This is a genomic window from Cryobacterium sp. TMT1-2-1, assembly GCF_004403955.1.
GTDB classification, from domain to species: domain Bacteria; phylum Actinomycetota; class Actinomycetes; order Actinomycetales; family Microbacteriaceae; genus Cryobacterium; species Cryobacterium psychrotolerans.
Window position 1 is genome coordinate 1 of sequence record NZ_SOHC01000044.1, and the last position, 55698, is coordinate 55698.

At 67.6% G+C, this 55698-nt stretch carries 57 protein-coding genes, 1 pseudogene and 1 riboswitch (1 of these 59 only partly in view); of the genes and pseudogenes, 22 read left to right on the plus strand and 36 right to left on the minus strand.

From position 1 onward, the window contains the following. Window positions 1–1251, plus strand: a 1251-nt coding sequence (gene efeB, locus E3T33_RS07630; RefSeq protein WP_134575084.1) for an iron uptake transporter deferrochelatase/peroxidase subunit, incomplete at its 5' end; no start/stop codon positions are given. 100 nt (window positions 1252–1351) lie between these two features. Here the strand turns inward: efeB and E3T33_RS07635 are convergent. From E3T33_RS07635 to E3T33_RS07645, 3 genes are all read right to left on the minus strand, one after another. Continuing rightward, window positions 1352–1786, minus strand: coding sequence for a hypothetical protein (locus E3T33_RS07635; RefSeq protein ID WP_092321302.1), 435 nt, complete (start codon window positions 1784–1786; stop codon window positions 1352–1354). Window positions 1787–1891: 105 nt separating this feature from the next. Further along, window positions 1892–3802 (minus strand): translational GTPase TypA, encoded by a 1911-nt coding sequence (gene typA / locus E3T33_RS07640; protein ID WP_092321301.1) that lies wholly within the window; start codon window positions 3800–3802, stop codon window positions 1892–1894. A gap of 5 nt (window positions 3803–3807) precedes the next feature. Beyond that, a complete protein-coding gene (locus E3T33_RS07645; RefSeq protein ID WP_092321300.1) occupies window positions 3808–5490 on the minus strand; it encodes an ABC transporter ATP-binding protein in 1683 nt (560 codons plus the stop codon). A gap of 115 nt (window positions 5491–5605) precedes the next feature. Here E3T33_RS07645 and E3T33_RS07650 point away from each other — a divergent pair, with 115 nt between their 5' ends. After that, window positions 5606–6190, plus strand: coding sequence for a PH domain-containing protein (locus E3T33_RS07650; protein ID WP_166784440.1), 585 nt, complete (start codon window positions 5606–5608; stop codon window positions 6188–6190). A gap of 44 nt (window positions 6191–6234) precedes the next feature. Here E3T33_RS07650 and E3T33_RS07655 read toward each other — a convergent pair whose 3' ends face one another. The 7 genes from E3T33_RS07655 to E3T33_RS07685 form a co-directional block, all read right to left on the minus strand. After that, window positions 6235–7299 carry an ABC transporter permease gene (locus E3T33_RS07655; RefSeq protein WP_134575086.1) on the minus strand — a complete coding sequence of 355 codons (1065 nt, stop codon included), beginning with the start codon at window positions 7297–7299 and terminating at the stop codon, window positions 6235–6237. Further along, window positions 7299–8831 carry an ABC transporter permease gene (locus tag E3T33_RS07660; RefSeq protein WP_092321297.1) on the minus strand — a complete coding sequence of 511 codons (1533 nt, stop codon included), beginning with the start codon at window positions 8829–8831 and terminating at the stop codon, window positions 7299–7301. The genes E3T33_RS07655 and E3T33_RS07660 overlap by 1 nt, the downstream gene beginning before the upstream one ends. Before the next feature lie 101 nt (window positions 8832–8932). Continuing rightward, window positions 8933–10744 (minus strand): ABC transporter family substrate-binding protein, encoded by a 1812-nt coding sequence (locus E3T33_RS07665; RefSeq protein WP_241982865.1) that lies wholly within the window; start codon window positions 10742–10744, stop codon window positions 8933–8935. A gap of 334 nt (window positions 10745–11078) precedes the next feature. Then, entirely contained in the window at window positions 11079–12854 is a 1776-nt protein-coding gene (locus tag E3T33_RS07670) for an ABC transporter ATP-binding protein (RefSeq protein WP_134575087.1), read from the minus strand. Further along, window positions 12851–13798, minus strand: a complete 948-nt coding sequence (locus E3T33_RS07675) for an ABC transporter permease (RefSeq protein WP_134575088.1) — start codon at window positions 13796–13798, stop codon at window positions 12851–12853. Before E3T33_RS07675 ends, E3T33_RS07670 begins: the two co-directional genes overlap by 4 nt. Further along, complete coding sequence (locus E3T33_RS07680; protein ID WP_092321294.1) at window positions 13788–14717, minus strand: ABC transporter permease; 930 nt, start codon at window positions 14715–14717, stop codon at window positions 13788–13790. Before E3T33_RS07680 ends, E3T33_RS07675 begins: the two co-directional genes overlap by 11 nt. 126 nt (window positions 14718–14843) lie before the next feature. Further along, on the minus strand, window positions 14844–16460 hold the full coding sequence (locus tag E3T33_RS07685; RefSeq protein WP_134575089.1) for an ABC transporter substrate-binding protein: 1617 nt from the start codon (window positions 16458–16460) through the stop codon (window positions 14844–14846). A 226-nt stretch (window positions 16461–16686) separates the two neighbouring features. On the opposite strand from E3T33_RS07685, the gene E3T33_RS07690 reads away from it, so the two are divergent. Beyond that, on the plus strand, window positions 16687–17079 hold the full coding sequence (locus E3T33_RS07690) for a DUF393 domain-containing protein (RefSeq protein ID WP_092321292.1): 393 nt from the start codon (window positions 16687–16689) through the stop codon (window positions 17077–17079). Window positions 17080–17102: 23 nt separating this feature from the next. Next, window positions 17103–17861 (plus strand): CPBP family intramembrane glutamic endopeptidase, encoded by a 759-nt coding sequence (locus tag E3T33_RS07695; protein WP_241982866.1) that lies wholly within the window; start codon window positions 17103–17105, stop codon window positions 17859–17861. 82 nt (window positions 17862–17943) lie between these two features. Here the strand turns inward: E3T33_RS07695 and gcvP are convergent, their stop codons facing one another. The 6 genes from gcvP to E3T33_RS07725 all read right to left on the minus strand — a co-directional run bounded on the left by gcvP (window position 17944) and on the right by E3T33_RS07725 (window position 25826). Continuing rightward, the gene (gene gcvP / locus E3T33_RS07700; RefSeq protein ID WP_092321290.1) at window positions 17944–20829 is read right to left on the minus strand and encodes an aminomethyl-transferring glycine dehydrogenase; all 2886 of its coding nucleotides are present in this window, start codon (window positions 20827–20829) and stop codon (window positions 17944–17946) included. 80 nt (window positions 20830–20909) lie between these two features. Further along, entirely contained in the window at window positions 20910–21281 is a 372-nt protein-coding gene (gene gcvH, locus E3T33_RS07705; protein ID WP_092321289.1) for a glycine cleavage system protein GcvH, read from the minus strand. Window positions 21282–21341: 60 nt separating this feature from the next. Then, the gene (gene gcvT, locus E3T33_RS07710; protein ID WP_241982867.1) at window positions 21342–22487 is read right to left on the minus strand and encodes a glycine cleavage system aminomethyltransferase GcvT; all 1146 of its coding nucleotides are present in this window, start codon (window positions 22485–22487) and stop codon (window positions 21342–21344) included. A gap of 176 nt (window positions 22488–22663) precedes the next feature. Continuing rightward, window positions 22664–22761: riboswitch (glycine riboswitch) on the minus strand. 316 nt (window positions 22762–23077) lie between these two features. Continuing rightward, on the minus strand, window positions 23078–23290 hold the full coding sequence (locus tag E3T33_RS07715; RefSeq protein WP_092321288.1) for a hypothetical protein: 213 nt from the start codon (window positions 23288–23290) through the stop codon (window positions 23078–23080). A 229-nt stretch (window positions 23291–23519) separates the two neighbouring features. Beyond that, on the minus strand, window positions 23520–25184 hold the full coding sequence (locus E3T33_RS07720; protein WP_092321287.1) for an ABC-F family ATP-binding cassette domain-containing protein: 1665 nt from the start codon (window positions 25182–25184) through the stop codon (window positions 23520–23522). A 12-nt stretch (window positions 25185–25196) separates the two neighbouring features. Next, a complete protein-coding gene (locus E3T33_RS07725) occupies window positions 25197–25826 on the minus strand; it encodes an LON peptidase substrate-binding domain-containing protein (RefSeq protein WP_241982868.1) in 630 nt (209 codons plus the stop codon). Between the two features lie 172 nt (window positions 25827–25998). On the opposite strand from E3T33_RS07725, the gene E3T33_RS07730 reads away from it, so the two are divergent. Beyond that, window positions 25999–26355: a LysR family transcriptional regulator gene (locus tag E3T33_RS07730; RefSeq protein WP_092321286.1), complete on the plus strand. Its 357-nt coding sequence runs from the start codon at window positions 25999–26001 to the stop codon at window positions 26353–26355. A gap of 105 nt (window positions 26356–26460) precedes the next feature. Here E3T33_RS07730 and E3T33_RS07735 read toward each other — a convergent pair whose 3' ends face one another. The 3 genes from E3T33_RS07735 to E3T33_RS07745 are packed head-to-tail and all read right to left on the minus strand — an operon-like array spanning window position 26461 to window position 27936. Beyond that, on the minus strand, window positions 26461–26835 hold the full coding sequence (locus E3T33_RS07735; protein WP_092321285.1) for a rhodanese-like domain-containing protein: 375 nt from the start codon (window positions 26833–26835) through the stop codon (window positions 26461–26463). Next, on the minus strand, window positions 26832–27344 hold the full coding sequence (locus E3T33_RS07740; RefSeq protein WP_092321284.1) for a hypothetical protein: 513 nt from the start codon (window positions 27342–27344) through the stop codon (window positions 26832–26834). The genes E3T33_RS07735 and E3T33_RS07740 overlap by 4 nt, the downstream gene beginning before the upstream one ends. Next, complete coding sequence (locus E3T33_RS07745) at window positions 27334–27936, minus strand: hypothetical protein (RefSeq protein ID WP_174843276.1); 603 nt, start codon at window positions 27934–27936, stop codon at window positions 27334–27336. Before E3T33_RS07745 ends, E3T33_RS07740 begins: the two co-directional genes overlap by 11 nt. 211 nt (window positions 27937–28147) lie before the next feature. Here E3T33_RS07745 and E3T33_RS07750 point away from each other — a divergent pair, with 211 nt between their 5' ends. The 3 genes from E3T33_RS07750 to trxA are packed head-to-tail and all read left to right on the plus strand — an operon-like array spanning window position 28148 to window position 30136. Further along, on the plus strand, window positions 28148–28432 hold the full coding sequence (locus E3T33_RS07750; RefSeq protein ID WP_092321283.1) for a metal-sensitive transcriptional regulator: 285 nt from the start codon (window positions 28148–28150) through the stop codon (window positions 28430–28432). 25 nt (window positions 28433–28457) lie between these two features. Then, entirely contained in the window at window positions 28458–29711 is a 1254-nt protein-coding gene (locus E3T33_RS07755; RefSeq protein ID WP_347233199.1) for an MFS transporter, read from the plus strand. 47 nt (window positions 29712–29758) lie between these two features. Continuing rightward, window positions 29759–30136 (plus strand): thioredoxin, encoded by a 378-nt coding sequence (gene trxA / locus E3T33_RS07760; RefSeq protein ID WP_092321282.1) that lies wholly within the window; start codon window positions 29759–29761, stop codon window positions 30134–30136. Between the two features lie 17 nt (window positions 30137–30153). Here the strand turns inward: trxA and E3T33_RS07765 are convergent, their stop codons facing one another. From E3T33_RS07765 to E3T33_RS07790, 6 genes and pseudogenes are all read right to left on the minus strand, one after another. Next, window positions 30154–30333, minus strand: a complete 180-nt coding sequence (locus E3T33_RS07765) for a hypothetical protein (protein WP_092321281.1) — start codon at window positions 30331–30333, stop codon at window positions 30154–30156. Between the two features lie 100 nt (window positions 30334–30433). Next, entirely contained in the window at window positions 30434–31318 is an 885-nt protein-coding gene (locus tag E3T33_RS07770; protein ID WP_092321280.1) for a hypothetical protein, read from the minus strand. Between the two features lie 60 nt (window positions 31319–31378). Next, entirely contained in the window at window positions 31379–31828 is a 450-nt protein-coding gene (locus tag E3T33_RS07775) for a hypothetical protein (RefSeq protein WP_092321279.1), read from the minus strand. A gap of 94 nt (window positions 31829–31922) precedes the next feature. Then, window positions 31923–32183: pseudogene (locus tag E3T33_RS07780) on the minus strand (VOC family protein); the annotation flags it as partial. A gap of 66 nt (window positions 32184–32249) precedes the next feature. Further along, on the minus strand, window positions 32250–32471 hold the full coding sequence (locus E3T33_RS07785; protein WP_092321277.1) for a PLDc N-terminal domain-containing protein: 222 nt from the start codon (window positions 32469–32471) through the stop codon (window positions 32250–32252). After that, window positions 32468–33043: an HhH-GPD-type base excision DNA repair protein gene (locus tag E3T33_RS07790; RefSeq protein WP_092321276.1), complete on the minus strand. Its 576-nt coding sequence runs from the start codon at window positions 33041–33043 to the stop codon at window positions 32468–32470. The genes E3T33_RS07785 and E3T33_RS07790 overlap by 4 nt, the downstream gene beginning before the upstream one ends. Before the next feature lie 152 nt (window positions 33044–33195). Between E3T33_RS07790 and E3T33_RS07795 the strand changes: the two genes are divergently transcribed. Beyond that, window positions 33196–33687: a histidine phosphatase family protein gene (locus tag E3T33_RS07795; protein ID WP_092321275.1), complete on the plus strand. Its 492-nt coding sequence runs from the start codon at window positions 33196–33198 to the stop codon at window positions 33685–33687. A gap of 9 nt (window positions 33688–33696) precedes the next feature. On the opposite strand, the gene E3T33_RS07800 is transcribed toward E3T33_RS07795, so the two are convergent. Beyond that, window positions 33697–35106: an MBL fold metallo-hydrolase gene (locus E3T33_RS07800; protein ID WP_092321274.1), complete on the minus strand. Its 1410-nt coding sequence runs from the start codon at window positions 35104–35106 to the stop codon at window positions 33697–33699. Window positions 35107–35367: 261 nt separating this feature from the next. On the opposite strand from E3T33_RS07800, the gene E3T33_RS07805 reads away from it, so the two are divergent. Continuing rightward, window positions 35368–35772, plus strand: coding sequence for a hypothetical protein (locus tag E3T33_RS07805; RefSeq protein WP_277870631.1), 405 nt, complete (start codon window positions 35368–35370; stop codon window positions 35770–35772). 249 nt (window positions 35773–36021) lie between these two features. Here the strand turns inward: E3T33_RS07805 and E3T33_RS07810 are convergent, their stop codons facing one another. Beyond that, window positions 36022–36696, minus strand: a complete 675-nt coding sequence (locus E3T33_RS07810) for an SDR family NAD(P)-dependent oxidoreductase (RefSeq protein ID WP_092321272.1) — start codon at window positions 36694–36696, stop codon at window positions 36022–36024. A gap of 167 nt (window positions 36697–36863) precedes the next feature. Further along, a complete protein-coding gene (gene ychF / locus E3T33_RS07815) occupies window positions 36864–37937 on the minus strand; it encodes a redox-regulated ATPase YchF (RefSeq protein ID WP_092321271.1) in 1074 nt (357 codons plus the stop codon). A gap of 75 nt (window positions 37938–38012) precedes the next feature. On the opposite strand from ychF, the gene E3T33_RS07820 reads away from it, so the two are divergent. Beyond that, window positions 38013–38630: an exonuclease domain-containing protein gene (locus E3T33_RS07820; protein WP_092321270.1), complete on the plus strand. Its 618-nt coding sequence runs from the start codon at window positions 38013–38015 to the stop codon at window positions 38628–38630. Window positions 38631–38686: 56 nt separating this feature from the next. Further along, on the plus strand, window positions 38687–40021 hold the full coding sequence (gene rmuC, locus E3T33_RS07825) for a DNA recombination protein RmuC (protein ID WP_092321269.1): 1335 nt from the start codon (window positions 38687–38689) through the stop codon (window positions 40019–40021). Window positions 40022–40250: 229 nt separating this feature from the next. On the opposite strand, the gene glpX is transcribed toward rmuC, so the two are convergent. Then, a complete protein-coding gene (glpX, locus tag E3T33_RS07830) occupies window positions 40251–41183 on the minus strand; it encodes a class II fructose-bisphosphatase (RefSeq protein WP_134575097.1) in 933 nt (310 codons plus the stop codon). 262 nt (window positions 41184–41445) lie between these two features. Here glpX and fbaA point away from each other — a divergent pair, with 262 nt between their 5' ends. Together fbaA and E3T33_RS07840 are read left to right on the plus strand one after the other, a co-directional pair. Next, a complete protein-coding gene (gene fbaA, locus E3T33_RS07835) occupies window positions 41446–42471 on the plus strand; it encodes a class II fructose-bisphosphate aldolase (RefSeq protein ID WP_092321268.1) in 1026 nt (341 codons plus the stop codon). A gap of 9 nt (window positions 42472–42480) precedes the next feature. Further along, complete coding sequence (locus E3T33_RS07840) at window positions 42481–43038, plus strand: DUF6264 family protein (protein WP_134474660.1); 558 nt, start codon at window positions 42481–42483, stop codon at window positions 43036–43038. Between the two features lie 8 nt (window positions 43039–43046). Here the strand turns inward: E3T33_RS07840 and E3T33_RS07845 are convergent, their stop codons facing one another. Beyond that, a complete protein-coding gene (locus E3T33_RS07845; RefSeq protein WP_092321346.1) occupies window positions 43047–44063 on the minus strand; it encodes a 4-hydroxy-3-methylbut-2-enyl diphosphate reductase in 1017 nt (338 codons plus the stop codon). 92 nt (window positions 44064–44155) lie between these two features. Between E3T33_RS07845 and xseA the strand changes: the two genes are divergently transcribed. Genes xseA through E3T33_RS07870 form a run of 5 tightly spaced genes read left to right on the plus strand, consistent with a single transcriptional unit; the run spans window position 44156 to window position 48346 of the window. Then, a complete protein-coding gene (xseA, locus tag E3T33_RS07850) occupies window positions 44156–45358 on the plus strand; it encodes an exodeoxyribonuclease VII large subunit (protein WP_092321266.1) in 1203 nt (400 codons plus the stop codon). A 1-nt stretch (window position 45359) separates the two neighbouring features. Continuing rightward, window positions 45360–45596, plus strand: a complete 237-nt coding sequence (locus E3T33_RS07855; RefSeq protein ID WP_092321265.1) for an exodeoxyribonuclease VII small subunit — start codon at window positions 45360–45362, stop codon at window positions 45594–45596. Then, window positions 45593–46255 (plus strand): DUF4245 domain-containing protein, encoded by a 663-nt coding sequence (locus E3T33_RS07860; protein ID WP_092321264.1) that lies wholly within the window; start codon window positions 45593–45595, stop codon window positions 46253–46255. Before E3T33_RS07855 ends, E3T33_RS07860 begins: the two co-directional genes overlap by 4 nt. Next, window positions 46252–46893 (plus strand): carbonic anhydrase, encoded by a 642-nt coding sequence (locus tag E3T33_RS07865; RefSeq protein WP_092321263.1) that lies wholly within the window; start codon window positions 46252–46254, stop codon window positions 46891–46893. The genes E3T33_RS07860 and E3T33_RS07865 overlap by 4 nt, the downstream gene beginning before the upstream one ends. Window positions 46894–46930: 37 nt before the next feature. Continuing rightward, the gene (locus tag E3T33_RS07870) at window positions 46931–48346 is read left to right on the plus strand and encodes a class II fumarate hydratase (RefSeq protein WP_134474655.1); all 1416 of its coding nucleotides are present in this window, start codon (window positions 46931–46933) and stop codon (window positions 48344–48346) included. 85 nt (window positions 48347–48431) lie between these two features. Here the strand turns inward: E3T33_RS07870 and E3T33_RS07875 are convergent, their stop codons facing one another. The 3 genes from E3T33_RS07875 to E3T33_RS07885 form a co-directional block, all read right to left on the minus strand. Further along, window positions 48432–49730: a PhoH family protein gene (locus E3T33_RS07875; protein ID WP_241977049.1), complete on the minus strand. Its 1299-nt coding sequence runs from the start codon at window positions 49728–49730 to the stop codon at window positions 48432–48434. Between the two features lie 260 nt (window positions 49731–49990). Further along, window positions 49991–51115: an aminotransferase class V-fold PLP-dependent enzyme gene (locus E3T33_RS07880; protein ID WP_092321261.1), complete on the minus strand. Its 1125-nt coding sequence runs from the start codon at window positions 51113–51115 to the stop codon at window positions 49991–49993. A 28-nt stretch (window positions 51116–51143) separates the two neighbouring features. Next, window positions 51144–51929: an isoprenyl transferase gene (locus tag E3T33_RS07885; RefSeq protein WP_092321260.1), complete on the minus strand. Its 786-nt coding sequence runs from the start codon at window positions 51927–51929 to the stop codon at window positions 51144–51146. Window positions 51930–51998: 69 nt separating this feature from the next. On the opposite strand from E3T33_RS07885, the gene E3T33_RS07890 reads away from it, so the two are divergent. Then, window positions 51999–52766 (plus strand): hemolysin III family protein, encoded by a 768-nt coding sequence (locus E3T33_RS07890; protein WP_092321259.1) that lies wholly within the window; start codon window positions 51999–52001, stop codon window positions 52764–52766. A 16-nt stretch (window positions 52767–52782) separates the two neighbouring features. Here the strand turns inward: E3T33_RS07890 and E3T33_RS07895 are convergent, their stop codons facing one another. Both E3T33_RS07895 and mca read right to left on the minus strand, forming a co-directional pair. Beyond that, on the minus strand, window positions 52783–53043 hold the full coding sequence (locus tag E3T33_RS07895) for a hypothetical protein (protein ID WP_134474652.1): 261 nt from the start codon (window positions 53041–53043) through the stop codon (window positions 52783–52785). Continuing rightward, window positions 53040–53903: a mycothiol conjugate amidase Mca gene (gene mca, locus E3T33_RS07900; protein WP_174775386.1), complete on the minus strand. Its 864-nt coding sequence runs from the start codon at window positions 53901–53903 to the stop codon at window positions 53040–53042. The genes E3T33_RS07895 and mca overlap by 4 nt, the downstream gene beginning before the upstream one ends. A 69-nt stretch (window positions 53904–53972) precedes the next feature. Between mca and E3T33_RS07905 the strand changes: the two genes are divergently transcribed. Both E3T33_RS07905 and greA read left to right on the plus strand, forming a co-directional pair. After that, on the plus strand, window positions 53973–54392 hold the full coding sequence (locus E3T33_RS07905) for a DUF4307 domain-containing protein (RefSeq protein WP_166784442.1): 420 nt from the start codon (window positions 53973–53975) through the stop codon (window positions 54390–54392). Between the two features lie 97 nt (window positions 54393–54489). Next, on the plus strand, window positions 54490–54981 hold the full coding sequence (gene greA / locus E3T33_RS07910) for a transcription elongation factor GreA (RefSeq protein ID WP_092321257.1): 492 nt from the start codon (window positions 54490–54492) through the stop codon (window positions 54979–54981). A 4-nt stretch (window positions 54982–54985) separates the two neighbouring features. On the opposite strand, the gene ilvA is transcribed toward greA, so the two are convergent. After that, window positions 54986–55698 carry the 3' portion of a threonine ammonia-lyase gene (ilvA, locus tag E3T33_RS07915; protein WP_092321256.1) on the minus strand. 523 nt of this gene lie beyond the right edge of the window, so only the last 713 of its 1236 coding nucleotides appear in the window; its start codon lies beyond the right edge, outside the window; its stop codon occupies window positions 54986–54988.

The window sequence follows — 55698 nt, forward strand, 5'->3', positions numbered from 1 at the left end:
CGCGGCCTGTCCCGCCGCGGACTGCTCGGCCTGGCCGGAGCCGGCATCGCCGGGCTCGGGCTGGGGGTCGCCGGTGACCGCACGGTCATCGCAGCGACCGGGGGCGCCGGCACGGCGGCCGGCTACCCGTTCTACGCCCGGCACCAGGCCGGCATTGTCACCCCTGCCCAGGACCGCCTGCACTTCGCGTCCTTCGACCTCAGCCCGGGCACCAGCCGCGCGGACCTGATCGCACTTCTGCGTGACTGGACCGTCGCGGCGGCGGCCATGACCGCAGGCCGGGACGTCGGAGAGTTCGGCGCCGTCGACGGGCCCTACGACGCGCCCCCGGAAGACACCGGGGAGGCGCTCGGCCTGGAGCCCGCGGGCCTGACGATCACCTTCGGCTTCGGGCCGACCCTGTTCGAGGCGAAGGATGGCACCGACCGCTTCGGCCTCGCCTCCCAGCGCCCCGCCGACCTCGTCGATCTCCCGCACTTCCCCGGCGACATGCTCGAGGAGGGCCAGGGCGGCGGCGACCTCTGTATCCAGGCCTGCGCGAACGACCCCCAGGTGGCCGTGCACGCGGTGCGCAACCTGTCCCGGATAGCGTTCGGCAAGGCGGCCATCCGCTGGTCACAGCTGGGCTTCGGGCGCACCTCGTCCACCAGCACGAGCCAGGCCACCCCGCGAAACCTGTTCGGGTTCAAGGACGGCACAGCGAACATCAAGGCCGAGGAACCCGCGGCGGTGGACGAGCAGGTCTGGGTGCAGTCCGGGGACGGCCCCGCCTGGCTGGCCGGGGGCTCCTACCTGGTGACCCGGCGCATCCGGATGACGATCGAGACCTGGGACCGCACGATCCTGCGCGAACAGGAGGCGATCATCGGCCGCAGCAAGGGCGAGGGCGCCCCACTGTCGGGCGGATCGGAGTTCACCGAGCCCGACTTCGACAAAGCCGGCCCGGACGACGCCCCACTGATCGACAAGGCCGCCCACGTGCGGCTCGCGCATCCGTCCCGGAACGAGGGGCGCAGGATGCTGCGCCGGGGGTACAACTTCGTCGACGGCAACGACGAACTCGGCCGGCTCGATGCCGGCCTGTTCTTCATCAGTTTCCAGCGGTCGCCGGAGCAGTTCTCCGCGGTGCAGCTGAGCCTGGCCAGGAACGACGCGATGAACGAATACACCCGGCACGTCGGGTCGGCGCTCTTCGCCGTGCCGCCCGGCGCCCGGGACGGCGCATACATCGGGCAGGCCCTCTTCGCCTGACCCGGCGCCCGTCAGGTTGAGTTACGGAGAAAGTACCCTCAATCCGAAAACGAAGGTACTTTCTCCGCAACTCAGCGCGTAGCGGCGCCCGCGGGGCGGATTAGCCCGGGCTGACCGTGTAGAGCAGGCCGTCGGAGTTGCTGGCGACGACGACGGTATAGGTGTCGTTCTTCATCGCGACGACGCTGGCGTCGCCGGCCGAGACGCGCGTGTCACCGACGAAGCCGGCATCCTCGAGCGTCTTCCTGGCCTCTTCGAGGGGGTCGGTGGCGTCGGACTTCACCGTCACGACCCAGCCGTCCTTGTTGTCGCCGGCGCCGCGGGCGCCGAAGAGGAGTTCCCCGTCAATGACGGCGACCTCGTCCGGCCAGCCCGTGGGCAGCTTCCCGCCGAGGCTGACGTCCCCGCCGGTCGCGCCCTGGACGGCGCCGTTGACGGCGCCTTCGGCCGAGCAGCCGGTGAGCAGCGGAACGCCCGCTACGGCGATGACGATGGCGAGCGAGACGCTCAGGCTCTGCCTGCTGATGGTCTTCATGGTTCTGCTTTCCTCATACAAAATGGCGCGAACCCGCAGTTGTGCAGGCTAAATCGACGATTTAGCGCGCACAACTGCGGGTTCGCGGATGGGGCAGGGGGGTGCCTAGTTGGCGTCCTGCTTCTTCAGGCGTGACGTCTGGCGCTGGCGGGCGGATGCCGCGAGCTCGACCTTGCGGATGCGCACCATGGCGGGCGTGACCTCGACGCACTCGTCCTCGCGGGCGAACTCGAGGCACTCCTCGAGGGTCAGCTGCTTGGACGGGGTCATCGACTCGAACGTGTCGGAGGTGGACTGACGCATGTTGGTCAGCTTCTTCTCCTTGGTGATGTTCACGTCCATGTCGTCGGCGCGCGAGTTCTCGCCGATCACCATGCCCTCGTAGACCTCTTCGGTCGGGTTGACGAAGAATGACATCCGCTCCTGCAGCGCGATGATCGCGAACGGGGTGACCACACCGGAACGGTCGGCGACGATCGATCCGTTGCTGCGGGTGACGATGGTTCCGGCCCACTCCTCGTAGCCGTGGAAGATCGCGTTGGCGATTCCGGTGCCGCGGGTGTCGGTGAGGAACTGGGTGCGGAAGCCGATCAGGCCGCGGGACGGAACGATGAACTCCATCCGAACCCAGCCGGTGCCGTGGTTGGCCATGTTGTCCATGCGGCCCTTGCGCGCGGCGAGGAGCTGTGTGATCGCACCGAGGTACTCTTCCGGCGAGTCGATGGTGAGGTGCTCGTACGGCTCGTGGATCTTGCCGTCGACGCGCTTGACAACCACCTGCGGCTTGCCGACGGTGAGCTCGAAGCCCTCGCGGCGCATCTGCTCGACCAGGATGGCGAGGGCGAGTTCTCCTCGGCCCTGCACCTCCCAGGCGTCGGGGCGTCCGATGTCGACGACCTTGAGCGAGACGTTACCGACGAGCTCGCGGTCGAGGCGGTCCTTGACCATGCGCGCGGTGAGCTTGTGGCCCTTGACCTTGCCCATGAGCGGCGAGGTGTTGGTTCCGATGGTCATCGAGATGGCCGGCTGGTCGACCGTGATGGTCGGCAGCGGGCGAACGTCATCCGGGTCGGCCAGGGTCTCACCGATGGTGATGTCGGCGAAACCGGCGACGGCGACGATGTCGCCGGGGCCGGCGCTCTCGGTCGGGTAGCGGTCGAGAGCCTTGGTGATCAGCAGCTCGGTCACCTTGACGTTCGCCACGGTGCCGTCGGACTTTACCCAGGCCACGGTCTGGCCCTTCTTGATCGTGCCGTTGAAGATACGCAGCAGGGCGAGGCGGCCGAGGAACGGGCTGGCGTCGAGGTTGGTGACGTGCGCCTGAAGCGGGTGCTCGTCATCGTACTGGGGCGCCGGGATGTGCTTGAGGATGGCTTCGAACAAAGGCTCGAGGTCATCGTTGTCGGGCAGCTGGCCGTTCTCGGGCTTGTTGCTGCTCGCCGCGCCGTTACGTCCGGAGGCGTAGACGACGGGAACGTCGAGGATCGCGTCGAGGTCGAGGTCGGGCACGTCGTCGGCCATGTCGCTGGCGAGGCCGATCAACAGGTCCTGGCTCTCGGCCACGACCTCGTCGATGCGCGCGTCGGGGCGGTCGGTCTTGTTGACCAGCAGGATGACGGGCAGGTGAGCCTCGAGCGCCTTGCGGAGCACGAAACGGGTCTGCGGCAGCGGGCCCTCGCTCGCGTCGACGAGCAGGACGACGCCGTCAACCATCGACAACCCGCGCTCCACCTCGCCACCGAAGTCGGCGTGGCCGGGGGTGTCGATCACGTTGATCGTGATCGGACCGTCGGTCGCGTGCAGCCCCTTGTAGGACACCGCGGTGTTCTTCGCGAGGATCGTGATGCCCTTTTCGCGCTCGAGCTCATTCGAGTCCATCGCGCGTTCTTCCACATGGGAGTGGTCTGCGAAGGAGTTCGTCTGCTTGAGCATCGCGTCCACCAGCGTTGTCTTGCCGTGGTCAACGTGGGCAACGATTGCAACGTTCCGGAGGTTATTGCGCGTGGCAATCGCCATAAGTTCTATTCCTTGTTTTGTCGTTTCGCAATCTGGCGAGCCTCGCGGCGAGCTCGTTGCTCGGCGGGGTCAGGCACAGGCACGGCGCTGATTAGGCGCTGGGTATAAGGGTCCTTGGGGGCACGAAGAATCTGGTCGCTAGTCCCCTGTTCGACTAGTTTACCCTTATGCATCACCGCAATGCGGTGCGACAGCGCATCGACGACCGCCAGGTCGTGGCTGATGAACAGGCAGGCGAAGCCCAAACGGCCCTGCAGCTCCTGCAAAAGCTCGAGGAATCGAGCCTGAACTGACACGTCCAGGGCGCTGGTCGGCTCGTCGGCGACGAGCAGATCGGGGTGCAGGGCGAGCGCCCTGGCGATGCCGACGCGCTGCTTCTGGCCGCCGGAGAGTTCGTGCGGGAACCGGTTGCGGTAGCTCGTGGGCAGTTCGACCTGCTCGAGCAGGGTCTGCACCCGCTTGTCGAGATCGGCACCCCTGGCCTCCCGCGACAGGTAGAGCGGCTCCCCGATCGACTCGCCGATGGGCATCCGTGGGTTCAGCGACGATGCCGGATCCTGGAAGACGATGCCCGCTTTGCGGCGAAGGGGGCGAAGGTCGCGCATGCCGGCCTTCGAGATGTCGATGCCGCACGAAATGAGGGTCCCCTCGCGGATCGGCAGCAGTCCGACGGCCGCGCGGCCCAGGGTGGTCTTGCCCGACCCTGACTCCCCCACGAGGCCGACGATCTCGCCCGGGAAGACCTGGAAGTTGATCTCGTCCGCGGCACGGAAGGCCGGGATCCGCCCACGCTTGGGGTACTCGATCGCCACGTTCTGAAAGTCGAGCACCGGCTTCGCGTCCACAGCGCGGAAGGCCTGCGGGCGCTCGGTGAGCTCGATGCCTTGGCCGAGGTGCGGGACCGCCGCGAGCAGCTGCTTGGTGTACGGATGCTGCGGCCGGTTGAAGATGTCGTCGATGACGCCGGACTCCACCGTGATCCCGTCTTTCATCACCATCACCCGGTCGGCGAGGTCGGCGACGACACCCATGTCGTGGGTGATCAGGATGATGGCGCTGTCGAGCCGCTTGTGCAGGTTGCGGAGCAGGTCGAGGATTTCCGCCTGGACCGTCACGTCGAGCGCCGTGGTCGGCTCGTCGGCGATGAGCAGGACCGGGTCGCAGGAAATCGACTGGGCGATCATGGCCCGCTGACGCTGTCCGCCCGACAACTGGTGCGGGTACTTGTTGAAGGACTCCGACGGGTTCGGCATCTCAACCATGGTGAGGAGCTCGATCGCGCGCTCCTTCGCCTCGTGCGGGGAGAGGTCGAAGTGCGAGCGCAGGGCTTCGGTGATCTGGAAACCAACCGTGTAGACCGGGTTCAGGGCCGTCATCGGCTCCTGGAAGATCGTCGCGATCGCGTTGCCGCGCACCTTGCGCAGCTCCGCCTCGGGGATGCCCCGCAACTGCTTTCCGAGCAGGGTGATCGAGCCGGTGACACGCGCGTTCGACGGCAGCAGGCCGAGCAGCGCCATGGTCCCCGTGCTCTTGCCGGAGCCGGACTCGCCCACGATCGCGAGGACTTCGCCGCGGCGCACCTCATAGTTCATGTCGATGGCGGCCGGGTACAGCTCGCCCTCTACCCAGAAGTCGACGTCGAGGTCCTTCACTTCGAGCACGATCTCGGGGAGGGTGTCGAAAACCATGTCGTCGCTCAGTGCGACGGTCGCTGGATCAGTCATTGCTTGCCATCCTGTCTGGGTGAAGCGGGCTATCTGCGAAACTAAGGGTGTGCTGACAGAGTCGTTCCAATTTCACCCCATGTTCGGGCGTGTCCTCGCCGCGGTGATCGTCGTGTTGTGCCTGATCGGGCTGGCCGGCCTCGCCGTTGCCGGCGACTGGGCCAACCTTCTCCGCACGGTCTGGCCGCTGGCCTTCTTCAGCGCCCTGGCGATCGCCGTGTTCTGGCGTCCCCGGATCCTGATCGACGATCACGGCGTCACGGTCGTCAACGTGCTGCGCACGTTCGAGGTGCCGTGGCCCGCGATCCTGCGCATCGACACCCGGTTCAGCCTGACCCTGTTCACTCCCGAACGGAAGATCCCGGTCTGGGCCGCGCCGAGCCCAGGCATCCGCGGAGCAGTTGCGATTGAGAGGGCCGATGTGCGGAACCTGGGCGAGACCGCCTACGGGCCGGGCCGCAGCGTGCGCCCCGGCGATTCGGTGAGCACCGCCTCCGGCCAGGTAGCCTTCGTGCTGCGCCGGCGCTGGGAAGCGCTGCGCGATGCCGGCCACCTGGACAGCGGGGTCGTTGAACCCGGATCGCTGAAGGTCACCGTGCACTGGGCCACCATTGCCGTGCTCGGCGGGCTTCTCGCGGGTACCGTGGCCGGCATGGTCGTGTAGCTGCACTGCCTGGAGCAGCGCCGCCTGGAGCACCGGGGCCACCGCTAGACCGAGACGCGCTTGTCGCGGGCCCGGCGGACGGCCGCCCGGGCGAGCGCACGAGGCGACGGCATCTTCTTCTGGCGGGGATCGAACGCATCGCGCAGGCCGTCCCCGATGAAGTTGACGCTCAGCGCAATGACGATGATGAACACACCCGGCCACCAGAACAGCCACGGCCTGGTCGCGAACGCGGCCTGGTTCTCGGCGACGATCAACCCGAGCGATGTGTCGGGCGACTTGACGCCGAAGCCGAGGAAGCTGAGCGCCGTCTCGCCGAGGATCGCACCCGCCATGAGCAGCGTCGCGCTGACGATGATCACGCCGACGGCGTTGGGCAGGATGTGCTTGAAGATGATCCGCTTGTCGCTGGCCCCGGAGACCCGGGCCGCATCGATGAACTCGCGCTCACGAAGCGAGAGGAACTCGCCGCGCACGAGGCGGGCCAGCCCGGTCCAGGCGAACAGACCGAGCATCAGCCCGAGGACGGCTGCTCCGAGCGACCCGGTGGAGCGTCCGATCACGGCGCCGATCACGATGAACGGGATCGTGATGATCACGTCGGTGAAGCGCATCAGCAGCGAGTCAGACCAGCCTCGGTAGAAGCCGGCCAGCGAACCGATGAACACGCCCACCATGGTGCCGACCGAACCGACGAGCACCATGATCATGATCGACTGCTGCGCACCGCGCATGACCAGCGCGAAGATGTCGTGCCCGACGACGTCCTGGCCGAACGGGTGAGGTCCGATGCCGAAGCCCGGCCCCGGAATCAGGTTCAGCGTCGGAATACCGCGGTTGACCAGGGGCGGGGTTTCCCGCCAATGCCAGGGCCACCACCCGGTGGTGCTCAGACCCCAGAGGTGGAGCCCGACGGAGGTGTAGGCGAGCACGATGACGAAGGCCAGCATGAAGATCGAGATGACGGCGCCACGGTGACGGAAGAACCGCTTGCGAACGATCTGCCCCTGGCTGAGGCCGATGGTTTCGCGCTGCTCGATCGTGGATTCGTCGCGTTCGGGTTCACCCTCGTGCGGAGGATCCTGGAGGGCCAGGTTGAGGTCGACCATTATGACACCCTGATTCTCGGGTCGAGGGAAGCGTACAAGAGGTCCGCGACGAGGTTGAAGATCACGGTCAGCAGACCGGTGACCACAAAGAACGCCATCACCGGGTTGGGGTCGACGTTTTGGAGCCCCTTCTGGAAGAGCTGGCCCATTCCGCTCCAGCCGAAGACGAACTCGGTGATCACGGCGCCGCCGATCAGCGCTCCGATGTCGAGCGCGATGATCGTGGCAATCGGGATGAGCGCGTTCCGGAGGGCGTGGCGAACGACGACCGTGCGCTGGGTGAGTCCCTTGGAGCGCGCGGTGCGGATGTAGTCCTGGTTCATCACCTCGAGCATGCTCGACCGCGTGTACCGGGTGAGCCCGGCGAAGGAGATCAGGATGATCGCGATCGTGGGCAGCAGCAGGTGGGTGAAGGTGTCAATCCCCTGCACCCAGAAGTTGCCGCCGAGGTTCGGCGTCGCCGAACCGAAGGTCGCGATCGGCCGCCCGTTGATCCTGGTCGAGTTGAAGTAGTCACTCCAATAGAACAGGTGGCCCTCGAGCGCGATGACCGCGCTGATGATGACCGACACAATGGCCGAGGTGCGAGCGGACTGCCACCGGTCTCGTCCGCCCAGAAAATACCCGATCGCGCCGCCGACCACGACGGAGAGTACCGCGAGGCCGAGGAAGAGCGGCAAGGTCATGAACCGGAAGACATACCAGGTCATCGGGTAGTAGAGCGCGATGCCCACGGCCGCCGTGACCAGCGAACCGCGCAGCGCGTTCCTGTTCTTCAACCCGACCGAGATGGCCGTGACGCCCAGGGCCGCGGCAACAGCCGTGAGGACCACGCCGACGATGCCGATGCTGGGGGTGCTGAACCAGCCGGTCAGGTTGAGGTAGGCCAGGAGCGCGCCCGTTGACACGGTGGCGACGGCGAGTGTGGTCAGCCGTTTCCTGCCGGTGCCGCCGAGAACAGACATCCAGAGCAGGCCCGAGACTATCGATATCCCGATCAGAACCGCTATCCCGATGCTGGGCTCAGCCAGCCAGTCATTGAATCCGATGGCGATGTACTGCTTGAGCAGTACGGCCACCCAGAAGATCGGGAGCGAGAAGAAGAGGAAGGAAGCGAACGTGATGGAGTAGTCGTATCCGCTGTACTGGCGCAGGGCGGTGGTGATTCCGACCGCGAGGCCGACGACAATCGCGATCAGCTGGGCGGAGACGACCAACTGCAGTGTTGATCCCATCGCCTGCTGGAGCAGCACGTTGACCGGCAGGCCCTGCACGTTGACGCCGAAGTCACACTGGCCGACGAAGCATTGCGCGATGCCGCCGAGCCAGATGAAGTACCGGAAGAAGGGGGGAACGTCGAGGTTGAGAAGCCTGGTGCGGGCCTCCATCAGCTCGAGCTTGTTCGGAGCGCTGCTTTCCCGCAGCTCCTTGAGCGGGTCGCCCGACATTGAGACGAGGATGTACATCAGGAATGTCGCGGCGAGGAGTACGAAAACTGCGGCGATCAGGCGCCGGGTTACGAATGAGGCCATGAGCGGTGGCGACCAGCCAATCTATGAGGATCTGGCAGTGGGCGCCGGGACCTTTCGGTCCCGACGCCCACCGGATTTCAGTGGAAGCGGGGGCTCAAGCCCTACTTCTTGGCTGCAACCTTCCAGTCCCAGATGTTCCAGAAGATGGTCGGCGACAGGATCGACGGGTCAACGCCGTCGATCTTGTTGTTGTATGCCGTGACACCGGGGAACTGGAAGACGGTGACGCCGTAGTAGCTGTCCCAGATGAGCTTGTCGAGCTGCTTCTGCAGTTCGATCTGCTTCTCCGGGTCGAACTCGCCGTTCAGCTTCTTGATGACCTTGTCAGCCTCGGCGTTCGAGAAGAACGTCATGTTGTTGATGCCGCCCGTCTCGAAAGTCGGGCCGGAGCTGGTCACGCCGAGGCTCGTGGACTGCCAGCCGAACAGCGAGGCGTCGTAGGCACCGGGGGTACCGAGGAGGCCACCCCAGTTCTCGTTGCCACAGTCTTCAACGACGAAGCCGGCAAGTGCCGCCGACGTCTGGATCAGCTGGAACTCGTTGACGCGGCGCGGGTTGGTCGAGCTGTAGAGGAAGCAGACCTTGGGGCTGGTCACGCCGGCCTCGGCGAGCAGCGCCTTGGCGCCCTCGACGTCAACCTCGGCGTATGCGGCCGAACCGTTGGCCTTGACGGAGTCGTCATAGCCTTCGGCGCCGGGGACGAAGATCTGCGAGTCACGCAGCGTGGCGTCCTCGCCGACGATCGGCTTGATCAGCTTGTCGATGATCTCCTGGCGCGGGATGACCTTCATGAAGGCCTCGCGCACCTTCGGGTCGCTGAACGTGCCGTTCTTCGACTTGTCGATCTGAAGGTCGATGTGCTCGTACGTGCCCTCGGCACCCTTGATCACCGTGACGTTCTTGACGCCGTCGAGGGCGGTCGTGATGTCAGCGGTCGCCTGGGGCGAGATGACGTCGACGTCGCCGTTCTGGAGCGCCTGCACTGCGGCCAGCGGGTCGCCGATGAAGCGGATGGTGACCTCTTCGATCGTCGGCTTGTGGGCGCCGGTGTAGTCGGGGTTGGCCTTGAGGGTGATGAACTGGTCGGCCTTGAACGACGAGATCGTGTACGGGCCGGTGCTCAGGTACAGGTCAGGGTCCTTGGGCAGCTCGGTGAAGTTGAAGCCCGAGTTCCAGAAGCTGGACAGCGAGGCCAGCGACTTGTCGTCCTTGTCCTGGATGGCCTTGATGACGGCATCCTTGGCCTTCTTGTTGTCCGTCAGGTCGAGGGCGTTCTTGCCGACAACGTGAGCCGGAAGAGCGCTCGGGAAAGCGAGCTCCCAGTCCACGTACGGGGTTTCGTACACCATCGTGATGGAGCGGCCGTCATCGCCGATCTTCGGCACGTCGTGCACCAGGCCGAGGCCGGAGTCGGGCGTTGCGCCGGAGTCGAAGAAGACGATGTCCTTCGGGAAGGCGTCGGTGAACTCGCCCGTGTCAGGGTCGGTGAACTCTGCCGGGTCGAAGTCCGGGGTGTCGAGCGAGCGCGAGTTGGCGGCCCAGTTGAGCAGCATGTCGGCGGCGTCGACGGCGGTGCCGTCAGACCACTTGACGCCATCCTTGATGGTGTACTTGACGGTCAGCGGGTCTTCGGAGACCTTCTCGTACGAGCCGAACTCGGTGTTCTTCACGAGCTTGGGCTCGTTGTCGTACAGGTTGAACCAGTCCATCGTCATGTAGATGATGTTGGCGTTCGCCGTGGCGTTGCCGAACGAGGTCATGCCGTTATACGAATAAAACGGCTGGTTCCACGCGACGTTGACCGACGTGCCCTTGTCGAGTCCGGATTCGGCCGTGGGGGCCGCGCATCCTGACATGACGAGAGCGACGACGCCAACGGCAGCAACTGCTGCCCCGATGCGTCTGATTCTCATTGTTCCTCCTGTGCAATGTGTGCAAGCGGCAGGGACTCCGTGCGGGCCTCGACGCCGTGCTGGTTGCTACTGACCCTAGAGAGGTCGACGCGCCCACCGCGCGCGACACGGGAAAACGTTACACATTGGTAATCAGGAGCCACGAAGATCTCATTTTCCGCACGAAAATTGCGTGGCCAACCGGACATATTGACCAGAAAGTGCGCTAGGGCCCCCGAAAGGGAGACTTCCGCCGTTAACGAATTCGACGGAGACTCCGTGCCGCGGCGCTCACATGAGCCTCACAGCATCCCTTTCGGGCAGAATCTCCGTCGAATTGGCGGAACGGGTTAGGTCAGCGACCGAACTCGAAGTTGCCGCCGGGGATGGCGGAGAGCAGTTCCTGCGTGTACAGCTCGCGGGGGTTGTCGAACACCTCGTCCGTTGTCGCGGCCTCGACGATCTGCCCCTTCTTCATGACGCAGACATTGTCCGCGACCAGCCGCACGACCGCGAGGTCGTGGGTGATGAAGAGGTAGGTCAGGTCCAGCTCGGCCTGCAGCTCGGTCAGCAGGTTCAGGATCTGGCCCTGCACGAGCACGTCGAGGGCCGAAACGGCCTCGTCGAGCACGAGCACGTCCGGCTTGAGCGCGAGCGCCCTGGCGACGGCGATGCGCTGCCGCTGACCGCCGGAGAGCTCGCTCGGATACCGGAATCGCGTGGACGACGGCAGCGACACCTGGTCGAGCAGTTCCAGCACGCGGGCCTGCCGTTCCCTGGCCGTGCCCACCTTGTGCGCGAGCAGCGGCTCGGCGATCGTGTTGCCCACGTTGTACTGCGGGTCCAGCGAGCCGTACGGGTCCTGGAAGACCGGCTGCACGCGGCGACGGAACTTCAGCAGCTCCGCGCCCTTGAGGCCGGCGACATCCTGGCCGTCGAACTCGATCCTGCCCTTGGTGATTCCCTCGAGCTGCAGGATGAGCTTGGCCACCGTTGATTTGCCGGAGCCGGACTCCCCCACGATGGCCGTGGTGGTGCCCTTCTTGACGCCGAAGGAGACATCGTTCACGGCGAGCAGTTCGTCGCTGCGGAACCCGCCCTTGCGGATGCGGTAGACCTTGGTGACGCCCTGCACGGAGATGAGGTCCCGGTCGGGAGCCGCGTTCTCACGCTTCGTCGCCCGTGCGATCAAGCCGGTGTCGAGCGATCCCTCTGAGTAGATCTTCTCGGCATCCGCCTGGGGGTTCTTCTTCGCCTGGATCCGCCGGGAGGCCAGGCTCGGCGCCGCTGCGACGAGCCGCTGGGTGTACGGGTGCCGGGGGTTGGCGAGGATCTCCCTGGAGGGCCCCGATTCGACGACCTTGCCCTTGTACATCACGACGAGCTGCTCGGCCCGCTCCGCGGCCAGGCCGAGGTCGTGGGTGATGAACAGCACCGAGGTGCCGTAGTCACGGGTCAGCGTGCCCAGGTGATCGAGGATCTGCCGCTGCACCGTCACGTCGAGGGCCGAGGTCGGCTCGTCGGCGATGAGGAGCTTCGGTCTGGCCGACAGGCCGATTCCGATGAGCACGCGCTGACGCATGCCCCCGGAGAACTGGTGCGGATACTGCTTGAGCCGGTCGGCAGCGTCACTCAGGCCGGCCTCCTGCAGCACCTCGATGGTGCGCTTCCTGACCTCCCTCTTGCCCTGGGCGACGTTGTTGGCCTTGATGGCTTCCTCGACCTGGTACCCGATGTTCCAGACCGGGTTGAGGTTGGACATCGGGTCCTGCGGGACGTAGCCGATCAGGCGGCCGCGAACATCCTGAATCTCCTTCGCCGACAGTTTCGTCAGGTCGCGGCCCTCGAAGAGGATCTCCCCGGCCGTGACCTTTCCCGTGCCGGCGAGCAGGTTGATGATGGCCTGCGCGGTCGTGGTCTTGCCGGAGCCGGACTCACCCACGATCGCCAGGGTCTGGCCCTCGTACAGGGTGAGGCTGACGCCGCGCACGGCGGGGACGAGCCCGTGCTGGGTCTGGAAGCCGACCTCGAGGTCACGGATCTGCAGCAGCGGTTGCCGGGATGCCGAATCCGTCGTCGTCGGGGACGCTGGAAGGGTCTGGAACACGTCGTCGTTCGCTATCTGGGTCATCGTCGGGCCCTCGCAGCCGGGTCGAGTGCGTCGCGGAGAACGTCGCCGAGCATAAGGAAGGAAAGCACGGTGATCGACAGGGCCGCCGCGGGATACAACAGAACCTGTGGACTCGTACGGATGGACGTCTGGGCCTGACCGATGTCATTGCCCCAGGACATGACGTCCGAGCCCAGGCCGATCCCCAGGAACGACAGCGTCGCCTCGGCCACGATGAACGTTCCCAGCGACACCGTCGCGATGACGATGACCGGCGCGAGCGAGTTCGGGATCACGTGGCGCAGCAGGATCTTGGAGTTCGACACTCCCAGGGCGATCGAGGCGGTCACGTAGTCGGAGTTCCGCGCCGACAGCACGGCGCCACGCATGATGCGGGCGATCTGCGGCCAGGCGAAGATCGAGAGCACGACCGCGATCGTCACCGGGGTGCGCACCGGCAGGACCGACATCAGCACGATGGCACCGAGCACGGTGGGAACGGCGAAGAAGATGTCGCCGATGCGGGACACGAAGGCGTCCAGAAGTCCGCCGTAGAACCCGGCCAGGGCGCCGATGATGACTCCGAAGAGCGTCACCAGCATGGTCGCCAGCAGTCCTACGGTGATCGAAGCCTGTGTTCCGAAGACGATCCTCGAGTAGACGTCACAGCCCTGGCGCGTGAAGCCGAGGGGATGTCCGGCCGCGGGTCCGTCGTTGCTGTTTCCCAGGTCGCAGGCGTCAGGTGCGGTCTGGGCGAACAGGCTCGGGAACAGTGCCACGACCACGATCAGCAGGATCAGCACGGAGGAGATCCAGAACGAGGGCCGACGACGCATCGAGTCCCAGGCATCCGCCCAGGTGCTGCGCGCCTTCTGCGATTCGTCGAGGCGGTCGACCGCGGCGACGGGAGTGTCCTCCAGTTCCGCGACGTAGTGGGTCTGCCCACTCGGGCTATTACTTGGCATAACGAATCCTTGGGTCAAGGGCTGCGTACAGCAGGTCGACGAGCAGGTTGGCCAGCACGAAGATGACGACCATCACGGCGATGAACGACACCACTGTCGGGCCCTCACCGAGCTTGATCGCCTTGTAGACGGTGCCACCGACACCGTTGATGTTGAAGATGCCCTCCGTGACGATCGCGCCGACCATCAGCGAACCCAGGTCGACGCCGAGGAAGGTGACGACGGGAACCAGCGAGTTGCGCAGCACGTGCACGGTGACGACGCGCGGTCGGGACAGCCCCTTCGCTGTCGCGGTGCGCACGAAGTCTGCATTGAGGTTGTCCGACACGCTGGCGCGGGTGAGCCGCACGATGTAGGCGAACGACACGGATGCCAGCACGAGAGCCGGCAGGATCAGCTCGTTCAGCGGCGCCTCTCCGCTCACCGTTGTGCGGGCCCAGCCGAGCTGCACGCCGAAGACGAACTGCAGCACGAAGCCGATGACGAAGGTCGGGACCGAGATCAGCAGCAGGCTGACCACGAGCGCGCTTGCATCGAACAGCTTGCCTTTGCGCAGGCCGGCGATGAGTCCGACGAGGACTCCCGCGAACGCCTCGAAGATCAGCGCGAGCATGGCGAGCCGGGCGGTGACCGGGAAGGCCGACGCCATGACCTCGGAGACCGGACGGCCCGAGTAGGTCGTGCCGAGATCGCCCTGGAAGAAGCCGACCATGTAGTGGAAGTACTGCACCAGCAGCGGCTGGTCGAGGTAATACTGGGCGCGGATCTGGGCGATCACGCCGGGGGAAGGCGTGCGGTCTCCGTAGAGAGCGGCGATGGGGTCTCCGGGGAGGGAGAACACCATGAAGTAGATGAGGAACGTGGCGCCGAAAAACACCGGGATCATCTGGAGCAGGCGCTTGCCCGTGTACCAGAGCATCAGGTTCCCTCGTTGGAACAAATGGGCATAACAGTCGCAATCACTGGGTGAGTCTGGTCAGTGCAATGCCCGGGGCGGTCAAGCGACCCCCCCGGGCATTCCACTGTGATGGATAACGTGCGGGTGTTACTTCTTGGTGATGTCGGTGTACATCGGGACGGAGTCCCAGCCGAAGACAACGTTGTCGACGGTCTCAGCCCACACACCGGTGACGTTCGAGTACCAGAGCGGGAGCGTCGGGAGGTCCTTCAGCAGGACTTCCTGTGCTTCCTGGTACTTTGCGGTGGCTTCCTCGACGGACGATGCGGCTGCACCCTCCTTGAGGAGCCCGTCGAACTCCTTGCTGCTGTAGCCTTCCTTGTTCGAGCCGGCACCGGTCTGGTACAGCGGAGCGAGGAAGTTGAACAGCGACGGGTAGTCCGCCTGCCATCCGGCGCGCGTGGCACCGGTCAGCTTCTTGGCGTCACGGTCGTCCAGTGCTGCGGCGAACGTGGGGTACGCCTTGCCGACGGCCTTGATGCCCAGCGTGTTCTTGATGCTGTTGGCAACAGCGTCAACCCAGGCCTGGTGGCCACCGTCGGAGTTGTAGGCGATGTCGAAGGTACCGGTGTACGGCGCGATTGCGTCGGCCTCGGCCCACAGCTTCTTGGCTTCCTTCTTGTTGTACTCGAGAACGTCGGCGCCCTTGAGCTTGTCCGAGTAGCCGTCGATGACCGGCGACGTGAAGTCGGTGGCCGGCGTGCGGGTTCCCTGGAAGATCACGTCGGTGATCTCATCACGGTTGATCGACATGGAGATGGCCGCGCGGCGAAGCTCGCCTTCCTTGCCACTCCAGTGCTCGAGGTAGTACGGCATGTTGAGCGCCTGGAAGACCGCGGCCGGCTGGTTCACCGAACGCTCCGGGAAGTCGGACTCGTAGGTCTCGAACGCGGCGTCCGGAATTGCATCCAGAACGTCGAGGTTTCCACCCTGGACATCCGCGTAGGCGGCATCCTGCGAGTCGTAGAAGACGATGCTCAGGCCGCCGTTGGCGGGCTTGCGCACGCCGTCGTAGGCCGGGTTGGTGACGAGGTCGATCTTGACGTCATGCTCCCAGGCGCCTTCGCCCTTGAGCATGTACGGGCCGTTGCCGATCGGGTTCTCGCCGAAGGCCGCCATGTCCTCGAACGCGACCTCGGGCAGCGGCGAGTAGGCCGAGTAGCCCAGGCGCAGCGGCCAGTCGGCCTCGGGCGCGACGAGCTCGACCGTGAAGGTCTTCTCGTCGACGACCTTGAGGCCGGTCAGTTCGGAGTCGGCGTCGTAGCTGAAGCCGGCGATGTCGTCGAAGAAGTAGGAGGAGCCCTGCGCGTTGCTGAAGAGCGCGCCGTAGTTCCAGGCGTCAACGAACGACTTGGCGGTGACGGGCTCGTCGTTGCTGAACTTCCAGCCGTCCTCGAGCGTGACGGTCCAGTTCTGGGCGTCATCGGACTCGATCGACTTGGCGACCTCGTTCTCGAGCTCGCCCTTCGCCGTGTAGGACACCAGTCCGGCGAACACCGAGGTGACAACCTTGCCGCCGCCGGTCTCGGCGGTGTTGGTGGGGATCAGCGGGTTCTGCGGTTCGGACCCGTTCGTGGTGATGATGGCCTTCGAGTCGCCCTTGGGGGCTGCGGCCTTTTCCGTGCCGGCAGCACAGCCCGAGAGCGTAAGCGCTCCCACGGCGGCGAGAGAAATGGCAACAATGCCAAGTCTGTTGATCTTCAATTTTCCTCCAGTGCAAAAGTGGGCGCGTTCCTCGGCTTGTGGCCGGCGAAACGCGCGCGATAAACAAAGACCCTAGGTCGAGGGCGTCGATAGCGCAAAACCTGAGGGGAACCGTTACCGATGAGCAACCTGCGAGGTCGATAGCTGCAGGGATTGATCTTTATGCGCATCATTCCCGCGGCTAACTGTGCGTTCAGTGGGAACGCCGGGGTGAGATGATGGAGCCATGGCGAGCCTTCCTGGTGCGAAAACGACGGTTCTGATCTTCGACGGGGACTGTGCCTTCTGCACGAGCGCCGTGCTCTGGCTGGGCCGCGTGCTGCCGGCCAGGCCGCCTGTCGAGCCGTACCAGTGGACGGATCTTGCCGCCTACGGCCTCACCGCTGCCGACGGCCGGTCACGGGTCTGGCTCGTCACCGGCGGGCGACGTTACGGCGGCGCCGCGGCCGTGGCCGCCCTGCTGCGCCACCAGCCGAACCCGGTGCTCCGGATGATCGGCTGGATCGGCACCCTTCCGCCGCTGTCCTGGCTCGCCGAGCTCGGCTACCGGCTCGTCGCCCGGTACCGCCACCGGCTGCCCGGTGGCACTCCCGCCTGCAGGATGCCGGCCGAAACATGAGCCTTCCCGATCTCCGTCCCCTCATGAGCGGAACCCGGCTGGCCTGGGAAGTTGCGATCGTGCTCGGGCTCTCTCTCGGGGCATCCGCAGTGTATTCGGTGGTCGCGATCGTTGCCAGGCTCACGAGGGGCAAGCCGCTCTCAGAGCAGTCGGCGGCGCTGAACGCCTCCCAGTCGGAGCGCGAGTGGCTCGACTTCACCTATCAATTCCTGGGCATCTTCTTCCAGCTGTTCGCCGTAGCCCTGGTGCTCTACCTGCTCTGGCTGCCCGGGAAGAGCGCGTTCGGCCGGATCGGCTTCGACCTCAGCCAACCGGGGCGCGACCTCTCCCGCGGAGTCGGCCTGGTTGTGGTGATCGGCTTTCCGGGCCTGGCCTTCTACCTTCTCGGTCGCGCCCTGGGGCTCACGGTCGCCGTGACAACCAACCCGCTCGACACCTACTGGTGGACCATTCCGATCCTCGTCTTCGCCGCGCTGGGCGCCGCGCTCTCCGAGGAACTCATCGTGGTCGGCTACCTGTTCACCCGCCTGCGCGAGTTCGGCTGGTCGACGTGGACGGTCATCCTGTCATCCGCCGTGCTGCGGGGCACCTACCACCTGTACCAGGGAGTCGGGCCGTTCTTCGGCAACGTCGCCATGGGCGTGCTCTTCGGCTGGTGCTACACCCGCTGGGGACGCACGATGCCGTTGGTCGTTGCCCACTGGATCCTGGACATCGTCTCGTTCGTCGGCTATCCCCTCGCGCTCGCCTGGTGGCCCGCCCTGGTCGCTCCCGCCGCCTAGCCCCCACCGCGAAACCGCAGTTGTGCGCGCTAAAACGACGTTTTAGCGCGCACAACTGCGGTTTCGCGGGAGGGGGAAGGGGCTACTCGAAGGCTTCGGGCGGCGGGCAGGCGCAGACGAGGTTGCGGTCGCCGAACGCGTTGTCGATGCGGCGCACCGGCGCCCAGTACTTGTTGCGGATGAGCGAACGCAGCGGGTAGACCGCGGTCGCGCGGTCGTAGGCGTGCTCCCACTCCCCCTCGATGACCGACTGCGCGGTGTGCGGCGCGTTGCACAGCGGGTTGTCGTCGGCGGGCCAGGTTCCGGCGGCGACGGCATCCGCTTCGGCCTTGATCGCGATCATCGCTTCGATGAACCGGTCGATCTCGCCCAGGTCCTCGCTCTCGGTGGGCTCGATCATGAGCGTTCCCGAGACCGGGAAGCTCATCGTCGGCGCGTGGAAGCCGTAGTCGACGAGGCGCTTGGCCACGTCGTCGACGGTCACCCCGGTCGCCGCGGTGAGCGGGCGGAGGTCGAGGATGCACTCGTGCGCGACCAGGCCGTTGTCGCCCGAGTACAGCACCGGGTAGTGCGCTTCCAGGCTCTTCGCCACGTAGTTGGCGGCGAGCACTGCGGCCCCCGTGGCCTGCTTGAGTCCGTCCATGCCCATCATGCGCACGTACGCCCAGGTGATCGGCAGGATGCTCGGGCTGCCGTACGGCGCGGCGGAGACCGGGCCGCCCTCGTGCCGAACGCTGCCGCCGAGCAGGTAGTGGTCCTCGCTCTGGGCGAGCGGGTGCCCGGGCAGGAACGGCGCGAGGTGCGCCTTGGCCGCGACCGGGCCGACGCCCGGTCCGCCGCCACCGTGCGGGATGCAGAACGTCTTGTGCAGGTTGAGGTGCGACACGTCGCCGCCGAAGTCGCCGAAGCGGGCGAAGCCGAGCAGGGCGTTGAGGTTGGCGCCGTCGACGTAGACCTGGCCGCCCGCGTCGTGCACGGCCTGGCAGATCGCGCCCACCTCGTGCTCGTACACGCCGTGCGTGGACGGGTAGGTGATCATCAGCGCGGAAAGGTTCTCGGCGTGCTCCGCGATCTTGGCGCGCAGGTCGTCCAGGTCGACGTTGCCGAGGTCGTCACAGGCCACGACGACGACCTTCATGCCCGCCAGCACGGCGGATGCCGCGTTCGTGCCGTGCGCGCTGGAGGGGATCAGGCAGACGGTGCGCTGCGCATCGCCGTTGGCGAGGTGGAACCCGCGGATGGCGAGCAGGCCGGCCAGTTCGCCCTGGCTGCCCGCGTTGGGCTGCAGCGACACGGAGTCGTAGCCGGTGACATCCGTCAGCCACGTTTCCAGCTGGTGGATCAGGGCCAGGTAGCCTTCGACGTCAGCGCGCGGCGCGAAGGGGTGGATGCCACCGAACTCGGGCCAGCTGACGGCCTCCATCTCGGTGGCCGCGTTGAGCTTCATCGTGCAGGAGCCGAGCGGGATCATGCCCCGGTCGAGCGCGTAGTCGTAGTCGGCGAGGCGCTTGAGGTAGCGCATCATGCTCGTCTCCGAGCGGTGAGTGTTGAACACGGCGTGGGTGAGGTACTCGCTCGTGCGACCGAGGCCGGCCGGGAGCCCCTCGGTCACGGCGGAGAAGTCCACGTGGCCGAACGCGTCGCGGCCGCCGAAGGCGCCGACGACGTTGGAAAGGTCGGAGGGCGTCGTCGTCTCGTCGACGGACACCCCCACGGTGTCGGCGTCGACGAGGTGCAGGTTGACGCCGGCTCCGGCGGCGCGCGCCACAACCTCGGCGGCGCGGGCGGGAACGGAGACCCGGACGGTGTCGAAGAACGAGTCACCCTGCACGTCGGCCCCGGCGGCGCGGAGCGCGGCGACCAGGCGGCCGGCGCGGTCGTGCACCTCGGTCGCGATCGCCTTGAGTCCGCCCGGACCGTGGTAGACGGCGTACATGCCGGCCATGACCGCGAGCAGCACCTGGGCGGTGCAGATGTTCGACGTGGCCTTGTCCCGGCGGATGTGCTGCTCGCGCACCTGCAGCGACAGGCGGTAGGCGGGGTGGCCGGCCGCGTCGACGCTGACGCCGACGAGACGGCCGGGGAGCTGGCGTTCGAGGCCCTTGCGCACGGCCATGTAGCCCGCGTGCGGACCGCCGAAGCCCATCGGCACGCCGAAGCGCTGGCTGGTGCCGACGGCGACGTCCGCGCCGAGCTCGCCCGGTGAGGTGACCAGGGTGAGCGCGAGCAGGTCGGCCGCGACGACGGCGAGGCCGCCCTGCGCCTGCGAGGCGGCGATGACGCCGGCCGGGTTCCAGACCCGACCGGATGCGCCGGGGTACTGCACGAAGGCGCCGAAGTGCTCGCCGAGGTCGCCGGCTGCCGTGGCCTCGTCGAGGTCGATGACGGCGAGCTCGATGCCCAGCGCGTGGGCGCGGCTGGCGAGGAGCGCCTGAGTCTGCGGCAGGGCATCCGAGTCGACGACGAACCGGGCCGACTTTGATTTCGAGGCCCGGCGGGCGAGGAGCATGCCCTCCACGACGGCCGTCGATTCGTCGAGCATCGACGCGTTGGCGGTGTTCAGCCCGGTCAGGTCGGCGACCATGGTCTGGAAGTTGATCAGCGCTTCCAGCCGGCCCTGGGAGATCTCGGGCTGGTAGGGCGTGTAGGCCGTGTACCAGCTCGGGTTCTCCAGGATGTTCCGCTTGATCACCGCGGGGGTGATCGTGTCGTAATAGCCCAGCCCGATCATCGACCGCTTGACCGTGTTCTGGTCGGCCAGGGCGCGGAGCTCCAGGATGGCCTCGCGCTCCGTGGCGGCCGGCGGCAGCACGCTGTCGTCGGCCTGGCGGAACTGGTCCACGTGGATCGACGGCGGGATCGCGGAGTCCACGAGCGACTCGACCGAGTCGTAGCCGAGGGCGGCGAGCATGTGGGACTGCGCCGCCGCATCCGTTCCGATGTGACGCTGGGTGAAGGGCTGTGACATGTGTGCTTGAACCTGCGCGTTCTGGTTGTGTGGCTGGTCGCCGGGGGAAACGGGTGCTGGGTGGGGCCTGTTAGCCGGTGCTACTCGCCGACGAGGGCGGAGTACTCGGCGTAGCTGAGGAAACTGGGCAGCTCGGTGAAGGAGACCTTGATCAGCCAGCCCTCTCCGAACGGGTCGCTGTTGACGAGCTCCGGGCTGTCGACGACGGCGTCGTTGATCTCGGTGACGGTGCCGTTGATCGGAGCGAAGAGCTCGCCGACCGACTTGGTCGACTCGATCTCGCCGACGACGGTGCCGCTCGCGACGTCGCTGCCGACGGCGGGCAGCTCGACGAAGACGACGTCGCCGAGCTTCTCCGCGGCGTACGCGGTGATGCCGATGGTCGCCGTGTCGCCGTCGACCAGCACCCACTCGTGCTCGGCCGTGTACTGCAATTCAGACTTGTCTGCCATGGGAATTCCTCTCGCGGGGGTGGATGCTGCTGTGCGCACTGCTGGTGGAGCTGGTGCTGACTACTTCTGACGCTTGTAGAACGGGAGCGAGGTGACGGTGGCCGGGATCCGGCTCCCCCGCACGTCGACGAAGACTTCGGTGCCCAGCCGGGCCAGGGCCGGCGCCACGTAGGCCATGGCGATGGGGTAGCCGAGGGTCGGCGACAGGGCGCCGCTGGTGATGACGCCGGATGCCTCGGTCGCGTCGGTGCTCGGGAAGATCTCGTAGTCTGCGCGACCGGCTCGCTTGCCCGCCGAGACGAGTCCGACCAGCACGCGCGCGTCGGCGCTGGGGCCTTCCTCGCTCGCGGCACGGCCGATGAAGTCGGTCTCCTTGGCGAGGCTGACCACGCGGCCGAGGCCCGCCTGGGCCGGGTAGGTCGACGTGTTCAGCTCGTGGCCGTAGAGCGGCATGCCCGCTTCGAGGCGGAGGGTGTCGCGGCTGGCCAGGCCCGCCGGGACGAGGCCGTGGGCCTTGCCGGCAACGACGAGGGCGTCCCAGAGGGCTGCGGCATCGGGCACGTCAACGTACAGCTCGAAGCCGTCTTCGCCGGTGTACCCGGTGCGGGCGATCAACACGGTGCCGTCTCGGTAGGTGCCGCCGAGGGCCCGGTAGTACTTGAGCGCCGCCAGGTCGCCGTCGACCGCGAGGCCCTCCGTTGCTTCCAGAATGGCGCGAGAGTCGGGTCCCTGCACTGCGATCAGTGCGACGTCGTCGCTCCGGTCGAGGACGGACACGTCGAAGCGGGCGGACCGCGCGGAGAGCGCCTCGAAGGCCTGCAAACGGTTGCCGGCGTTGGCGACGACGAGGTACTCGTTTTCGTTCGTGCGGTAGACGACGATGTCGTCGATGATGCCGCCGGCTTCGTTCAGGATGAGGCTGTACTTGGCCTGCAGCAGGTCGATCGCGGAGAGCTTGCCGGCGAGGGCGTAGTCGAGGAAGGCCCCGGCGTCGGGCCCGGCGACGACGATCTCGGCCATGTGCGAGAGGTCGAAGATTCCTGCTGCGCTGCGCACGGCGTGGTGCTCGGCGAGGTCGCTCGAGTAGCGGACCGGCATCTGCCAGCCGGCGAAATCGGTGAAGCTGGCACCGGCGTCGACGTGAGCCTGGTGCAGCGGGGAGTACCGGGTGCGCGTGGCGGGGGCTGACATGTCTGCCGAGGTCATGAGTTCTCCAGATTGGTCGGCCGCATGGCCGAGCGATTATCGCTGGGGTCGACGATGACCCCAGCTGGGAACTCCCCCTCTGTCATCCGGCCTGAGAGCTTCGTCGCACCTCGAGCGGGGTGTGACTTTCACCGTGGGCGAGCCGCGTATGTGCCGCGGCTACTTTTCAGAGTGGCCAGTTCGATGCGGTACGCGTACCTGAGAGATTGTCGGGGAGGATTGCTCCTTCGGTGTTCGCGCGCCTGGCGACGTCGAACTCTTCCGCATCGACCGTGTTGGCCCGGTATTCGGTTGTGGCTTGTGCGGTCCCAGCCTACCGCTCGCCGGGCGCATGCTCGTGTCATGACGGCATCCACAGCTCCGGTTCCCCGGGCCGGCCTCTATAAAAACGGGTCTGTGCAGTCGTGCGGCTTCGAACTGGACACCGAACTCCACGATCGTGGCAGTGGTTTCGCCAGGACGGTTCGCTGATGCGATCGGGCGAGTTCGACCGCGGTCAACAGGTGGGCGCCTGGCGCAGCTGGGACCGCGCGGGACGCCTGGTCAAGGAAACGATCCTTCCGGCGAATCCCGACACATAACGGAACGGGCTACTGGTATTCCTGGCACGGGTAGCACCACCAGCCGCTGGCCCCGACCGGGGCCATCGCGTGGAAACAGCCGACGCACGGCGGGGCCGAGTGCAATTCCCCGCCGGCGGGGATCTCGCTGTCGTCGAGAAGCCTCAGGGGCGGAAAGGCCTGCGCGTACTCGGTTCGGTGCGGGGCGCCCTCGTCGTCGAAGCGCAATTCGGTGTAGCTCATGCCGGCTCTCGCTCTCGTTGTGAGTGGGGGTGACCATTCCTGAGCCCTGCATCAGGACGATCATTCTTCCCAATCCTAGAGAGAATGTATGCGCTGTCAATGGTGAGAGGAATCTTGCAGTCCGGACGAAAACCTGACGCAAAATCAGGAAACCGGTCTTTCATCGGGCCGTGCGTGACGTCGGCGGTGCCGAGCATGTGTTGCGGTTCCGGATGGGCGACAGTCGGCGCTACGACTCGCTCAGGCGGCCCGCCTCGACGCTCCAGCGGCGGTCGATGCTGACGTTTTCGAGCATCCGACGGTCGTGAGTGACCAGTAGCAGCGTGCCCTCGTAGGAGGCGAGGGCCTGTTCGAGCTGCTCGATGGCGGCCAGGTCGAGGTGGTTCGTGGGTTCGTCGAGGACCAGCAGGTTGACGCCCCGCGCCTGCAGCAGGGCCAGCGCGGCGCGGGTGCGCTCCCCCGGCGACAGCTCGTCGACGGGGCGATTGACGTGGTCGGCCTTCAGCCCGAACTTGGCCAGCAGCGTGCGGGCCTCGGCCGAGGACAGGTCGGGCACGAGGCCCTCGAAGGTCTCCGCGAGCGGCCGGGCCCCGGCGAGAAGGGTGCGGGCCTGGTCGATCTCGCCGATCGCGACGTTGGCGCCGAGACTCGCGGTGCCTTCGTCCGGCACCTGCCGGCCGAGGAGGGCGCGCAGCAGGGTCGACTTGCCCGCCCCGTTGGGGCCGGTGATCCCGATGCGCTCCCCCGCGTTGACCTGCACCGTCACGGGGCCGAGGGTGAAGCCGCCCTGGCGCAGCACGGCGTGGCCGAGGGTGGAAACCACGGCACTCGAGCGAGGGGCCGCGCCGATGGTGAACTCCAGCTGCCATTCCTTGCGCGGCTCGTCGACCTCCTCCAGCCGGGCGATGCGGCTTTCCATCTGGCGCACCTTCTGCGCTTGCTTCTCACTGGACTCGGCGGATGCCTTGCGTCGGATCTTGTCGTTGTCCGGCGCCTTCTTCATGGCATTCCGAACGCCCTGGCTGGACCATTCCCGCTGGGTCCGCGCCCGGCCGACGAGGTCGGCCTTCTTCTCGGCGAACTCGTCGTAGTGCTCCCGTTTGTGACGGCGCTCGGTTTCACGCTCCGCCAGGTAGGAGTCGTACCCGCCGCCGAACAGCCGATTCGCACCCTGGGCCAGGTCGAGTTCGAGCACGCGGGTCACGCAGCGGGCCAGGAACTCGCGGTCGTGGCTGACGAGCACGACGCCGCCACGGAGTCCGCGCACGAAGGCCTCGAGCCGCTCGAGCCCGTCGAGGTCGAGGTCGTTGGTCGGCTCGTCGAGCAGAACGATGTCGAATCGGGAGAGCAGCAGGGCGGCGAGGCCGACGCGGGCGGCCTGTCCGCCGGACAGCGACGTCATCAGGGCGTCCGCGGCGAGGTGCCCTCCCAGTTCCAGCCCGAGTTCGGCGAGCACGATCGGCAGCCGCTCGTCGAGGTCCGCGGCGCCGCTGGCGAGCCAGCGATCGAGGGCGCTCGAGTACACATCGGCGGGGTCGGGGGCGTCGGCTCGCGGGTCGGCGTCGCCGAGGGCGGAGGCCGCCGCGTTCATCTCGAGTGTGGCTGCGGCGCATCCGGTGCGGCGGGCGATGTAGCCGGCAATGCTCTCGCCGGCGACGCGTTCGTGCTCCTGCGGCAGCCAGCCGATGAACGCATCGGCCGGGGAGAGGCTGACCGTGCCCGCCTGCGGTTCGAGGATTCGGCCGAGCAGCCGGAGCAGGGTGGATTTGCCGGACCCGTTGACACCGACGACGCCCACCACATCGCCGGGGGCGACCGTGAGGTCGAGGGACTCAAAGAGCGTGCGGTGCGCGTACCCGCCGGCCAGGCCCTTGGCCACGAGTGTTGCGGTCATCCTCCAATGTTCTCACTGGTCGTCGTCCTCCTCCGGCCACTCGTCCGGAAAGGCCTCGCCCAGCGCGGCGGTGTATTCGATCACCGAATCGAGGAGCTGCTCCATCGTCGCCGAGCGCAGCAGCGAGACCTGGTCCAGGGGACCCAGTGGAGCGATCCCCGCGAGCTGCCATGCGGCCGCGGCCGGGTCGCCGGAGAGCTCAACGTCCGGAGGCCACAGCTGGTCGCTGAACTCGCTCGCCCTGGCCAGGGCGCGCCGCACCTCCCGCTCGGCGCGTTCCCGCAGCGGCAGCAGCCGATCGTCCCAGACGAGCTCGGCCAGCTCCTGCACCTCGGCCTGGGGGTACGGATCTTCCTCCAGCCAGTCGATCACCTCGAACCGGCGCCCGCCCTGCGCGACCAGGCCGACGAATCCTTCCGGCGCCACCATCTGCACGATCCGGGCCAGGGTTCCGTGGCGGAACCGTTGTTCCCCGCCGCCCGTTTCCTGGCCCCGTTCGATCAGGACGACGCCGAACTCGGCCGGGTCCGATTCGAGGATCCGGGACAACATGACCAGGTAACGGTCCTCGAACACGCGCAGCTGCAGCGGCATATGCGGAAACAGCACGGATCCCAGCGGGAACATCGGCAGCGTGGTCACCTGCCCAGCGAACCACGCTCGAGCCGGAACTCCAAGGGCTGGAACTGCACGGGCTGGAACTCCACGGGCTGGAACTCCACGGGCCGGAGCCAGCACGCTTCGCGGGCGGCCGCCGCGGCGCGTACCCTGAGGAGTCGACCGCGAATCCCGCGGGCTTTACGAAAGGCGCTCCGTGGACATCTCCCTACTCCGGCTCTTCGTCGCCGCCGCCGAGGAGAAGCACTTCGCTCGCGCCGCGGAGACCCTCGATGTCTCGCGGATGACGGTGAGCGCGTCGGTCCGGGCGCTGGAAGCCGAACTCGGCTATCCCCTCTTCGACCGCACGGCGGAGACCACCACGCTCACCGACGAGGGTGTGGCGTTCCTGGCCACCGCCCGGCGGGAAATTGCCGCCGCCCCCGCCCCGGCGCCGGCCCAGGCGCCGCCGGTGCAGAAGGCCGGGGGCAAGGCGAAGGCGTCCAAGGGCAAGGGGCGCACGCCCGACGTCAAGGGCCAGACCCGCCCCGGGAAGCGCCGCCAGTCGCGCTAGCAGCCGGCCGCCGGCGCCGAGTTTGACCGTTCCGGTCGAGTTTGGCAGGCGCACCGGTCAAGCTCGGCCGAAACCGCCAAACTCGACGGACATCCGGCGAGCCGGTTACGGGGTCGTGACCGTCTCGAGCCCGGTCGACCCGCCGGCCTCGGAGATGCCTCCGGCGTCGGTGACGTTCGTGAAGCCGAGGCCTTCCATGCGCGCGACCGCAGCCGACGACCGGTTCCCGGAAGCGCAGTAGACGACGTACTCGCCGTCGGCCGGAAGCTCGGAGACGAGGCTGTCGAAGTCGGGCGCCTGCACGTCGATGTTGACGGCACCCTCGAGGTGGCCCGCGTTGTACTCGTCGCTGGTGCGGACATCGACGACGACCGTGTCGGCGGTCACCGCGATGGTCGGTTCTGCCGCCGGCGCTGAGCAGGCGGCCAGCCCGAAGACGGCGGTCAAGGCGAGGGCGAGGGCGGCAAGGGTTTTCTTCATCTGGAACTCTCTTCGGTCGTGGGGGTGGCGCGGGGAAGACCGCCTGAGGTGGCGGACGATCGGGGAAACAGTGGCCGGCAGGTGGTGCACACGACGCCGTCGGCGCCGGGCTCTGCCGCGTTCGCCTCGCGCTCGCTCTCGAGCCGTTCGCGCAGGGCCCAGACGAGCAGGGCAAGGGCGGCGAGTGCCACCACGGGGCGAACGGCGCCAGTCAGCACGGGCTCGAGGGATGCGACATCCGTCGCCAGGTACAGCGCGACCAGGCCGAGAACGGGCCAGCGGGTGTCGCACAGGGTCGCCTCGGCGCCGATCGGGGCTCCGAAGTAGCTGGCGACAACCAGGCCGATCAGGCCGGATCCGATCGCCGCGAACGCGTACGACCACCAGGGTCCGGCGACGCCGATGCCGAGCAGGCCGGAGGCGAGCGCGATGACCACAAAAGCCGCAGCGGCGGCGCCGGCGGCGATCAGCCGGCGTCGCCTCGGCCACAGGATGAGGTCAGCGAACACGATCGGTTGCCTCGGTGCGGCCGGTGACGGCGGCGTCGGCCGGGATCGCTGCGTCCGCTGCCCGGCGGGCGGGCAACCGGCAGGAGTTTTCGCGGGTGAGCCGGGCGTACAGTGCCCAGCCGAGCAGGATGATGGAGGCGGCCGCGAGGTAGGGCTGCACCGGTTCGAAGAACTGCATCGCGCCGGTCGTGCCCAGCGCCAGGAGCACGAGCTTGTTGCAGACCGGGCAGCCCACCGCGAAGAAGGTCACAACCCAGCCGGTCATTCCCAGGCGCCCCACGGCGCGGCTCGGCGCGGCGCCGTCAGGGTGGGCGATGTAGGTGGCCGTGACGAGGCCGGCCAGGACCGCGCTGACGAGCAGAACGGGCCAGGACCACACGGTCGGCGGGACCTCACGCGCGAAGAAGGGCGTATCGATCAGGTCGGTCGGAATCGCGATGAAGACGACGGTGAACGCCGCAGTGCCGAGGGCCACCCACCAGCGACGAGCAGGCCAGCGCCGAAGCTCTCCGCCGGCGACGCCGAACCCGCGGGCGACTCCGTTGAGTCGGGCCGCGATGCCAGGGGATGGCTTCGCTGGAGCGCTCTGCATTCGCCTGGACCTCATCCGCTGCGGGGGCCGGCTGACGGCCCCTGTTGTTGCTTGATACCCCGACGGGTATTCTGATACCCTAAGGGGTATATCGGCGCAAGGCAAGCCCGCGGCGCGCACGGCACGGATCAGAGCGTCACCGGCTGGGATTACCCGGCAAGACGCTTACCCGACCCGACGATGGCATCCGAAAGGGTATGGTGGCGTGATTATGGCTGCAGCAGCAACTCACCCCAGTGACGACATTCGCAAGACACTCAACCGCCTCAAGCGCGCGCAGGGACAACTCGGCGCCGTCATCGCGGCCGTCGAATCCGGCGCCGACTGCCGAGCCGTGGTCACCCAGCTGGCCGCTGTTTCCAGTGCCATCGATCGCGCCGGCTTCACCATCATTTCCACCGCCATGAAGGATTGCCTGATCGACACCGGATCCGACGGCGAGGCCAAGCAGCTCAACGTCAACGAACTCGAGAAGCTCTTCCTCTCCCTCGCCTGATCCGCGTTCATCTTTGAGTCCATCTGTGAGCAATGACGAGCGCCCTCCCCTCGTCGGCGTGCCCCCCGTCGACGACGAGCGGGACTCCGTGCTCCAAAAGCGGGTCGTCCGGGTGCTCGTCGCCGGGCAGATCCTCGGCGGAATCGGCATGGGGGCGACCCTGTCGCTCGGCGCCCTGCTCGCCGCGGACCTGTCGGGTTCGAGCGCCTGGTCCGGCATGGCCGCGACCATGAGCACCCTCGGTGCGGCCTTCGTCGCCGTGCCTCTCGCCCGTCTGGCCCAGGCCAGGGGCCGACGGGTATCACTGGCGACCGGATCCCTCATCGCGGGCAGCGGAGCCGTGCTCGCGATCAGCGCGGCCGCCCTCGATCTCTTCCCGCTCCTCCTCCTGGCCCTCATGCTTCTGGGAGCCGGATCGGCCACGAACCTCCAGGCGCGCTTCGCCGCGACCGACCTCGCCGGCTCCCGATTCCGAGCCCGGGACCTGTCCCTCGTGGTCTGGTCAACGACGATCGGCGCCGTGCTGGGTCCGAACCTGTTCGGACCGGGCGAGGCCCTCGGCGCCGTGGTCGGGCTTCCGGCCATGACCGGTGCCTTCGCCTTCTCGCTCCTGGCCACGGTCGCCGCCTCCGTCGTCTACGCGCTCGGACTGCGGCCCGACCCCCTCCTCACCGCACTCGCAGGCCGCGCCATCAGCCTCACCCCTCGGCCCCGCCGGGGCGGCCTGGCCATCATCCGCAGCAACTCGCCGGCGCGCTACGCCGTGGCCGTGATCGCCCTCAGCCACGCCACGATGGTGGCGCTGATGTCGATGGCCCCGGTGCACCTGCGAGACCACGGGGCAACACTGACCATCGTCGGCCTGACGATCAGCCTGCACGTGGCCGGAATGTACGCCCTCTCCCCCGTCTTCGGCTGGCTCTCCGACCGCGTCGGACGGCTGCCGGTCATCCTCGGCGGCCAGGCGATGCTGCTCACGGCGCTGACCATCGCCTGGCTCGGCGACGGCTCCCAGACCGCCATGACGATCTGCCTCATCTTCCTCGGCCTGGGCTGGTCGGCATCCGTGGTCGCCGGCTCCGCTCTCGTGGCCGAGGCGGTCGACGTGCACGACCGCTCGCCGCTCCAAGGGTTCTCGGATCTGTCGATGAACGCGGCCGGGGCGCTCGGCGGGGCGCTGGCCGGCCCCATCCTCGCGGTGGCGGGCTACTCCGGCCTGGGGCTCGCCGCCATGGCCATGGTCGCCGTCGTGATGGCGTGGTCCGCCCTGCGCCTTTGATACCCCCAGGGGTATACAAATTACCCCTAGGGGTATATTCTGGTGTCATGGCAACCATTGACATCACCGAGAAAACCTTCGACGAGACCATCGCCGGCAACGGCATCGTGCTGGTCGACTTCTGGGCCGAATGGTGCGGCCCCTGCCGCATGTTCGCCCCCACCTTCACGGCGGCTTCCGACAAGCACCCCGAGATCACCTTCGCGAAGGTCGACACCGAGGCCGAGCAGGGTCTGGCCGCGGCCGCCGGCATCCGGTCTATCCCGACCCTGATGGTCTTCAGGGACTCCGTGCTGGTGTTCTCCCAGCCCGGCGCGCTCAACGCGAGCAGCCTGGAGGAACTCATCACGGGCGTTCAGAACCTGAACATGGACGAGGTCCGCGCCAGCATCGCGGCGCGCGGCACGGGTCCCCAGGCAGCCTGACCGACCGAGGGGCGGCCCTACTCGGGCTGCTCCTCCGCTTCGTCCCCCGCAGCCGATTCAATGTCGGATTCTTCCCAGTTCTCGAGGTTCGTGAGCGAGGGGTGCGGACCCACCTCGGTCTCGCCCTGCTCCGTCATGTCCCCGACCGGGGATTCGGCACCCGGCCTGGCCGATGGGTTGGTCTTCTCGTCGCTCATCCTGAACCTCCGCGCTTCGTTGCAGCGAACACTTCCCTGCACCGAGGCTAAGCCCGATACCGGCGCCCGTCTAGGGTTCCGCCCTCACCGCAAACGACACCTAGCCGCCCGTCCAGGCCTGCACCACAAACGGGGTACCGGCCGCGTCGCAGGCGGTGAACACCCCGTGGAGCGCGAGGTTCCACGTGGACGACTCCCGGAAACTCAGCCCGTCCGGCGTCACCTCGGTCGGATCGACGGTGGACATGACGACCCTCAGCTCGGCAATGCGCCTGGCCAGGGTCGTGCCTTCCGCGGTGTCCACGCGGTCAAGCACTCGCGCGGCGAGCGCGGCTGCACCCTGCCACTCCTGCTCGGTCGTTCGGGTCTCGGCGCGCGAAATCGCCGCGTTCATGAGGATGGTCACGACGTCGGTCATCTGGTCGCAGGTCACTTTCGCCGTGACGGCAGGCGTGAGCGAGGCCGGCGGCGCCGCCTCCACGCGTGCGCCCGCGAACTGGGTCCCGGCGACCACGCCGGCGGCCGCCGCCACGATGCCGACGAGCACGACGACCTTCCGCGTCCGTTTCGAGGCACCCGCGGTCGCCGTACCCGCCGCACCGGGGCTGTCGACAGCCCCGCCCAAGGGACCTTCCGCGGGGAACAGCGACTCAAGCCCGGGCGCGCGTCCCTCCGACGCGGCGGCCACGGCATCCTCTATCGCTCCGCGCTCCGCGGATGCCTCCGCCTGGAGCTCACTGATCGAGCGGGTGGCGTCCGGGTCGCCCAGGGAACCGCCGTCCGCGGAGAAGACCCTGCGCTGCAGCTCGCGCAGCTCCTGCAGCGGGGACGGCGTGCCGTCGGGTGCGGGCTCAGTCGGATGTTCCAGCCACCACAGGGCATGGAGCGCGTCGTGGCGTCCGCGATAGTCACGGCGCACCGCCTCGAGGAATCCCGGATCGCGCCGAGCCCGGGAATACGCATCCTCGATCGGCTCACGCGCCACCGAACGCCCCCGGTCTGCTGATGGTGCCGTTCATGGCCAACCCCCCTGGTTGCCGCCAGCCTACTTGTCGGCGTCGCCGGAACCAGCCAGGCTGCGGATCAGCGTCACGACCTGCACGATGATGCCGATGACCGTGCCGACCATGGCCAGGACGATCACGATCCGCACGAGCAGGGACCAGTCGAAGCCGTCCGGGAAGTCGAACGGAAACACCTGCCAGAACAGCACGAGCCCGGCCAGCCCGATTGCAAGCGTGACGAGGTCACCAAGCGCCCGCACCCATCGCCAGTCGAGGAGCAGGTTGAAAAGGTTGACGACCATCCCGGCGATCAGCGACGCGTTCACCAGGCCCAGCACATCGCGGAAGTCCTCGGTGAGGAACGGAATGATCTGCCAGCCCGGCCACACGTTGACGAGGTACAGCAGCACCCCATTGATGGCGACGGAGACCGCGTAGCCGACCCGTCTGGAGGCGCTGCTCGTCGTGCGGGGAGAAGCGGTGCTGGTCATTTTGGCCTCCGTCACAGGTCGGGCGGTACCGAGAGTAGACCCTTCCCCCGCGGCCCGCGCGGGCCGGATGCGGTCGCCGAGTGTCAGCCCCGGGTTACGGCTTCGGCGCCTGGGAGATCCGCACCGTGTTGCCCGACGGGTCACGGAATGCGCAGTCGCGCGGGCCCCAGGGCTGGTCGATGGGCTCCTGCACCACCTCGGCGCCGGATGTCCGGATCGTCTCGAAGGTCGCATCGAGGTCGTCCGTGCGGAAGACGATGATCGGCGGGGCGCCCTTCGTCAGCAGTTTCCGGAGGGTGTCGCCGTCTGGCGGCTGTGGCGGTGACCGCCATGCGTGCATGGCGGTCACCGCCATGCGTGCGGCGTCCATGCGGATGCCTGCGCGTCCGGCCGGTCCGGCGGTTAACGGCCCGGGGTGCGGCTACCGGCGCGGGCGTCTACCCAGGATGAAGTAGGAGATCGGGCCGAGGAAATTCACTCCGATGATCGCCGCCCAGACGCCCTTGCGTCCGTGGACGAGCGCCGGCGGGCGCTTCGCGAGGTCGGCCCATGCGGTCGCGGCCAGGGAGAGCTGCACCGAAGCCCCCACCAGAATCGCCGTTTGCTGCCGCTCGGTCAGCTCACTCCAGCTGCGCGCGCTCATGCGCCGGGCTTTTTCGCGGCGGCCTTCGCCGCCCGCTTTGTCTCCCGCACGCGTGTCAGGGTGTCGGCGTCGACGATGTCGGCGACCGAGCGGAACGACCCCTCTTCGCCGTACGGGGCGGACGCTTCACGCCAGCCCGCTGCCGTGATCCCGAGCCTCTTGCCGAGCAGGGCCAGGAAGATCTTCGCCTTCTGTTCGCCGAAGCCCGGGAGCCCCTTCAGCCGGCGGAGAATCTCGGCGCCGTCCGGGGAGCCGGAGGTCCAGATGGCCGACGCGTCTCCATCCCAGTCCGTGGCGACGACGCCGGCCACGGTCTGTACCCGCGCGGCCATCGAACCGGGGAACCGATGCACCGCCGGCGTCTGCCGGAAGACCTCGACGAAGGCATCCGCGTCGAACCCGGCGAGCGCCGCGGGGTCGAGGGTGCCGATCCGGTCTCGGATCTTGGCCGGCCCGGCGAAGGCGGTCTCCATCGCGATCTGCTGGTCGAGAAGCATGCCGAGCAGGAGGGCGAACGGATCCTCGCTGAGGAGGGTGTCGGCGGCGGAGTCGCCGGTGAGGTGCAGCGTCATCCGCCCAGTCTGGCACCGGGCGCGTGCATCCGCGCACCCCAGTGCAGCCGAAATGGCGACAGGTGCGAGGCGGCCCGGATACGCTCGGCGTATGAAGCCGTTCCGAGTGCGTACGTGTGTGGTCGGCGCCCCCCTGGCGCCGGGGGCGTCGGATGCCTGAGCGCACCCTCATCCTGCTGCGGCATGCCAAGTCGGACTGGTCGGGCGAGGAGGCCGACGTCGACCGGCCGCTGGCCGATCGCGGCCTGCGGCAGGCACCGGAGGCCGGCCGATGGCTGGCCGTGAGCATCGACCGCATCGATCTCGCCGTCGTGTCACCCGCGAGGCGGGCTCGCAGCACCTGGGAACTCGCCTCGGCAGAGCTGGCGAGCCGGCCGCCGAGCCGGATCGACGAGCGACTGTACGCCGCGTCCACGAGTCAGTTGCTCGGCGTGGTGCGCGCCCTGCCGGACGAGGTCGACACCGTCGTGTTGGTGGGCCACAACCCCGGGATCGAAGACCTTGTCTCGATTCTCACGGGCGACTCGGTGCCGATGCCCACCTCGGCTCTGGCGGTGATCGGGCTGGCCGGCTCGTGGTCGAACGCCGGCCGAACGCAAGCGACGCTGCGGGCGGCCGGCAGGCCACCCGCAGCGTCGCGGTAACTGCCCGGGTCAGCGGGCGGAGGTCGACTCCAGGGACTCCTGCTGGGCGACCCAGCCGATGTAGCTTCCGTCGAGCTCGACCACGTCATAGCCCTCGTGGCGCAGCGCGCTGGCCACGACCGAACTGCGGACGCCACTCTGGCAGTAGGTCACGATGGTGCCCTCGGCCGGGAGCTGGTCCAGGTTCCAGAGCACGCGACCGCCGTGCAACTGCGGTGAGCCCGGGATGTGACCGGCGTCGTGCTCGCTCTTGGCGCGGACGTCGAGCAGCAGTGCCGACTCGAAGCCGTCCAGCTCCTCGGGCTGGACCAGCCGCGGGGTGCTCAGCGGCAGGCCTTCGAACCCGGTGACATAGCCGCTCACCTTGTCGATGCCGACGCGCACGAGGTGGTCCCAGTATTCCTGGGCCTGGTCCTGGTCGGCGGCCAGGAGCACGAGCGGGCGGGAATCCCGCTCCGGGTCCACGGCCCACGCGGCGTAGGTCGCCACGCTCTTGCCGGCCGGGATGTTCAGCGAGCCCTGCACGGTGCCTTCATGCACCTCGGTGTTGTGGCGGGTGTCAACGAACGTCACCGTGTTCTCGGCGAGGTCCTTGGCGACGGTTTCGGCGGACAGTTCTTCCAGCGGAGCACGCTCGCCCATGATGGCCGGACCCTGACGGTTCTCGCGCTTCATCCGCCCGAAGTAGGCCGGTGCGTCGGGCTGGCCGTCGAGGAGTTCGTTGATGAAGCCTTCTTCGTCGCCCGCGACGAGGTAGGGGCCCCACCAGGCGTAGAGCCGCTCGTAGCCGACCGTCGAGGACGGGACCGCGCCGAGGGCCTTGCCGCAGGCGCTGCCGGCGCCGTGGCCAGGGTGCACCTGCACGTAGTCGGGCAGGGTCAGGAACTTGTCCCGGAGGCTGGCGAACATCTGCTTCGCCCCGGCGAACCGGGTGTCGACGCCGCCGGCTGCCTCATCCAGCAGGTCCGGACGTCCCAGGTCGCCGGAGAAGACGAAGTCGCCGGAGAGCAGGTAGCCGGGCTTGTCGCTGAACGCGCCATCGGTGACGAGGTAGGAGAGGTGCTCGGGGGTGTGGCCCGGGGTGTGCACGGCCTGGACGGTGATGTTGCCGATGGTGATCGCGTCACCGTCGTACAGCCGCTCGCCCTCGAATCGGTACTGCCAGTCCTCTCCGCCCTCGCCGGACACGTAGATGGTCGCGCCGGTGGCTGCGGCCAGTTCGCGGGTGCCGGAGAGGTAGTCGGCGTGGATGTGGGTCTCGGTGACGGCGACGATCTTCATTCCGTTCGCTGCGGCGACGGCCTGATAGACGGCAATGTCGCGGCGGGGGTCGACCACGACCGCCTCGCCCTTGCGCTGGCAGCCGATCAGGAAGCTGGCCTGGGCAAGGTCCTCGTCATAAATGCGCTCAATAAGCATGTGGGGGTCTCCTTCGTAGACAGTGCGGCGGAGGTCCCAGAGGGGTCCTTCCGTTCGTCTCTACTCCAGAGTAATACCCGGGGGGGTATAAGGCAAGCCCCCGTGCGGTCGGTTCGAGCGGTTGGCCGCCCAGTCCCTCTTGCTTGTCAAACCATGCGGCCGAGGGCACACTCCCCTCATAAGCGCGTACCGCACGATCCGTTTGGATCACCGTCGTAGCAAGGAAGCGGAGCATCATGCCCTCTGATAAGCACACACAGCATCCACATCGACGCGCCCGTGGAGAAGGTCTTCCACTACATCGATGACCCCGCGCACTTCGTCGCCGCGATGCCGGAGAAATCCAACATCACCCTGGGTGCCGTGAACCGGTCGCCCGAAGGGACTGTGTCCACCTACGAGGTCAAGTACCGCGAACTCGGCATGCACCTGACCGGTGTCTTCACAAGGGAGGAGTATGTGGTCAACGAGCGCATCGTCGACCATTCCTCCCTGGGCCCAATCTTCACCTTCTCCGTCGAGGCCGACGACAGCGGAACGACGCTCACAGCCAGCTGGGACGCCTCCACGCTGATGAAGATGCTCGACGCGGTCTTCTTCCACGGGGACAAGGACATTGAGCGCGCCCTTGCCACCTACAAGGTCGAGATCGAGGCCCTGGCCTGAGTCCGCGGTGAAGACGGCGTTGTCGGCCGAGTTCGCCTGTTCCGGTCGACATTGACAGGCACACCAGGGGAACTCGACCGGAACCGTCAATCTCGGCGGAACGCACCGCGGGCAGCGACGCGAGCGGCGAGCGAGTCAGACGTTGAAGCGGAACTCCACCGAGTGGCATCGCCGAGCAACCTTTAGAGCCACGTTTCGCGCCATCCTGGCTATCTCCGCATCGTAGCTGCCAGCAGCGCAGTGACTCCCCTACTCCCTGCCGTCCTCAAGCGGGATGAGCATCGTTCGAAATGGACCGGCAACGGCGTGGAGGTCCCAAATGCGATCGGCGACGCCGTCGATGCCGTTGACAAGCTGGAGCCGAGGAATGCCTCCCGGGATCACGAGTTGGCTGACACGGACTCCCTCACCCTCGAGTGCGTCGTGGAGCATCTCACCGTAGGCGCTCTCAGCCGGGAAGGCGACCGATGTGCCTGCGAAGTCAGCGCGGGCCTTCACCGAGGTTCCGCCGTTGATCAAGATGATGCTGCCGCTTCCTGCCTGCCGCATTGCCGGGAGCACCGTACGCACCGCGTGAATGAGCCCGAGAGCCGAGAACTGCAATGCCTCCAAAGCCAGCTCCGGAGTCATTTCAAGCACCGGCTTCAGATAATCACGCGACGGGAGCGGACTGTACTGCAACGTGGAGATGGGTCCCAGCTCTGCCGCGGCACGCGCCAGTGCATCTTCAAGCGTCGCCGGTACCCGTACATCCGCAGCGTAACCACCCACGGTGAAGCCGGCAGCAGTGAGCTCCGCAGCCATGGAGTCCAGCTTCGACTGGTTCCTCGAGATCAGGGCGATTGAGAAGCCCTCGCGCCCGAACCTTCGCGCAACTGCTGCTCCGAGTCCCGGTCCAGCTCCGATGATGGCGATGACAGGCACGGTGGTTTCCTCCGAATGATGATGGTGTGGTGTTGTGTCTGGAGTGAGGTCAGATTGGACGACAGTTCTTCGGGATCACGCACCTGAGCAAGTTCGCTTAGGCGAAGCGAATACTGAGAGCTTCTGCTGCGAGCGGTGCGCTCGGGCCCCTTCCGACCTGCCCGAGCCTAGACGTTGAAGCGGAACTCCACCACGTCGCCATCCTGCATGACGTAGTCCTTGCCTTCGATGCGGGCCTTGCCCTTGGCGCGGGCCTCGGCCACCGAGCCGGCAGCGACGAGGTCGTCGAACGAGAAGACCTCGGCCTTGATGAAGCCCTTCTGGAAGTCGGTGTGGATGACCCCGGCGGCCTGCGGCGCGGTCCACCCCTTGTGGATCGTCCAGGCGCGCGTTTCCTTGGGCCCGGCGGTCAGGTAGGTCTGCAGGCCGAGCGTGTCGAAGCCGATGCGGGCGAGCTGGTTGAGGCCGCTCTCCTCCTGGCCGGTGGAGGCCAGCATCTCGGCGGCATCCTCTTCGTCCAGTTCCAGAAGTTCCGACTCGAGCTTGGCGTCGAGGAACACGGCCTTGGCCGGGGCGACGAGGGCGGCGAGGGTGGCGAGCTTCTCGGCATCCTGCAGCACCTCCTCGTCGACGTTGAAGACGTAGATGAACGGCTTGGCCGTGAGCAGGCCGAGTTCGCGGATCGGCTCGAGGTCGATCGTCGAGGCGGACAGCGGCTTGCCGGCGTCGAGGAAGGCCTGGGCGGCCAGGGCCGTCTGCAGCACGGCCGGGTCGAGCTTGCGGCCCTTGGTGTCCTTCTCGAAGCGGGTGACGGCCTTCTCGAGGGTCTGCAGGTCGGCCAGGATCAGCTCGGTGTTGATGGTCTCCATGTCGCCGGCCGGGTCGACCGCGCCGTCGACATGCACGACGTCGGGGTCGGCGAAGCCTCGGATGACCTGCGCGATGGCGTCGGCTTCACGGATGTTCGCGAGGAACTTGTTGCCCAGGCCCTCGCCCTCGCTGGCGCCGCGCACGATTCCGGCGATGTCGACGAACGACACCGGGGCAGGCAGGAGGCGCTCGCTGCCGAAGATCGTCGCGAGCTTCGCCAGGCGCGCGTCGGGCAGGTTGACGACCCCGACGTTCGGCTCGATCGTCGCGAACGGGTAGTTCGCCGCGAGCACGTTGTTCTTGGTCAGGGCGTTGAAGAGGGTGGACTTGCCGACATTGGGCAGTCCGACGATTGCAATAGTTAGAGCCACGAGACTCAATCGTACCGGCTCGCGCCCGGCCCTTCCTTGACGGGCCCTGTCAGCGGCGCGTGAGACGATGAGGACGTGCCCCTCAACTTCACCGCCATCGACTTCGAGACCGCCAACTCCTCCGCCGCTTCGGCCTGCTCGGTCGGCATGGTGAAGGTCAGGGACGGCAAGGTCGTCGAGCGTGTGGGCTGGTTCATCCGGCCCCCGGTCGGCCACGACGCATTCCAGGAGTGGAATATCAAGATCCACGGCATCCGCCCGTCGGATGTCGCCGGTGCCGCCGGCTGGGCGGCCCAGCTCCCCGACCTGGTTGCCTTCGCCGACGGCGACCACCTCGTGGCACACAACGCCGGCTTCGACCTGGGCGTCATCTCGACCTCGTCGACCGTCGCCGGCCTGGCGATCCCCGACTTCGCGTACGTCTGCAGCCTGCAGGTGGCCCGGCGCACCTACCACCTCGACTCCTACCGGCTCCCGGTCGCCGCGATGGCCGCCGGGTTCGAGGACTTCGCCCACCACGACGCGCTGGCCGATGCCGAGGCGTGCGCCGCGATCATGATCCACGCTGCGCAGCGACACGAGGCCGACACGCTCGAGCAGCTCGCGCACATCACCGGCGTCAAGATCGGTGTGATCGGCCCCGTCGCCACCCGCGAACACGCCGCCACGCACGGTCCGATGGCGCTGAACTAACAGCGCACCTCCCGCGCTTCACGGGCTCTGTCGGTGGCCACTGGCACACTTGAGACATGGACCCACTGCTCAGCCTCATCCTCGGAATCGTCATCGGCGTGCTCCTCGGCGCACTCCTGGCGGTCGTCGTGCTGCAGCGCCGCCGCTCGGCCTCGACCGCGGCCGAAGACCCGGCCGTGGTCGAGGCGCGGCACCAGGTGGCGCTGGCCGAGACCCGGGCGGCCGACGCGGCCGTGCAGTCCCTCCTGCGCGAGGAACTCGCGGCGATGCAGGCCACCGCCGAGGGCATGCGTGGCCAGATCCTCGACGCCCAGCAGCAGTACCGCGAGCTCATCGACCGCCAGCGCACCGACCAGGAGGCCCGGTCGGAGCGGGAACGCCAGGAAAGCAAGGTGCTCCAGGCCCTGGCCCCGGTGCGGGAGAGCTTGCAGGACATGCAGAAGAAGGTGTCCGAGCTCGAGGCACAGCGCAGCCTGCAGCACGGCGAACTCAGCCAGCAGCTTCGTTCGGCCACCGAGTCCGAGGAGCGCCTGCGCAGCACCGCGGAATCGCTGGCCTCCGCCCTGCGCTCCAACAGCACCCGCGGGGTCTGGGGCGAGACACAGCTGCGCAGCGTGGTCGAGGCCGCCGGCCTGATCGAGCGGGTCGACTTCGACATGCAGTCCAGCATCACCTCGGATGCCGGCGCGGGGCGCCCCGACATGGTCGTGCACCTGCCCGGGGGCAAGAACATCGCCGTCGACGCGAAGGTGCCGTTCACCGCCTTCCTCGAGGCGAGTCAGATCCCCGCCACCGCTACCGGCGCGGAAGGCGCCCGTCGGGAGACCTACATGAAGGCGCACGTGAAGGCGGTCCGCGACCACATCACGGCCCTCGGCAGCAAAGCCTATTGGCAGGGACTCGAGGCGTCGCCGGAGATCGTGATCGCGTTCATCCCGAGCGAATCGCTCGTCTCATCGGCTATGGAAGCCGACCCGACGATCATGGAGTTCGCCTTCGGCAAGCGCGTCGCTCTCGCCTCGCCGGTGACGCTCTGGTCGGTGCTCAAGACGGTCGCGTTCAGCTGGCAGCAGGACGTGCTCACCCAGGATGCCAAGGTTCTCTTCGACCTCAGCCGGGAGCTTTACTCGCGCCTGGCCACGACGGCGACGCACATCGAGAAGCTGGGCCGCTCGATCGAACGCACCGTGAAGGACTACAACGGCTTCGTCGGCTCGATGGAACGCCAGGTGCTCCCCACGGCGCGCAAGCTCAACGCCCTGGACGAGTCGAAGGTCCTCGCGCCGCTGGTGGGCATCGAGGAGACGCCGCGCGAACTGGCCGCGTTCGAATTCGTGGCCGAGCTCGAGACGGCCGAGCTCGAAGCCGCCGTCATCCGCGCCGCCGACTGACCGCTCGCGAGCAATCCTCCACGCGGCCCGCGAAGTTGAACTGCGGACAAAGTACCTTCAACTTTGCGACGAAGGTACTTTCTCCGCAACTCAACCGGGACGGGCCTGAAGGGGACAGGAAGAACCGCCCAGCACATGTGCTGCGCGAGCGCGCCGAACTGTGAGTTCGGCACCTTCACGAGCGCGCCGAAGGTGCCAAACTCACAGTTCGGCGAGGGAAGTCAGGGCCTTAGAGCCACTTCTCGGCGAGGTGCTCGGCGACGACGCGGCGGGCAGTGCCCGAACGCGACCGGAGCACAATGCTTTCGGTGCGGATCATCGGGCCCTTGCGGCGCACGCCGTCGACGAGTCCGCCGTCGGTGACACCGGTGGCCACGAAGAACGTGTTGTCGCCGCTGACCATGTCGTCGATTTCGAGCAGTTTGTCGATGTCCAGGCCGGCCGCGACGCCCCTGGCCCGCTCGGCGTCGTCCTTGGGCGCGAGGCGGCCCTGCATGTAACCGCCCAGCGCCTTGAGCGCGCAGGCCGTGGTGATGCCCTCGGGGCTGCCGCCGATGCCGACGCACATGTCGATGCGAGTCTCGTAACGGGCGGCGTTGATGCCGCCGGCCACATCGCCGTCGAGCATGAGCCGGGTGCCCGCCCCCGCGCTTCGAATGGCGTCGATGAGTCCCGCGTGGCGGGGACGGTCGAGGACGGCAATGGTCATGTCGCCGACAGGCTTGCCGATGGCCTTCGACAGCTCGCGGATGTTGTCGCCGATCGACTGGTCGAGGCTCACGACGCCGCGGCCGACGGCGCCGGTGACGATCTTGTCCATGTAGAACACGGATGACGCGTCCAGCATCGTGCCGCGGTCGGAGACGGCGATCACGGAGATGGCGTTCTGGCGGCCCGCGGCCGTGAGGCTCGTGCCGTCGATCGGGTCGACGGCGATGTCGCAGGCGGGGCCACGGCCGGTGCCGACACGTTCCCCGTTGAAGAGCATCGGCGCCTCGTCCTTCTCGCCCTCGCCGATCACAATGAGGCCGTCGAAGTTAACGGTGCCGAGGAACGCGCGCATGGCGTCGACGGCGGCCTTGTCGGCGGCATACTTGTCGCCGCGGCCGATGAACGGCACGGCGCGAATCGCGGCTGCCTCGGTCGCGCGCACCAGCTCCATGGCCAGGTTGCGATCGGGGTGCGCGTACACGATGGGGTCAGTGACGATGGGGTCAGTGCTGTTCACAAATGGTCCTTCCCGGACGAAGCGTGTTGCAGTGGCGAAGCCCGTCAGCGGGCCGGCGCAGGTAGGCCAGAGCCACCTCGGCCAGCTTAGCGTCGCGCCGCTGGGGGTGCGGCGGCGGGTCGACATATGCGCCCCGGCCTATGGGCAGTCTCGGTAGTATTGAGCCACCCAGCCGGATACTTCCTCAGGAGACGCCATGCCTATCGCCACCCCAGACCAGTACGCCGAGATGCTGAACAAGGCCAAGGACAAGGGATTCGCCTACCCCGCATTCAACGTCTCTTCGTCTCAGACCATCAACGCGGTGCTGCAGGGCCTCACCGAGGCCGGCTCCGACGGCATCATCCAGGTCACCACGGGCGGCGCGGACTACTTCGCCGGCCACACCGTGAAGAACCGCGCATCCGGCGCCCTCGCCTTCGCCCGCTTCGTGCACTCGGTCGCCGACAACTACCCGATCACCGTCGCGCTGCACACCGACCACTGCCCGAAGGGCGCCCTCGACGACTTCGTCATGCCGCTGATCGCGGCCTCCGAGGACGAGGTCAAGGCCGGCCGCAACCCGATCTTCCAGTCCCACATGTGGGACGGATCCTCCGTGCCGCTCGGCGAGAACCTCGAGATCGCCAAGAACATGCTGGCGCGCACCCGCGCGATTAACGCGATCCTCGAAGTTGAGGTCGGCGTCGTCGGCGGCGAAGAGGATGGCGTCAGCCACGACATCAACGAGAAGCTCTACACCAGCCTCGATGACGCCATCGCGCTGGTCGAAGCCCTCGGCCTGGGCGAGCAGGGTCGCTACATGTCGGCGCTCACCTTCGGCAATGTGCACGGCGTGTACAAGCCCGGCAACGTCAAGCTGCGCCCGGAACTGCTCAAGGGCATTCAGGAGGGCCTGGCCGAGAAGTACGGAACCGGCCCCAAGCCGCTCGACCTCGTCTTCCACGGCGGCTCCGGCTCGACCGACGCGGAAATCGCCGAGGCGGTCGCCAACGGCGTCATCAAAATGAACATCGACACGGACACCCAGTACGCCTTCACCCGGGCGATCGCCGACTACATGCTCAAGAACTACGACAGCGTGCTCAAGGTCGACGGCGAAGTGGGCAACAAGAAGGTCTACGACCCCCGCGCCTGGGGCAAGGTGGCCGAGGCGGCCATGGCCGCCCGCGTCGTCGACTCGACCCGTCAGCTGGGCTCGGCCGGCCACTCGAACAGCTAGCTCCGGCGCATGACGATTCCCGACCCGAATTCTTCCGAGCCGAACCGCCCGGAGGACACCCGCCCCCGGCCGCAATTCGGCGAGCTCGCGCCGGAAGGCTGGAGCTGGACGCCGCCGAAGGATGACTCCGCCGCCCCGGCCATTCCCGTCGCGCCCGACGCCGCATCGGTCCCGGCGGCCGCCACGGCGCCCGGGGCGTCCCGCACGCCCGCTTGGGACCGACCGGTCACGCTCGCCCTGCTCATCTTCGGGCTCCTGGCGACGTTCTTGATGGTCTCGGTCCTGGGCTCGCTGCCCCAGGCCATGCAGGTGCTGTACACGCAGGAAGACCTCGGCACCTACACCCCGGCCGCCTCGGTCGCCGGCCTGATCACGGCCGGTCGCATCGTCGAAGCCGGAATCTGGATCGTGACGACCGTGCTGTCGATCCTGCTGCTGACTCGCGGCCGCCGCGCCTTCTACGTTCCGCTGATCGGCGGCGCCGTCTCGGTCGTGGTGATCTTCGTGTTCATCGGGGTCGTCGTGACTGCCGATCCAACCCTGCTCGAGCTGTACGGCCAGCCGTAGCCGGCGCGCTACTCCGGTTGTGCGGCCCGGCTGCCCTTGAGGTTGCCGCGCAGTTCCTTGGGCAGGGAGAAGATCAGGTCTTCCTCGGCCGTCTTGACCGGAATGACGTCGGCGTAGCCGGCATCCGCGAGGGCGGAGAGCAGCTCGTCGACGAGTTCCTCCGGAACGGATGCCCCGCTCGTGACGCCCACGGTGTTCACCCCGTCGAGCCACTCCTGCTTCACTTCGCTGGCGTAGTCGATCCGGTAGGCGGCCGTGGCGCCGTACTCGAGGGCCACCTCGACCAGGCGCACGGAGTTGGACGAGTTCGCTGAGCCGACGACGATGACGAGGTCGGAATCGGCGGCAACCTTCTTGATGGCGACCTGGCGGTTCTGGGTGGCGTAGCAAATGTCGTCGCTCGGTGGATCCTGCAGCAGCGGGAACCGCTTGCGCAGGCGGCGCACGGTTTCCATGGTTTCGTCCACGCTCAGGGTCGTCTGGGACAACCAAACGACCCTGGCCGGATTCCGCACCTCGACGATGTCGGCGTCGTCGGGGCTGCCGACCAGGGTGGTGTTCTCCGGCGCCTCCCCGGCGGTGCCTTCGACCTCTTCGTGGCCTTCATGGCCGATCAGGAGGATTTCGAAGTCGTCGCGGGCGAAGCGCACCGCCTCGCGGTGCACCTTGGTGACGAGCGGGCAGGTCGCATCGATGGCCTGGAGTCCGCGTTCCGCGGCGGCATTGACCACGGCCGGCGAGACTCCATGCGCGCTGAAAACGATGTGTGACCCGGTCGGCACCTCGTCGACCTCGTCGACGAAGACGGCGCCCTTGTGCTCCAGTTCGGCCACGACATGGGTGTTGTGCACGATCTGCTTGCGCACGTAAACCGGGGCGCCGTAGTGCTCCAGGGCCTTCTCCACGGCGATGACGGCACGGTCGACCCCGGCGCAGTATCCGCGCGGGGCGGCCAGCAGCACCCGTTTGCCCCCCGCCACCGGGGTATCCTTGAGCCTGCCCGGCGCACTCAGTATCCGAGGCATGCCAAGGCCGATCACGGGCGAATTAGTACTGATGGTCACGGACCCATTCTAGGCGCGCACCCCTGGACGGGTTCCGTGGGAGGAGACCAGCAATGACCCAGGGCCCCACCACCGTCGAGACCCCCTGGCCGGTCGCGATGCTCTCCGGCAAGATCCGCGACTACATCGACCGCCTCGGGACCGTCTGGATCGAGGGCGAGATCACCCAGTGGGGCCAGAGCGGCGGCAACGTCTACGGCAAGCTCAAGGATCTCACCGAGGACGCCACGGTCAGCTTCACGGTCTGGTCGTCCGTCCGCGCGAAACTCACCAACGACTTCAAGCAGGGCGACCGGGTCATCGCGCTGGTCAAACCCAACTACTGGGTCAAGGGCGGCACGCTCACCATGCAGGTGTTCGAACTTCGCCACGTCGGCCTCGGCGACATGCTCGAGCGGCTGGAGCGGCTGCGCAAGCAACTCGCCGGCGAGGGACTCTTCGACGCCTCGCGCAAGATCCGCCTGCCGTTCCTCCCCCACTGCATCGGCCTCGTCACCGGCAAGGATTCCGATGCCGAGAAGGACGTGCTTCGCAACGCCCAGCTGCGCTGGCCCGCCGTCACGTTCCGGGTCGTGCACGCGGCCGTCCAGGGGGACCGCATGGTGTCCGAGGTGACGGCGGCGATCAAGCGGCTGGACGCCGACCCCGAGGTCGACGTGATCATCGTCGCCCGAGGCGGCGGCGATTTCCAGAACCTCCTCGGCTTCAGCGACGAAGGGCTCGTCCGCGCGGCCGCCGCCTGCCGGACCCCTCTCGTCAGTGCGATCGGCCATGAAGCCGACCGTCCCCTGCTCGACGAGGTCGCCGACCTCCGCGCCTCCACACCGACCGATGCGGCCAAGCGGGTGGTCCCGGATGTCGCGGACGAGCTCAACCGGGTGCAGCAGGCCCGCGCCCGCCTCAGCACCCGGCTCACCGGCATCCTCTCTTCGGAGGTTGACCGGATCGGGCAGCTCCGCTCCCGCCCTGCGCTGAGCTCGGCAACCTGGATCGTCGACTCCCGGTCCGAAGACCTGACCCGGTATGTCGCGCGCGGTTCCGAGCTCGTCGGCCGGGTGGTCGAACGAGCCGGCGCCGCCGTCGTCGACCTGCGCTCCCAACTGCGCGCCCTCTCCCCGCAGGGCACCCTCGACCGCGGCTACGCCATCGTGCAGCTGCCGGACGGGCACGTCGTGCGCGCCCCGGACCAGGCGCCCGGCGGCACGGAGCTGCGCATCACGCTCGCCCGCGGATCCCTGAGGGCCGTGTCGAAATAGAATGGATGCCATGACCCAGCCCGCAGACGATATCAGCGCTCTCAGCTACGAGCAGGCCCGCGACGAACTCATTCGGGTGGTCAACGAACTCGAGCAGGGATCGTCCACCCTGGAGCAGTCGCTCGCCCTGTGGGAACGCGGCGAGGCGCTCGCGCGCCGCTGCGAAGAGTGGCTGATCGGCGCGAAGGCGCGGCTGGACGCCGCCCGCGCCGGCCAGGCCGCCGAATCCGACGCATGAGCGCCGCCAGGCGCGAGCCCCGGATCGTCGCCGAGCTCGGACGACCGGAAACCCCGGAGGAGACGGCCGCCCGCAAGGCCGAGAACACCCGAACATACCGGGCCCGCAAGACCGTCAACAACCTGATCCTGTCCCTCCTGGTCACCGTCGCAGCCGTGGTGGTCCTGGTGATGATCGTCCCGCGCAGCGACACGCCCATCGACCGAACCGTCGACTACCGCGCCGTTGTCAGCCAGGTGCAGCCCGGCGTCGAGGAACCGCTGGCCAGCCCCCGCCTGCCGGACGGCTGGCGTGCAAACGCCGCGACCTGGCGTTCCGGCGGCAGCGACAAGGTCGCCTCCTGGTACATCGGCCTGCTCACCCCTGCCGACGCCTACATCGGCCTCAACCAGGGCATCGACGCCAACCCCAGCTGGGTGAGCGAGCAGTTGCAGGGCTCCCCCGCCGCCGAAACCGTCACCCTCGACGGCATCCAGTGGGATGTCTATCGCAACACCGCGCCAGAGGACGAGCGCGGAAACTTCGACTATGCCCTCGTGACGACGGCCGGGACGAGCACCTTCCTGCTCGTCGGCACGGCCCCCGAGGCCGAATTCACGGTGCTCGCCGGCGCGCTGACCGACACCATCGCGCGGAACACGAACGGAGACCAGGGATGAGCCCGGCATCGACTCCCTCGAAGGTCTGGAACGAGCTCCGCCGGGGCAACGAACGCTTCGTCAACGGCGAGCCGAGCCACCCGCGCCAGGACGTCGACCGGCGCGCCGAGATCGCCTTCACCCAGGCCCCGGTCGCGGCACTGTTCGGGTGCAGCGACTCGCGCCTGGCCGCCGAGATCATCTTCGACAAGGGCCTCGGCGACCTGTTCGTCGTGCGCAACGCGGGGCAGGTCATCTCGGATTCCGTGCTGGGCTCGCTCGAATACGCCGTGGAAATCCTGCACGTGCACCTCATCCTCGTGCTGGGGCACGACCGTTGCGGGGCCGTGCGCGCGGCCATTGAGTCCCAGGCAGAAGACGCCATCCCCCTGCCTCCCCACATCAATTCGATCATCCAAAAGATCGTGCCGGCCGTCCGCCGCGTGAGCGGGCTGGCCGCGGACGTGCCCATCGACCCGGACACGATCGACGAGCCGGCGGTCGGACGGGAGCATCTTCGCGACACGGTCGCCGAACTGCTCGAACGCTCCGAGATGATCAGCGCCGCCGTCGCAGAAGGTACATTGGCTATCGTCGGAGCGAATTACAGCCTCCTCGAAGGGCGCGCTGACCCCGACATCGTCGTGGGCATTGTTTAGCGCGCCCGCGCACACAAAAACCGAAAGGGAACACACAGTGGTGGACAACTCCGCAGACGCCGGCTACCGGATCGAACGCGACACGATGGGCGAGGTGCGCGTGCCCCGGGATGCGCTCTACGGCGCCCAGACGCAGCGTGCCGTCGAGAACTTCCCGATCTCGGGCTCCGTGCTCGAGTCGGCGCAGATCGCGGCCCTCGCCCGGATCAAGAAGTCCGCGGCGCTTGCCAACGCACGGCTCGGCGTGCTCGACGGCGCCATCGCGACCGCCATCGCCGATGCCGCGGACGAGGTCATCACCGGCCGCTACGACGGCCAGTTCCCGATCGACGTCTACCAGACCGGCAGCGGGACGTCCTCGAACATGAACATGAACGAGGTCATTGCGACCCTCGCCACCCGCTCCCTCGGCCGCCCGGTGCACCCGAACGACCACGTCAACGCGTCGCAGTCCTCAAACGACGTGTTCCCCACCTCGGTGCACATCGCCGTCACGAGCGCGCTCATCGACGACCTCATCCCCGCACTCGACCACCTCGCCGTGTCCCTCGAGGCCAAGGCCGAGCTGTGGGCCGGCGCCGTCAAGGCCGGGCGCACGCACCTGATGGATGCCACGCCCGTCACCCTCGGCCAGGAGTTCGGCGGCTATGCCCGCCAGATGCGCCTCGGCATCGAGCGCGTGCGCTCCGCGCTCCCCCGTGTCGCCGAGGTCCCGCTCGGCGGAACCGCGGTCGGTACCGGCATCAACACGCCCGCCGGCTTCCCACAGCTCGTGATCGAGCTGCTTTGCTCCGAGACCGAACTCCCGATCACCGAGGCCAGGGACCACTTCGAGGCCCAGGCCAACCGCGACGGCCTGGTCGACGCATCCGGCGCCCTGCGCACGATCGCGGTCAGCCTGACCAAGATCTGCAACGACCTCCGCTGGATGGGCTCCGGCCCCAACGCCGGCATCGGCGAGCTGCACATCCCCGACCTGCAGCCGGGGTCCTCGATCATGCCCGGCAAGGTCAACCCGGTCATCCCGGAGGCCGTGCTCATGGTCTGCTCGCGGGTCATCGGTAACGACGCGACGATCGCCTGGTCCGGCGCCTCGGGCTCGTTCGAGCTCAACGTCGCCATCCCGGTGATGGGGACCGCGCTGCTCGAGTCGATCCGGCTGCTCACGAACGCGAGCCGCGTGCTCGCCGACAAGACCGTCGACGGCCTCGAGGCCAACCTGGAGCGCGCCCGCGCCCTCGCCGAGTCCTCCCCCGCCATCGTCACCCCGCTCAACCGGGTGATCGGCTACGAGGCGGCCGCGAAGGTCGCCAAGCACGCCGTGTCCGAGGCGCTGACCGTGCGCGAATCCGTCATCGCCCTCGGCTTCGTGGAGCGCGGCGAGGTCACCCTCGAGCAGCTCGACGTGGCCCTGGACGTGCTGAGCATGACCCGCCCGCCCCAGGCCAGGTAGCCGGCCCAGCCCTCGAGTTTGACAGTTCCGGTCGAGTTGCCCTGTTCCGCGGGGCAAACTCGACCGGAACTGTCAATTTCGGCGGTCAGGAAGGGCCGTTGCCCTCGAGCATCTCGGTGACCAGGGCCGCGATGGCGCTGCGCTCCGAGCGGGTCAGCGTCATGTGGGCGAAGAGCGGATGCCCCTTGAGCGTCTCGATCACGGACGCGACACCGTCGAAGCGGCCCACCCGAAGGTTGTCCCGCTGGGCGACGTCGTGGGTGAGGATCACCCGCGAGTTCTGCCCGATCCGGCTGAGCACCGTGAGCAGCACGTTCCGCTCCAGGGACTGGGCCTCGTCGACGATCACGAACGCGTCGTGCAGCGAACGCCCGCGAATGTGCGTGAGCGGCAAAACCTCGAGGATCCCCCGCTCCACGACCTCTTCGAGCACGTTCTCCGAGACGAGGGCTCCGAGCGTGTCGAAGACCGCCTGTCCCCAGGGGTTCATCTTCTCGCTCGCGTCGCCGGGCAGGTAGCCGAGTTCCTGGCCGCCGACCGCGTAGAGCGGCCGGAACACCATGATCTTGCGGTGCTGCTGCCGCTCGAGCACCGCCTCGAGTCCGGCGCAGAGGGCGAGCGCCGACTTCCCCGTCCCCGCTCGACCTCCCAGCGAAAGGATGCCGATGCTCGGGTCGAGCAGAAGGTCGATCGCCAGGCGCTGCTCGGCGGAGCGCCCGTGCAGGCCGAACACGTCGCGGTCGCCGCGCACGAGCTTGAGCTCGCCGCTGCCGGTGACCCGGCCGAGGGCGGACCCGCGCTCCGAGTGGATGACCAGGCCCGTGTTGACGGGCATGTCCTGCACAAGCCGGGTCGTCATCACCTCGTGCTCGTAGAGTTCGTTGATCTGGGCCCCGTTCAGGGTGATCTCGTCCATCCCGGTCCAGCCGGAATCGACGGCGAGTTCGTGCCGGTACTCTTCCGCTGCCAGGCCGAGCGAGGACGCCTTCACCCGCAGCGGGAGGTCCTTCGAGACGACGGTGACGTTCATCCCATCGTTGGACAGGTTCATCGCGACCGCGAGGATGCGGGAGTCGTTGTCGCCCAGCTGCAGCCCGGACGGCAGGACCGACATGTTCGAGTGGTTCAACTCGACGCGGAGGGTCCCGCCGTCGCCGACCGGGATCGGGAAGTCGAGACGCTCGTACTTCATCCGCAGTTCGTCGAGGTTGCGGAGCGCCTGGCGCGCGAAGTACCCGATCTCGGGGTCGTTGCGTTTGGCTTCCAGCTCGGTGATCACCACGACCGGGAGCACAACGGAGTGTTCGGCGAAGGCGAAGATCGCCTTCGGATCGGACAACAGCACCGAGGTGTCCAGCACGTAGGTGCGTTCGGCCTGGTTCACGGGCGACGCCGGCTGGTCTGCACTGCGCCGGTCGGTCTGATTAGCGGTCACAACCACTCCCCCCCACGCCCATGACGGGCGCGGATTCCATTGGCGAGCTGGCCACGAGCGGTTCTCGAGCCGTACTTATGTGGCCGTCTCGATCAGGCGCCATACCTGATGTGGATGACGCTACGTCCCCCGGGCGGCAAAGGGAAGAGCGACACGCCTGCCGTCACCCACCGGTCACATTCGGGGGGTACCGCGCCGCCTCGGGAGGGTCAGTAGCTGGCCGCGGTGGAGTAGGACGTGAACGCGGCCCGCAACATCTCGATGGTCTCCGGCGATAGCGCCGCGTGCACGCTCAGCCGCACCCGGCCGCCCCTCGTCGTCGCCGTCACACCGTGGTTGTACAGCGCCGCGGTGAGCAGCGTGAGCTGCTCGGCCATTGGCTCGAGCACGATGATGCCCGCGCGTTCGCGTTCGTCCCGCGACGACGCGAGCGGGACTGAGAATTCATCGGCGAGGTCGATCAGTCGCGTGACATTCTCGGTGACGGCGGCCTCGATCCCGGCCACTCCCACCGCGGTGATCTCCTCGAGCGCTGCGGCGAATCGAGCCTGGGCCGAGCTGTCCGGGTTGCTGATCTGGAACGCGCCCGCGCCGCAGCCGGGCGGCAGGACCTCGTCCCAGGGCAGGTCCGGCGAGTCCGTGCCGCTGAACCCGGAAAACACCGGGGTGAGCATCTCGACGGCGCGATCGCTGAGCGCGAGGAAGCCGGTGCCCCAGCCCGCGCGGGCCCACTTCTGACCGCCGGACGCGACGACATCGGCGACCTCGTACGGGGCATCCGTGACGCCGAAGCCCTGGATCGCATCGACGATGAGCAGCCGGTCTCCGATCACCTGCCGGATGCCCTCGAGGTCGGTGCGATAGCCGGTGCGGGCATCGACCAGGCACACGGCCACCGCGGCGGTCGTGGCGGTGAGTTGTTCCCTGACCAGGCCGGGCGTCACGCGCTCATGCTCACCGTCGAGCCAGAGCGGGGTGACCACGTGCAGCGCCTCGGCCGCACGCACCGCGGCGAAGGGCAGGCTGGGGAAATCGTGCGGCGAGAGCAGCACGTCGCCGGTCAGGCCGAAGAGTGCCTGCATGAGCCCGGTGCTCGTGTTGGGCTGGGACACGACCTGGTCGGCCCGGAAGCCGGTCGCTGCGGCCACGGCGGCGCGCAGCCGTTCGTCCTGCTCGATCAGGTGGTCGAGGCTGCCGAACCGGGCGCGCGAGAGCACCTCGGTCTGACCGAGGGTTTCGGCGACGACGACGGACGCCAACGGGCCGACCCGCCCGTAGTCCAGGTAGCCGGGGTCCTCGAGGAATCCGTCGATGAAGCGCTGAAGCGAGGTCACCTGCGTGTCCTTTCCGGTCGTTGTTGCACTAACCTCCGAAACGGCGCTGCCGCTTGGCGAAATCTCGCAGGGCCCGCAGGAAGTCCACCTCGCGCAGGTCCGGCCCGAGTGCCTCGACGAAGTAGAACTCGCTGTGCGCGCTCTGCCAGAGCATGAAGTCGCTGAGCCGCTGCTCCCCCGAGGTGCGGATCACGAGCTCCGGGTCCGGCTGCCCGCCGGTGTACAGGTGCTGCCCGATGAGTTCGGGGGTGAGCGTCTCGGCCAGGTCCTCGAGCCTGCCGCCGTGCGCGAGGTGGGTGGCGACGATGCTCCGCATCGCGTCGGTGATCTCGGTTCTTCCGCCGTAGCCGACGGCCAGGTTGATGTGCAGCCCCTTGTTGCCCACCGTACGCGCCTCGGCGGCCTCCAGCGCCGCCACAAGCGGCTCGGGGAGCTTGTCCCTGGAGCCAACCTGCTGCACGCGCCAGTTGCGGTAGTGGGAGAGTTCCTCGGCCAGTTCGGCGATGATCTCGACCAGGTCCGCGAGTTCCTCGCTGGGCCGCTGGGTGAGGTTGTCGGCCGACAAGAGGTACAGGGTGACCACGGAGATGCCCAGGTCGTCACACCACTCGAGGAACTCGCGCATCTTGGCGGCGCCGGCCCGGTGCCCGTGCGCGGCAGAATCGAAGCCCAGCTGTTTGGCCCAGCGCCGGTTTCCATCGATGATCATGGCCACGTGGCGGGGAAGCTGGCTCGGCGACAGGCTGCGCCGGAGCCGACGCTGGTACACGCTGTAGAGGAAGTCACGCCCCAGGGGTATTCGCCGATTCTGCACACAGTCACGCTAGCCCACTCCGCTCCGGGAGCGGCAAGCCCGGCCCGTCGACTGCCGTATTCTGGCTGCATGGCCGCAGAGCACTCCAAAGACGCACAGCACCGGGACGGCGCAGGCCTTCCCGACGACGCCGAGAAGGACGCCGAGCAGGAGATCGCTAACCTGCCGCTCCTCGAAGAGGACGAACCGCGACCGGAAGACCTCCGTCCGACCTGGCGGGGCTGGATCCACGCCGGCACATTCCCGGTCACCATCGTCGCCGGGATCATCCTGCTCGTGCTCGCCGAGGGTCCGGCGGCCACGTGGAGCTCAGCCGTCTTCGTCGCCACCTCCATGCTGCTGTTCGGCAACTCGGCGCTCTACCACCGCTTCGACTGGCAGCCGCGCACGAAGGTCATCCTCAAGCGCATCGACCACGCCAACATCTTCCTGCTGATCGCGGGCTCGTACACCCCGATCACGGTGCTCTCCCTGCCGCCCGAAAAGGCGACGCTGCTGCTCTGGCTGGTGTGGAGCGGCGCGATTCTCGGCATCGCGTTCCGCGTCTTCTGGATCACCGCGCCACGCTGGCTCTACGTTCCGCTGTACCTGTTGCTGGGCTACGGCGCGCTGATCTTCATCGGCGACTTCTTCCGGGCAGACCCCGTCATGATGACGCTCATCCTGGTCGGCGGCATCTTCTACAGCATCGGCGCCGTGGTCTACGGCCTGAAGAAGCCCAACCCGGTTCCGGGCGTGTTCGGATTCCACGAGATCTTCCACACGCTCACCGTGCTGGCGTTCCTCTGCCATTGGGTGGCCATCGTGATGATCGCCACGCACCCGCTCTACCCCTGACCCGAGGCGCTCGCGGTTACTCCGGGCGGTCGCGGTCGCCGTCGCCGGCGTCCCTGGCCGCCGCCTCGGCTTCCAGCTTTTCCTGCACCTGCGCGCGGTAGGTCGTGCGCCGGACTCGGCGGGCCATGTCCAGCCCGAGCAGCAGCGTGGCGACGGCGACGAGGAAGATCGCCGCGAAGCCCCAGGCGCCAGGGGTGACCGTGTCGGGGTTGAATTCCGGCTCCGGGGTGCTCGCGAGCACGAAATCGACGAGCAGGGGGGCGAAGAGCACGTTCACGACACGTCCTTCACACCGGAGAAGAGGTCGGATTCGGGCATGACGGTGTCCACTTTCGATTCGACGAGCTGGAAGTCCTCGAACGGCCAGGCCTCGCGGATGAGGTCATTGGGCCAGAAGAAGAAGCTGCTGGTGGGCGAAACCTGGCTCGCGTGCGACTTCAACGCGGCGTCCCTGGCCTCGAGGAAGTCGCCGACCGGCACGTGCGTCGTGGCCAGTTTGGGGTAATCCTTCATCCAGTCCCTGGCCGCACCGAGCGGCTCGAGAAGCGGGGAGTCCGGCTCCTTCACGCTCAGCTCCAGGAACATCGCGTCTATGCGCTCCAGGTTGAAGATGCGGTCGTAGTAGAGCTTGTCGATCTGCCAGGGGGCACCGGCCTCCGGGTACCGGCCCCCGTCGGAGGCGGCCCGGTAGGCCTCGAGCGACACCTCGTGGGTTCGGATGTGGTCCGGGTGCGGGTAGCCGCCGTTCTCGTCGTAGGTGATCAGCACCTGTGGACGGAACTCGCGGATCACGTGCACGAGCGGCTCCGCGGAGATCTGCACGGGGATGTCGGCGAACGAGTGCGCGGGCACCGAGCCGTCATCGTTCATGCCGGAATCCTGATAACCCAGCCAGCGGTGCTCCACGCCGAGGTGAGCCTGCGCCTCGGCCATTTCCCGGCGGCGGAGCCCGGCCATGTCGCGTTCGGCCATCGGATTGCCGACCAGCGCCTCATTGAGGATGCTGCCCCGCTCGCCCCCGGTACAGCTCACGATGAGCACCTGCACGCCCCGGCTTCGGTAATGGGCGTAGGTCGCCGCGCCCTTGCTCGACTCGTCGTCGGGATGGGCGTGGACCGCCAACAGTCGCAGCGTCACAAAACTCCTCAGGAATGGCGGATAACCTTGAGTACAAGACTAATCGTTGAAACAAGAGTGTGGAGTCGCGTGAGTGTGGAGTCCCCGGAGGCCGTGAACGCCAGCCTCGACGCTCGGTACGGGCGCACGCCGAACCGGCGCGTCCGCGACCGCCGCATCCTCTGGATCGTGGCCGGCGCCTTCGCGCTCGTCCTGGGCTCCTGGGTCATCTGGGCCGGCCTGGACGGGACCAAACCGCTGATCGAAGCGCGCGACACCGCGCACAGCATCATCGACGAGCACAGCGTCAGCGTGACCTTCGAGGTGTCGATGCCGACGGGAACCGCGGCCAGTTGCGCCGTCGAGGCGTTGAACGAAAACTTCACCATCGTGGGCTGGAAGGTCGTTGACCTTCCGCCCTCCGACCGCTACACCCGCTCGGTCACGGAGATTGTACGCACGACGGAATTAAGCAACACGGGTTTGATTTACCGTTGCTGGCTGACCTAGACTGACGTATTCGCCCTGACGGTAATCGTCGGGGCGACCCCTATATCCCCCGGTGAAGACCAATTCCGCGGGCCGAGTGCACTGAAGGAGAGCATCCGTGACGACCCCCACAACTGTCACCTGGCTGACCCAGGAGGCCTACGACCGCCTCGCTGCGGAGCTGCACACGCTCAGCACCATCGGCCGCGATGACATCGCCAAGAAGATCGAATCGGCGCGCGAAGAAGGCGACCTCAAGGAGAACGCCGGCTACCACGCCGCCAAGGAGGAGCAGGGCAAGATGGAGGCGCGCATCCGCACCCTCACCCTGCTGCTGCGCACGGCCGAGGTCGGCAGTGCCCCCGAGAGCCACGGCGTCGTCGAGCCGGGCACCGTCATCACCGCGATCATTGCCGGCGACGAGAGCCGCTTCCTGATCGGCAGCCGTGAAATCGCCGGCGACAGCGACCTCGACGTCTACAGCGAACAGAGCCCGCTGGGCCTGGCGATCATCGGCCTCAGCGTCGGCGCGTCGACGACCTACGAGACCCCGAGCGGCAAGGAGATCACCGTGCTGATCTCCCTCGTCGAAACCTGGACCGGCAACTAGCCCGTCAGTCGGTCTGGGGGTCGTAGCCCGCGGACCGCAGCAGGTCGAGGACGTGCTTGCCGTGCTCCGGCCCGCGCGTCTCGACGCTGATGTCCAGTTCCACCTCACTCAGCTGCATGCTCACGCCATGGCGGGTGTGCAGCACTTCGATCACGTTGGCCTGCGCCTCGGCGAGCAGTTCGGCGATCCGCGCGAGCTGGCCCGGACGGTCGGGCAGCATGATCCGCAGGGTGAGGTAGCGCCCCGATGCGGCAAGCCCGTGGCTGATCACGCGCTGCATGAGAAGCGGGTCGATGTTGCCTCCGGAGAGGATGGCGACGGTCGGCCCCGACGCGGTGACCTTGCCGGCGAGGAGGGCCGCCACCGCGACGGCCCCGGCCGGTTCGACCACCAGTTTGGCGCGCTCCATCAGCACCAGGAGGGCCCGGGCGATGTCGTCCTCGCTGACCGTGACGATCTCGTCCACGACGTCGCGGATGATCTCGAAGTTGAGCAGGCCCGGCCTCGCGACGGCGATCCCGTCGGCGATCGTCGGCAGGATGGTGACCTCGACGGCCTCGCCGGCCTCGAGGGAGGCCGGGTAGGCCGCCGCGTTGGCCGCCTGCACGCCGATGACGCGGATGACGCGCCCGTCCTGAGCGGCTCGCTGCTTGAGCGCGCTGGCGACGCCGGAGATGAGTCCGCCCCCGCCGATGGGGACGATGATCGTGGCAAGAT

Bases quoted from the DNA above. Each gene is read 5' to 3' on its own strand.
- E3T33_RS07675 (WP_134575088.1), bottom strand. From the start codon at position 13,798: ATGCCAAGTAATAGCCCGAGTGGGCAGACCCACTACGTCGCGGAACTG.
- E3T33_RS07695 (WP_241982866.1), top strand. From the start codon at position 17,103: ATGAGCGGAACCCGGCTGGCCTGGGAAGTTGCGATCGTGCTCGGGCTC.
- gcvH (WP_092321289.1), bottom strand. From the start codon at position 21,281: ATGGCAGACAAGTCTGAATTGCAGTACACGGCCGAGCACGAGTGGGTG.
- E3T33_RS07795 (WP_092321275.1), top strand. From the start codon at position 33,196: ATGCCTGAGCGCACCCTCATCCTGCTGCGGCATGCCAAGTCGGACTGG.
- E3T33_RS07890 (WP_092321259.1), top strand. From the start codon at position 51,999: ATGGCCGCAGAGCACTCCAAAGACGCACAGCACCGGGACGGCGCAGGC.
- E3T33_RS07690 (WP_092321292.1), top strand. From the start codon at position 16,687: ATGGCGAGCCTTCCTGGTGCGAAAACGACGGTTCTGATCTTCGACGGG.
- E3T33_RS07715 (WP_092321288.1), bottom strand. From the start codon at position 23,290: ATGAGCTACACCGAATTGCGCTTCGACGACGAGGGCGCCCCGCACCGA.
- glpX (WP_134575097.1), bottom strand. From the start codon at position 41,183: ATGGAGCTGGTGCGCGCGACCGAGGCAGCCGCGATTCGCGCCGTGCCG.
- E3T33_RS07670 (WP_134575087.1), bottom strand. From the start codon at position 12,854: ATGACCCAGATAGCGAACGACGACGTGTTCCAGACCCTTCCAGCGTCC.
- E3T33_RS07800 (WP_092321274.1), bottom strand. From the start codon at position 35,106: ATGCTTATTGAGCGCATTTATGACGAGGACCTTGCCCAGGCCAGCTTC.
- fbaA (WP_092321268.1), top strand. From the start codon at position 41,446: ATGCCTATCGCCACCCCAGACCAGTACGCCGAGATGCTGAACAAGGCC.
- E3T33_RS07660 (WP_092321297.1), bottom strand. From the start codon at position 8,831: ATGGCCTCATTCGTAACCCGGCGCCTGATCGCCGCAGTTTTCGTACTC.
- E3T33_RS07790 (WP_092321276.1), bottom strand. From the start codon at position 33,043: ATGACGCTGCACCTCACCGGCGACTCCGCCGCCGACACCCTCCTCAGC.
- rmuC (WP_092321269.1), top strand. From the start codon at position 38,687: ATGGACCCACTGCTCAGCCTCATCCTCGGAATCGTCATCGGCGTGCTC.
- E3T33_RS07745 (WP_174843276.1), bottom strand. From the start codon at position 27,936: ATGCAGAGCGCTCCAGCGAAGCCATCCCCTGGCATCGCGGCCCGACTC.
- E3T33_RS07785 (WP_092321277.1), bottom strand. From the start codon at position 32,471: ATGAGCGCGCGCAGCTGGAGTGAGCTGACCGAGCGGCAGCAAACGGCG.
- E3T33_RS07645 (WP_092321300.1), bottom strand. From the start codon at position 5,490: ATGGTTTTCGACACCCTCCCCGAGATCGTGCTCGAAGTGAAGGACCTC.
- typA (WP_092321301.1), bottom strand. From the start codon at position 3,802: ATGGCGATTGCCACGCGCAATAACCTCCGGAACGTTGCAATCGTTGCC.
- E3T33_RS07840 (WP_134474660.1), top strand. From the start codon at position 42,481: ATGACGATTCCCGACCCGAATTCTTCCGAGCCGAACCGCCCGGAGGAC.
- E3T33_RS07860 (WP_092321264.1), top strand. From the start codon at position 45,593: ATGAGCGCCGCCAGGCGCGAGCCCCGGATCGTCGCCGAGCTCGGACGA.
- E3T33_RS07635 (WP_092321302.1), bottom strand. From the start codon at position 1,786: ATGAAGACCATCAGCAGGCAGAGCCTGAGCGTCTCGCTCGCCATCGTC.
- E3T33_RS07665 (WP_241982865.1), bottom strand. From the start codon at position 10,744: ATGAGAATCAGACGCATCGGGGCAGCAGTTGCTGCCGTTGGCGTCGTC.
- E3T33_RS07750 (WP_092321283.1), top strand. From the start codon at position 28,148: ATGGCTGCAGCAGCAACTCACCCCAGTGACGACATTCGCAAGACACTC.
- E3T33_RS07765 (WP_092321281.1), bottom strand. From the start codon at position 30,333: ATGAGCGACGAGAAGACCAACCCATCGGCCAGGCCGGGTGCCGAATCC.
- E3T33_RS07775 (WP_092321279.1), bottom strand. From the start codon at position 31,828: ATGACCAGCACCGCTTCTCCCCGCACGACGAGCAGCGCCTCCAGACGG.
- E3T33_RS07655 (WP_134575086.1), bottom strand. From the start codon at position 7,299: ATGGTCGACCTCAACCTGGCCCTCCAGGATCCTCCGCACGAGGGTGAA.
- trxA (WP_092321282.1), top strand. From the start codon at position 29,759: ATGGCAACCATTGACATCACCGAGAAAACCTTCGACGAGACCATCGCC.
- E3T33_RS07720 (WP_092321287.1), bottom strand. From the start codon at position 25,184: ATGACCGCAACACTCGTGGCCAAGGGCCTGGCCGGCGGGTACGCGCAC.
- gcvP (WP_092321290.1), bottom strand. From the start codon at position 20,829: ATGTCACAGCCCTTCACCCAGCGTCACATCGGAACGGATGCGGCGGCG.
- E3T33_RS07650 (WP_166784440.1), top strand. From the start codon at position 5,606: ATGTTCGGGCGTGTCCTCGCCGCGGTGATCGTCGTGTTGTGCCTGATC.
- E3T33_RS07735 (WP_092321285.1), bottom strand. From the start codon at position 26,835: ATGAAGAAAACCCTTGCCGCCCTCGCCCTCGCCTTGACCGCCGTCTTC.
- E3T33_RS07845 (WP_092321346.1), bottom strand. From the start codon at position 44,063: ATGCCTCGGATACTGAGTGCGCCGGGCAGGCTCAAGGATACCCCGGTG.
- xseA (WP_092321266.1), top strand. From the start codon at position 44,156: ATGACCCAGGGCCCCACCACCGTCGAGACCCCCTGGCCGGTCGCGATG.
- gcvT (WP_241982867.1), bottom strand. From the start codon at position 22,487: ATGACCTCGGCAGACATGTCAGCCCCCGCCACGCGCACCCGGTACTCC.
- E3T33_RS07865 (WP_092321263.1), top strand. From the start codon at position 46,252: ATGAGCCCGGCATCGACTCCCTCGAAGGTCTGGAACGAGCTCCGCCGG.
- E3T33_RS07855 (WP_092321265.1), top strand. From the start codon at position 45,360: ATGGATGCCATGACCCAGCCCGCAGACGATATCAGCGCTCTCAGCTAC.
- E3T33_RS07680 (WP_092321294.1), bottom strand. From the start codon at position 14,717: ATGCTCTGGTACACGGGCAAGCGCCTGCTCCAGATGATCCCGGTGTTT.